Origin of the sequence: Longimicrobium sp. (genome assembly GCF_035474595.1) — a bacterium.
Lineage (GTDB): Bacteria > Gemmatimonadota > Gemmatimonadetes > Longimicrobiales > Longimicrobiaceae > Longimicrobium.
The window spans coordinates 54,101-108,528 of sequence record NZ_DATIND010000097.1; the positions used below are offsets into that span (position 1 = coordinate 54,101).

52 protein-coding genes (1 of these 52 cut by a window edge) are annotated in these 54,428 nt (G+C 70.8%); 24 read left to right on the forward strand and 28 right to left on the reverse strand.

The annotated features are described in order from the left end of the window. On the reverse strand, window positions 1–311 hold the beginning of the coding sequence (locus VLK66_RS17820; protein ID WP_325310808.1) for an MFS transporter. The gene continues 838 nt to the left of window position 1, outside the view; only the first 311 of its 1,149 coding nucleotides appear in the window; its start codon is at window positions 309–311; its stop codon lies off the left edge, out of view. A gap of 52 nt (window positions 312–363) precedes the next feature. After that, window positions 364–639 (reverse strand): hypothetical protein, encoded by a 276-nt coding sequence (locus tag VLK66_RS17825; protein WP_325310809.1) that lies wholly within the window; start codon window positions 637–639, stop codon window positions 364–366. 161 nt (window positions 640–800) lie between these two features. On the opposite strand from VLK66_RS17825, the gene VLK66_RS17830 reads away from it, so the two are divergent. Then, window positions 801–1,118, forward strand: a complete 318-nt coding sequence (locus VLK66_RS17830; protein ID WP_325310810.1) for a tetratricopeptide repeat protein — start codon at window positions 801–803, stop codon at window positions 1,116–1,118. 224 nt (window positions 1,119–1,342) lie between these two features. On the opposite strand, the gene VLK66_RS17835 is transcribed toward VLK66_RS17830, so the two are convergent. The 10 genes from VLK66_RS17835 to VLK66_RS17880 form a co-directional block, all read right to left on the reverse strand. After that, window positions 1,343–1,942, reverse strand: a complete 600-nt coding sequence (locus VLK66_RS17835; protein WP_325310811.1) for a shikimate kinase — start codon at window positions 1,940–1,942, stop codon at window positions 1,343–1,345. A gap of 195 nt (window positions 1,943–2,137) precedes the next feature. Further along, a complete protein-coding gene (locus tag VLK66_RS17840; RefSeq protein WP_325310812.1) occupies window positions 2,138–3,004 on the reverse strand; it encodes an arginase family protein in 867 nt (288 codons plus the stop codon). A 311-nt stretch (window positions 3,005–3,315) separates the two neighbouring features. Further along, window positions 3,316–5,994, reverse strand: a complete 2,679-nt coding sequence (gyrA, locus tag VLK66_RS17845; protein ID WP_414676498.1) for a DNA gyrase subunit A — start codon at window positions 5,992–5,994, stop codon at window positions 3,316–3,318. A gap of 335 nt (window positions 5,995–6,329) precedes the next feature. Beyond that, the gene (locus VLK66_RS17850) at window positions 6,330–7,124 is read right to left on the reverse strand and encodes a carboxypeptidase regulatory-like domain-containing protein (RefSeq protein ID WP_325310814.1); all 795 of its coding nucleotides are present in this window, start codon (window positions 7,122–7,124) and stop codon (window positions 6,330–6,332) included. A 46-nt stretch (window positions 7,125–7,170) separates the two neighbouring features. Beyond that, complete coding sequence (locus tag VLK66_RS17855) at window positions 7,171–7,974, reverse strand: hypothetical protein (protein WP_325310815.1); 804 nt, start codon at window positions 7,972–7,974, stop codon at window positions 7,171–7,173. A 233-nt stretch (window positions 7,975–8,207) separates the two neighbouring features. Beyond that, window positions 8,208–10,070: an ABC transporter ATP-binding protein gene (locus tag VLK66_RS17860; RefSeq protein ID WP_325310816.1), complete on the reverse strand. Its 1,863-nt coding sequence runs from the start codon at window positions 10,068–10,070 to the stop codon at window positions 8,208–8,210. Between the two features lie 204 nt (window positions 10,071–10,274). Further along, entirely contained in the window at window positions 10,275–10,457 is a 183-nt protein-coding gene (locus VLK66_RS17865; protein WP_325310817.1) for a hypothetical protein, read from the reverse strand. Window positions 10,458–10,520: 63 nt separating this feature from the next. After that, window positions 10,521–11,624 carry an alkene reductase gene (locus tag VLK66_RS17870; RefSeq protein WP_325310818.1) on the reverse strand — a complete coding sequence of 368 codons (1,104 nt, stop codon included), beginning with the start codon at window positions 11,622–11,624 and terminating at the stop codon, window positions 10,521–10,523. A gap of 132 nt (window positions 11,625–11,756) precedes the next feature. Further along, window positions 11,757–12,164 carry a carboxypeptidase-like regulatory domain-containing protein gene (locus tag VLK66_RS17875; RefSeq protein WP_325310819.1) on the reverse strand — a complete coding sequence of 136 codons (408 nt, stop codon included), beginning with the start codon at window positions 12,162–12,164 and terminating at the stop codon, window positions 11,757–11,759. A 100-nt stretch (window positions 12,165–12,264) separates the two neighbouring features. Further along, the gene (locus VLK66_RS17880) at window positions 12,265–12,753 is read right to left on the reverse strand and encodes an Rrf2 family transcriptional regulator (protein ID WP_325310820.1); all 489 of its coding nucleotides are present in this window, start codon (window positions 12,751–12,753) and stop codon (window positions 12,265–12,267) included. Between the two features lie 320 nt (window positions 12,754–13,073). Between VLK66_RS17880 and VLK66_RS17885 the strand changes: the two genes are divergently transcribed. Together VLK66_RS17885 and VLK66_RS17890 are read left to right on the forward strand one after the other, a co-directional pair. Continuing rightward, entirely contained in the window at window positions 13,074–13,256 is a 183-nt protein-coding gene (locus VLK66_RS17885) for a hypothetical protein (protein WP_325310821.1), read from the forward strand. Between the two features lie 380 nt (window positions 13,257–13,636). Next, the gene (locus VLK66_RS17890; protein WP_325310822.1) at window positions 13,637–14,725 is read left to right on the forward strand and encodes an aromatic ring-hydroxylating oxygenase subunit alpha; all 1,089 of its coding nucleotides are present in this window, start codon (window positions 13,637–13,639) and stop codon (window positions 14,723–14,725) included. Between the two features lie 77 nt (window positions 14,726–14,802). On the opposite strand, the gene VLK66_RS17895 is transcribed toward VLK66_RS17890, so the two are convergent. The 4 genes from VLK66_RS17895 to VLK66_RS17910 form a co-directional block, all read right to left on the reverse strand. Beyond that, window positions 14,803–15,303 (reverse strand): Hsp20/alpha crystallin family protein, encoded by a 501-nt coding sequence (locus VLK66_RS17895; RefSeq protein ID WP_325310823.1) that lies wholly within the window; start codon window positions 15,301–15,303, stop codon window positions 14,803–14,805. Window positions 15,304–15,652: 349 nt separating this feature from the next. Continuing rightward, window positions 15,653–16,090 carry a hypothetical protein gene (locus VLK66_RS17900; RefSeq protein ID WP_325310824.1) on the reverse strand — a complete coding sequence of 146 codons (438 nt, stop codon included), beginning with the start codon at window positions 16,088–16,090 and terminating at the stop codon, window positions 15,653–15,655. Window positions 16,091–16,137: 47 nt separating this feature from the next. Beyond that, window positions 16,138–16,515 (reverse strand): BlaI/MecI/CopY family transcriptional regulator, encoded by a 378-nt coding sequence (locus tag VLK66_RS17905; protein ID WP_325310825.1) that lies wholly within the window; start codon window positions 16,513–16,515, stop codon window positions 16,138–16,140. 18 nt (window positions 16,516–16,533) lie between these two features. Continuing rightward, on the reverse strand, window positions 16,534–18,198 hold the full coding sequence (locus VLK66_RS17910) for a M56 family metallopeptidase (protein ID WP_325310826.1): 1,665 nt from the start codon (window positions 18,196–18,198) through the stop codon (window positions 16,534–16,536). A gap of 532 nt (window positions 18,199–18,730) precedes the next feature. On the opposite strand from VLK66_RS17910, the gene VLK66_RS17915 reads away from it, so the two are divergent. Continuing rightward, window positions 18,731–19,906 (forward strand): saccharopine dehydrogenase family protein, encoded by a 1,176-nt coding sequence (locus tag VLK66_RS17915; protein ID WP_325310827.1) that lies wholly within the window; start codon window positions 18,731–18,733, stop codon window positions 19,904–19,906. Window positions 19,907–19,985: 79 nt separating this feature from the next. Here the strand turns inward: VLK66_RS17915 and VLK66_RS17920 are convergent, their stop codons facing one another. The 3 genes from VLK66_RS17920 to VLK66_RS17930 all read right to left on the reverse strand — a co-directional run bounded on the left by VLK66_RS17920 (window position 19,986) and on the right by VLK66_RS17930 (window position 22,476). After that, the gene (locus VLK66_RS17920; protein WP_325310828.1) at window positions 19,986–20,516 is read right to left on the reverse strand and encodes a GNAT family N-acetyltransferase; all 531 of its coding nucleotides are present in this window, start codon (window positions 20,514–20,516) and stop codon (window positions 19,986–19,988) included. Between the two features lie 79 nt (window positions 20,517–20,595). Next, on the reverse strand, window positions 20,596–20,769 hold the full coding sequence (locus VLK66_RS17925; protein WP_325310829.1) for a hypothetical protein: 174 nt from the start codon (window positions 20,767–20,769) through the stop codon (window positions 20,596–20,598). A 198-nt stretch (window positions 20,770–20,967) separates the two neighbouring features. Next, window positions 20,968–22,476, reverse strand: a complete 1,509-nt coding sequence (locus tag VLK66_RS17930; RefSeq protein ID WP_325310830.1) for a glycoside hydrolase family 10 protein — start codon at window positions 22,474–22,476, stop codon at window positions 20,968–20,970. A gap of 355 nt (window positions 22,477–22,831) precedes the next feature. On the opposite strand from VLK66_RS17930, the gene VLK66_RS17935 reads away from it, so the two are divergent. From VLK66_RS17935 to VLK66_RS17955, 5 genes are all read left to right on the forward strand, one after another. Then, window positions 22,832–23,203: a hypothetical protein gene (locus VLK66_RS17935; protein ID WP_325310831.1), complete on the forward strand. Its 372-nt coding sequence runs from the start codon at window positions 22,832–22,834 to the stop codon at window positions 23,201–23,203. A gap of 175 nt (window positions 23,204–23,378) precedes the next feature. Further along, the gene (locus VLK66_RS17940) at window positions 23,379–23,846 is read left to right on the forward strand and encodes a hypothetical protein (RefSeq protein ID WP_325310832.1); all 468 of its coding nucleotides are present in this window, start codon (window positions 23,379–23,381) and stop codon (window positions 23,844–23,846) included. 114 nt (window positions 23,847–23,960) lie between these two features. Further along, a complete protein-coding gene (locus VLK66_RS17945; RefSeq protein WP_325310833.1) occupies window positions 23,961–24,467 on the forward strand; it encodes a hypothetical protein in 507 nt (168 codons plus the stop codon). Next, a complete protein-coding gene (locus VLK66_RS17950) occupies window positions 24,464–24,910 on the forward strand; it encodes a hypothetical protein (protein ID WP_325310834.1) in 447 nt (148 codons plus the stop codon). Before VLK66_RS17945 ends, VLK66_RS17950 begins: the two co-directional genes overlap by 4 nt. Continuing rightward, the gene (locus VLK66_RS17955; protein WP_325310835.1) at window positions 24,894–25,238 is read left to right on the forward strand and encodes a TfoX/Sxy family protein; all 345 of its coding nucleotides are present in this window, start codon (window positions 24,894–24,896) and stop codon (window positions 25,236–25,238) included. The genes VLK66_RS17950 and VLK66_RS17955 overlap by 17 nt, the downstream gene beginning before the upstream one ends. 101 nt (window positions 25,239–25,339) lie before the next feature. Here VLK66_RS17955 and VLK66_RS17960 read toward each other — a convergent pair whose 3' ends face one another. After that, window positions 25,340–25,513 (reverse strand): hypothetical protein, encoded by a 174-nt coding sequence (locus VLK66_RS17960; protein WP_325310836.1) that lies wholly within the window; start codon window positions 25,511–25,513, stop codon window positions 25,340–25,342. 442 nt (window positions 25,514–25,955) lie between these two features. On the opposite strand from VLK66_RS17960, the gene msrB reads away from it, so the two are divergent. The 4 genes from msrB (at window position 25,956) to VLK66_RS17980 (ending at window position 30,794) form a co-directional block, all read left to right on the forward strand. Beyond that, a complete protein-coding gene (gene msrB, locus VLK66_RS17965) occupies window positions 25,956–26,366 on the forward strand; it encodes a peptide-methionine (R)-S-oxide reductase MsrB (protein ID WP_325310837.1) in 411 nt (136 codons plus the stop codon). A gap of 153 nt (window positions 26,367–26,519) precedes the next feature. Further along, a complete protein-coding gene (locus VLK66_RS17970) occupies window positions 26,520–26,903 on the forward strand; it encodes a hypothetical protein (RefSeq protein WP_325310838.1) in 384 nt (127 codons plus the stop codon). 278 nt (window positions 26,904–27,181) lie between these two features. Further along, window positions 27,182–30,319 carry a WD40/YVTN/BNR-like repeat-containing protein gene (locus VLK66_RS17975; protein WP_325310839.1) on the forward strand — a complete coding sequence of 1,046 codons (3,138 nt, stop codon included), beginning with the start codon at window positions 27,182–27,184 and terminating at the stop codon, window positions 30,317–30,319. Continuing rightward, a complete protein-coding gene (locus VLK66_RS17980) occupies window positions 30,294–30,794 on the forward strand; it encodes a GNAT family N-acetyltransferase (protein ID WP_325310840.1) in 501 nt (166 codons plus the stop codon). Before VLK66_RS17975 ends, VLK66_RS17980 begins: the two co-directional genes overlap by 26 nt. A gap of 208 nt (window positions 30,795–31,002) precedes the next feature. Here the strand turns inward: VLK66_RS17980 and aspA are convergent, their stop codons facing one another. Next, window positions 31,003–32,889 carry an aspartate ammonia-lyase gene (gene aspA, locus VLK66_RS17985; protein WP_325310841.1) on the reverse strand — a complete coding sequence of 629 codons (1,887 nt, stop codon included), beginning with the start codon at window positions 32,887–32,889 and terminating at the stop codon, window positions 31,003–31,005. Window positions 32,890–33,131: 242 nt separating this feature from the next. Between aspA and VLK66_RS17990 the strand changes: the two genes are divergently transcribed. The 3 genes from VLK66_RS17990 to VLK66_RS18000 all read left to right on the forward strand — a co-directional run bounded on the left by VLK66_RS17990 (window position 33,132) and on the right by VLK66_RS18000 (window position 34,703). After that, the gene (locus VLK66_RS17990) at window positions 33,132–33,797 is read left to right on the forward strand and encodes a hypothetical protein (RefSeq protein ID WP_325310842.1); all 666 of its coding nucleotides are present in this window, start codon (window positions 33,132–33,134) and stop codon (window positions 33,795–33,797) included. 187 nt (window positions 33,798–33,984) lie between these two features. Continuing rightward, the gene (locus tag VLK66_RS17995; RefSeq protein WP_325310843.1) at window positions 33,985–34,383 is read left to right on the forward strand and encodes a type II toxin-antitoxin system RelE/ParE family toxin; all 399 of its coding nucleotides are present in this window, start codon (window positions 33,985–33,987) and stop codon (window positions 34,381–34,383) included. Continuing rightward, a complete protein-coding gene (locus tag VLK66_RS18000) occupies window positions 34,380–34,703 on the forward strand; it encodes a helix-turn-helix transcriptional regulator (protein WP_325310844.1) in 324 nt (107 codons plus the stop codon). The genes VLK66_RS17995 and VLK66_RS18000 overlap by 4 nt, the downstream gene beginning before the upstream one ends. 202 nt (window positions 34,704–34,905) lie before the next feature. Here VLK66_RS18000 and VLK66_RS18005 read toward each other — a convergent pair whose 3' ends face one another. Continuing rightward, window positions 34,906–36,498 (reverse strand): peptide chain release factor 3, encoded by a 1,593-nt coding sequence (locus tag VLK66_RS18005; protein ID WP_325310845.1) that lies wholly within the window; start codon window positions 36,496–36,498, stop codon window positions 34,906–34,908. Between the two features lie 182 nt (window positions 36,499–36,680). On the opposite strand from VLK66_RS18005, the gene VLK66_RS18010 reads away from it, so the two are divergent. Beyond that, the gene (locus VLK66_RS18010; RefSeq protein ID WP_325310846.1) at window positions 36,681–37,073 is read left to right on the forward strand and encodes a cupredoxin domain-containing protein; all 393 of its coding nucleotides are present in this window, start codon (window positions 36,681–36,683) and stop codon (window positions 37,071–37,073) included. Window positions 37,074–37,336: 263 nt separating this feature from the next. Here the strand turns inward: VLK66_RS18010 and VLK66_RS18015 are convergent, their stop codons facing one another. Both VLK66_RS18015 and abc-f read right to left on the reverse strand, forming a co-directional pair. Next, window positions 37,337–38,563: a serine hydrolase domain-containing protein gene (locus tag VLK66_RS18015; protein ID WP_325310847.1), complete on the reverse strand. Its 1,227-nt coding sequence runs from the start codon at window positions 38,561–38,563 to the stop codon at window positions 37,337–37,339. Between the two features lie 559 nt (window positions 38,564–39,122). After that, a complete protein-coding gene (gene abc-f / locus VLK66_RS18020) occupies window positions 39,123–41,069 on the reverse strand; it encodes a ribosomal protection-like ABC-F family protein (RefSeq protein WP_325310848.1) in 1,947 nt (648 codons plus the stop codon). 550 nt (window positions 41,070–41,619) lie between these two features. Between abc-f and VLK66_RS18025 the strand changes: the two genes are divergently transcribed. The 4 genes from VLK66_RS18025 to VLK66_RS18040 all read left to right on the forward strand — a co-directional run bounded on the left by VLK66_RS18025 (window position 41,620) and on the right by VLK66_RS18040 (window position 44,423). Next, entirely contained in the window at window positions 41,620–41,913 is a 294-nt protein-coding gene (locus VLK66_RS18025; RefSeq protein ID WP_325310849.1) for a hypothetical protein, read from the forward strand. 154 nt (window positions 41,914–42,067) lie between these two features. Then, entirely contained in the window at window positions 42,068–43,198 is a 1,131-nt protein-coding gene (locus VLK66_RS18030) for a TPM domain-containing protein (protein WP_325310850.1), read from the forward strand. Window positions 43,199–43,221: 23 nt separating this feature from the next. Next, the gene (locus tag VLK66_RS18035) at window positions 43,222–43,605 is read left to right on the forward strand and encodes a hypothetical protein (protein WP_325310851.1); all 384 of its coding nucleotides are present in this window, start codon (window positions 43,222–43,224) and stop codon (window positions 43,603–43,605) included. Beyond that, window positions 43,602–44,423: a DUF4105 domain-containing protein gene (locus tag VLK66_RS18040; RefSeq protein ID WP_325310852.1), complete on the forward strand. Its 822-nt coding sequence runs from the start codon at window positions 43,602–43,604 to the stop codon at window positions 44,421–44,423. The genes VLK66_RS18035 and VLK66_RS18040 overlap by 4 nt, the downstream gene beginning before the upstream one ends. 412 nt (window positions 44,424–44,835) lie before the next feature. Here the strand turns inward: VLK66_RS18040 and VLK66_RS18045 are convergent, their stop codons facing one another. Continuing rightward, window positions 44,836–46,014, reverse strand: a complete 1,179-nt coding sequence (locus tag VLK66_RS18045) for an SDR family oxidoreductase (protein WP_325310853.1) — start codon at window positions 46,012–46,014, stop codon at window positions 44,836–44,838. A 274-nt stretch (window positions 46,015–46,288) separates the two neighbouring features. Between VLK66_RS18045 and VLK66_RS18050 the strand changes: the two genes are divergently transcribed. Continuing rightward, window positions 46,289–47,440, forward strand: a complete 1,152-nt coding sequence (locus VLK66_RS18050; RefSeq protein WP_325310854.1) for a YcbK family protein — start codon at window positions 46,289–46,291, stop codon at window positions 47,438–47,440. 38 nt (window positions 47,441–47,478) lie between these two features. Further along, window positions 47,479–48,000, forward strand: coding sequence for a hypothetical protein (locus VLK66_RS18055; protein ID WP_325310855.1), 522 nt, complete (start codon window positions 47,479–47,481; stop codon window positions 47,998–48,000). 110 nt (window positions 48,001–48,110) lie between these two features. Here VLK66_RS18055 and VLK66_RS18060 read toward each other — a convergent pair whose 3' ends face one another. The 3 genes from VLK66_RS18060 to VLK66_RS18070 all read right to left on the reverse strand — a co-directional run bounded on the left by VLK66_RS18060 (window position 48,111) and on the right by VLK66_RS18070 (window position 52,538). Beyond that, entirely contained in the window at window positions 48,111–48,728 is a 618-nt protein-coding gene (locus VLK66_RS18060; protein WP_325310856.1) for a hypothetical protein, read from the reverse strand. A 203-nt stretch (window positions 48,729–48,931) separates the two neighbouring features. Then, window positions 48,932–50,245, reverse strand: a complete 1,314-nt coding sequence (locus VLK66_RS18065; RefSeq protein WP_325310857.1) for a DUF1501 domain-containing protein — start codon at window positions 50,243–50,245, stop codon at window positions 48,932–48,934. Between the two features lie 292 nt (window positions 50,246–50,537). After that, on the reverse strand, window positions 50,538–52,538 hold the full coding sequence (locus tag VLK66_RS18070) for a DUF1800 domain-containing protein (protein WP_325310858.1): 2,001 nt from the start codon (window positions 52,536–52,538) through the stop codon (window positions 50,538–50,540). Between the two features lie 460 nt (window positions 52,539–52,998). Here VLK66_RS18070 and VLK66_RS18075 point away from each other — a divergent pair. Beyond that, window positions 52,999–54,428, forward strand: a 1,430-nt coding sequence (locus tag VLK66_RS18075) for a VIT and VWA domain-containing protein (protein WP_325310859.1), incomplete at its 3' end; no start/stop codon positions are given.

Here is a 54,428-nt window from a genome sequence, read left to right on the forward strand (position 1 = left end):
GCCACGCCCACGTTGGCGCCCGCCAGCCCGTTGGCCGCGCGGGCGACGAAGAGCACCGGGAGCGAGCCGGCGAGGCCGAAGGCCAGGTACGACGCGGCCGAGCCGAAGAGCCCCAGGAGCAGCACCGGGCGCCGGCCCACGCGGTCGGAAACGCGCCCCCACCACGGCGCGAAGAAGAACTGCATGAGCGAGTACACGGCCAGCAGCCAGGCCACGGCCACCGGCCCGGCGCCGAAGCGCGCGGCGTACAGCGGGAGGAGGGGGATGACGATGCCGAACCCCACCAGGTCCAGGAACACGGTGAGGAACACGACGGCCAGCGGCGAGCGCCCGGCGGCCGGCGGGCGCGCGGCGGCGGCCCCGTCAGCGCCCGAAGGGGAGCCGGGCGAGGCTGCGGAGGTCGTTGATCTGGTCGAGGACGGACTTCTCACCCTTCGCTTGCCCTTCAGCCGGGGCGGTGCGCGGCCCGGCGAGGGCGTCGCGCACGTCCAGGATCGCTTCCAGGTACAGCTGGTCGCGGCGGAAATCGAGATCCAGCCGCGCCTGCTCGCGCTCGTCGCCCGCGGCCCGGGCGCGCGCGTAGTGCTCGCGGTACACCGCCTCCAGGTTGGCGATCAGGTGCTCGCGCGGTCGTGGCACGGCGATTTCCCCCTCTCGCGGCAGGGCGGCGGCGTCTGCGTGATGGGCGGAAGATACCACCCGCGCGCGGGGCGTGACAACGCGCGGCCGGGTCGGCAGATTCAGCGCCGAGCGGGGATAGGGGACAGGGGACAGGGGACAGAGGACAGGGAGACGACGACGTGCAGGAAGACGCGCGCATCACTGCGCTGATGAAGATGGCGGAGTCGCGGCCGGACGACCCGCGGCCGCGCTTCGGCCTGGCGCTGGAGTTCGAGAAGGCGGGTCGATGGGAAGATGCCGCCCGCGAGCTGCGCGAATACCTCGCCCTCACCGACGACGAGGGAAACGCGTACGGCCGGCTCGGCAAAGCGCTCCGCGAGCTGGGCCGCGACGACGAGGCGAAGGCCGCCTACCAGCAGGGCATCGACGCCGCCTACCGCCACGGCCACCCTACGATGGCCGGCGAGTTCGAGGACGTGCTGGAGAATTGGGACTGAACCGAAGTACGAAAGTACGAGGAGTACGGAAGTACGAAACAGCATCGGGTCAGATCAGAACGCCGGCGTGCCCAGGTGTCCTCGCAGCCGGAGCCGGCTTCCGAGCCGAACAGCCTCGCGCAGTTTGCGAGGCTTCCCGTAGTTGTTGCTGCGGCTTCAGCCGCCGGTGAGAGGGCAGCCGCGCTGCGCCGGAATCGTCCCACCACCAACTTCCGCACTTCCCTTCACGCCTGCGCCGGCGGCGCGAACGCCGCCAGCGCGCGCATCCGCACGATCGTCTCGATCTCGTACGCGATCGACTCCACGGACCGGCCGTCGGTGGGGATGGAGATGTCGGCGAGGCGATACAGGTCTTCGCGCGCCTCGATCATCTCCGCGATGCGCGGCACGGGATCGTCCAACTCGCGGAAGGGTCGCTCGATGGTGTCCATCTTCAGCCGCCGCGCCGTCTCCTCCGGCGACACCTTCAGCCACACCGCCAGCGTGTCGCCGCCCAGCCTCCGCAGCAGCTCCGGGCGCGTGATCCACCCGCCGCCGGGCGCGAGAACCAGGTAGGGCGTCTCGGCGACCTCCTCCGTGAGCGCCGCCTCCATCTCGCGCAGCGCCGACTGCCCGTCGCCCTGCACCAGGTCGCCGATGGTGCGTCCCTCCCGACGCTCGATCTCCACGTCGAAGTCCAGGAACCGCCACTCCAGCCGCCGCGCGAGCGCCTGCCCTACGGTGCTCTTCCCCGCCGTCATGTAGCCCAGCAGGACGACGCGCACCACCGCCCGGGGGATCGGCGGCGCGGACGAATGATTCGGCGGCGGTGGGGCGTCGCTCATGGCTGCGATGGAGGATGGCGGATCAGGATTGTCGCGGGTTGCGTGCGGCGGAGAGCAGGATGCGCGCCGGGAGAACGCGAGACGAGCATCGGCGCCGCGAGGCGACATCCTGCCCGCCCGGCTGGCCCCCTCCCCCGGCCCGTCCACCCGCTCCGCGGGGGGAGGGGAGAGCTCATCGCACGACAGTTTACTCCGCTACGACCCTGCTTCGGCCGGCGCTGCGAGTTCCGCGATCAGCTCCATCAGCTCCAGGCCGACATCCAGCATCCGCCCGTCCGCGTCCACGGCGGGGTCGTACGCGGTGATCGCGGCGGCGGCGATGGGGACGCGGGCGGCAAGGTCGCGGATGAAGCGCCGCACCTCGTCCGCGGTGAGGCCGGCGGCGGGCTGGAAGCCGTTCGCGCGGCCGGCCTCGGGCGCGTGCACGTCCAGGTCTACGTGCAGGTAGATGCGCTGCACGCGCGCGGCGAAGGCGTCCAGCTGCGACGCCGCATCGTCGCGGTCGCGCGCCGCGGCGGGCCCGAGCGCCAGGATGCGCGAGTGGTCGAGGAAGCGCTGCTCGCCCTCGTCCAGGTCGCGCGCGCCGGCGAGCAGAACGTGCTCCTCCGGCATCGCCGCGAAGCCGTCGATCCGCCGCGCGAGTCCCGTCCAGCAGCGGCCCAGCACCGTCGCGAGCGCCATCCCGTCCAGCATCCCGCTCACGGTCGTCTCCGGAGTGTTCAGGTCGCCGTGCGCGTCCAGCCAGACCACGCCGGTGCCGGCGGAGGGGAGCGCCGCCAGCGTTCCGACCGCGGAGAAGCAGTTCCCCGCCAGCACCAGCGGCAGCGATCCGCGCCCCAGCGCCGTCCGTACCGCGAAGGCGGTCGCGCGCGCCAGGTCGAACGCCGTGGCGATCTCCGTCGCCAGCTCCGGCTCCACGCCCACGGCGGTCTCGCGCACGCTCCCGGCGACCGCGCGCAGCCGCTCCGCCGCGCCCGCCTCGGCGAAGCGCAGCGGCCCCGCGCCCATCCGCTTGCCGCGATGCCCCGAGTCGTACGGCACCGTGATCAGGTCGATCGACATCCCGCCACCTCCCGGTCTCGCGTGATGCGCGCAATCTAAACGTCAGGACCACGCCGGGCAGCAGAGGAGCGGAGGCGTTCAGCATCCCCCTCTGCTCCTCCAGAGAGGGGCGAATGAATTCGCGGCAACAACGGCCCGAAGTCCGCCTTCGCGGACTCCCTCGCCGCCATCTTCGCTGATCCGGAATGCCGCTCAGGACTGTCTCTGCGTGAGATCGCCGTCGAGAGCGCAGGAAAAAGGGCGGAGCACCTCGCGGCGCTCCGCCCTCCGTCACTCCTCTCCGCGTCTCCGCGTCTCCGCGTGAGACCCGGTCAGCTCTCGTCCTCGCCGCGGAACTGGTCTTCGACATCGAACGGCTCGGGCCCGTCGTCGTCGGTCAGCTCGTCGACGATGTCCTCCACCGGCGGCGGCACCTCGTCCAGCTCGTCGCCGTCGTCTTCGGATTCGACGTCCAGCATCTCCTCCAGCGCGGTCGAGCCCACGATCTCCTGCGCGCCCTCGGCGTCGGCATCGGCCAGGATGGGGCGCGGCTCCTCGTCCTCGTTCACCACGCGGGCCACGTCCATCACGGTGTCGCCCTTCTCCAGGTTCACCAGCTTCACGCCCATGGTGTTGCGGCCGATCAGCCGGATTCCGTCCACCGCCTGCCGGTTCACGATCCCCTGGCGGGTGATCAGCACCAGCTCGTCGTGCGGGTGCACCACCTTCATCGCGACGACGTGCCCCGTCTTCCCGGCCATCTTGATGTTGATCACGCCCTTGCCGCCGCGCCGCTGCAGCCGGTACGCGTCCAGCTCGGTGCGCTTGCCCAGGCCCAGCTCGGTGACCACCAGCAGGTGGTTGCCGCGCTTGGCGACGACCATCCCCACCAGGAAGTCGCCCTCCTCCAGCGAGATCCCGCGCACGCCGGTGGTGGCGCGCCCCATCTCGCGCACGTGCGTCTCGGGGAAGCGGATGGCCATCCCCGCGTGCGTGGCCAGCACCACCTCGCACCCGCCGTCACTGAGCTGCACGTCGATCAGCTCGTCGTCCTCCAGCACGTTGATGGCGTTCAGCCCCACGCGCCGCGGGTTGCCGTAGGCGGAAAGCACCGTCTTCTTCACCGTGCCCTTGCGCGTGGCGAAGATCAGGAAGCGGTCGTGGCTGAACTCGCGCACCGGCACCAGCGCCGCCACCCGGTCGTCGGCGTCGATGTTGATCAGGTTCACCACCGGCTTGCCGCGGCTGGTGCGCTGCCCCTGCGGGATCTCGTGCACCTTCAGCCAGTAGCACTGCCCCTGCCGGGTGAAGAACATCAGGTAGTCGTGGGTGCTGGCCAGGAACACCTGCTCCACCCAGTCCTCCTCCTTCGTCCCCATCCCGGCGATCCCCCGCCCGCCGCGCGCCTGCGAGCGGTAGGTGTCGCTGGGGATGCGCTTGATGTACCCCGAGTGGCTGACGGTGATGACCATCTCCTCGTCGGGGATCAGGTCCTCGATGGAGAGCCCCGCCGTGTCGCCCAGGATGTCGGTGCGCCGCTCGTCGCCGTACTTGTCGGCCACTTCGAGCAGCTCTTCCTTGATGATGCTGAAGCGGCGCTCGCGGTCGCCCAGGATGTCCTCCAGGTCGGCGATGGTCGCCCGCAGCTCGCCCAGCTCCGCCTCCAGCTGCTCGATCTCCAGCCCGGTGAGGCGTGCCAGGCGCATGTTCAGGATGGCGTCGCTCTGCCGGTTCGACAGCTCGAAGCGGTCGCGCAGCCGCGTCCCCGCCTCGTCCGTCGTCGCCGACGAGCGGATGATGCCGATCACCTCGTCGATGTGGTCGACGGCGATCTTGAGGCCTTCCAAGATGTGCTCGCGCTCGCGCGCCTTGCGCAGCTCGAACTCGGTGCGCCGCACCACCACGTCGTGGCGGTGGGCCACGAAGTGACGCAGCATGTCCTTCAGCGGCATCACCTTGGGCTCGCCGTTGTGCAGGGCGAGCATGATCACGCCGAAGGTGCTCTGCAGCTGCGTGTGCTTGAACAGCTGGTTCAGCACGATGTGGGGGATGGCGTCGCGCTTCAGGTCGATGACCACGCGGATGCGCTTGTCGCTCTCGTCGCGCAGGTCGCTGATCCCCTCCAGCTTCTTGTCGCGCACCAGCTCGGCGATGTGCTCGATCAGGCGCGACTTGTTGACCATGAAGGGGATCTCGGTGACGATGATGCGCTCGCCGCCGCGCCCGCCGTCCTTCTCCTCGATCTCGGCCCGCGCGCGCACGATCACCCGCCCGCGCCCGGTCTCGTACGCCTCGCGGATCCCGTCGCGCCCGTAGATCACGCCGCCGGTCGGGAAGTCCGGCCCGCGCACGAACTGCATCAGCGCGGCGTTGTCGGCGTCGGGGTGGTCGATCAGGTGCACGCAGGCGGCGACGACTTCCCGCAGGTTGTGCGGCGGGATGTTCGTCGCCATCCCCACCGCGATCCCGCTCGACCCGTTGACCAGGAGGTTGGGGATGCGCGCGGGAAGGACGCGCGGCTCCACCAGCCGGTCGTCGTAGTTGGGGGCGAAGTCGACGGTTTCCTTGTCGATGTCCGCCAGCATCTCCGTCGCCAGCGGCGCGAGGCGCGATTCGGTGTACCGGTACGCCGCCGCGCTGTCGCCGTCGATGGAGCCGAAGTTCCCCTGGCCGTCGACCAGCGGGTAGCGCAGCGAGAAGTCCTGCACCATGCGCACGAGCGAGTCGTACACCGACGCGTCGCCGTGCGGGTGGTACTTGCCCAGCACGTCGCCGACCACGGTCGCGCTCTTCTTGTAGGGGCGGTTGGGGGCCAGCCCGGCCTCGTGCATGGCGAACAGGATGCGCCGGTGCACCGGCTTCAGCCCGTCGCGCACGTCGGGAAGGGCGCGCTGCACGATCACGCTCATCGAATAGTCGATGAACGACTCGCGCATCTCGTCTTCGATCAGGCGCGGCAGGACCCGGGCGGTGGGCCCGGGAACGTTCGCCTCGTCGCCGTTCTCGGGCATGTCGGGGGGCGTGATGTCGTCGGCCATTCAGCGTGTCGTGGGAGCGTCGGAGAACCTTGTCCCGGCGTGGTTCGCGGGACCCGGACTGATACCCCGGAAGGCGGGCTGCGTGCCCGTGCGCGGGCGCGCGCGAGGGACCCGGGAAGCTACGCGCCGCCACGCCTTTCCGCCAGTTGCGACGACGCGGTGGACAGGGGAAGTGCGGAAGTGCGGAAGTGCGGAAGTGCGGAAGTGCGGAAGTGCGGAAGTGCGGAAGTGCGTCAAAATAATTGCGGGGCCGCGGATCGTGTCCGCGGCCCGTCGTTGTTGCTGCGGCTTCAGCCGCCCCTCGCACCTCACTGCTGGCTCTGGATCCTCCCCTGCAGCTGCACGGCGCGCATGGTGATGAAAGGCGGAAGCGGGTGCTTGATGCGGTGGTGCGCCTCCTCCCGCGCGTATTCGCGGGTGATGACCTCCACCAGCGCGCCGCCCATGTACACGTTGATGTGGAAGATCTCCTGCGCGGGAATCGTCCGCAGCTCCTCCAGCCCGAACATCGATGGCTGGCCGTCGATCCACACTCCCACCGATTCGGGGAGCCCGCGGATGGTGGCGCAGTTGGAGCCCGGCGCCGTCGCGGTGCACGGCATGGCGTGGATCCCCGCGTAGTCGCCCAGGAACGCCAGCGTGTTCCCGCCGGAGTACGTGTCGAACATCCGCGCGTCGAACGAGCGCGCGCTCACCGTCGACCGCTCGGTGCGCGTCAGCAGGCTGTTGCCGAACACCTTCAGCTCCTCCAGCGCCAGCGGCTCCGGCGCCAGCCGCACCACCACCGAGTCGTCCTTCTCCAGCGTCAGGTTGGCGCGGATGGCGTGGTACCCCAGCCGCTCCATCTCCACGTCGTACGTCCCCGCCGGCATGGGGGGCAGCACGAAGCCGCCGCTCGAGTCGGTGTAGACCGCCACGTTCCGCGTGGGGATCGCCACCCTGGCCGCGGTGAGCGGATGTCCGTCCGCGCGGTCGAGCAGCTGTCCGCGCACGATGACACGCTCCGCGCGCTGCCCCGCGGCCGGCGCGGCGAGCACGATCGACGGCAGCAGCATGGCGGCGGCAATCAAACCCTTGCGGAACATAGTCTTGTGGAGATTCATGGCCATGACGGGGAAGGATGAACGTCGGCCGGCATCGCCCGCGGCTTTACGCCGGCGGCCCGTCGAACGCGGCATCTTCCGCGCCCGGGCGCTTGCGCGCAACCCGCACCAGCATGGGTACCGGGACCTTCGCGGGAACGCCGTCCGATTCGCACCTCACCCGCTCCACGTCGTCCCGGAAGGCGTGCCGCCCGCTCGCGAGCACGCGGGGAAAGCGGTCGTTCGGCGCGAGCGTCGCGGCGAGCGCGGGGCTGATCCACTCTAGCACCTCGCGGGCCGCCGCATGCTGCTCCTCCAGGTCGCGCCAGTGCCAGATCGGCTCGTGGTGGAAGGCGCGGTTGCGCAGCAGCCGGACGCGGTTCAGCCGCGACGAGATCGTCTTGCGCTTGCGCATCTGCGGCGGCACCGCGGGAAAGACGGCCGGGAGCAGGTGCGGCCAGAGCACCTGCCGGTGCTCGTAGCGCACGTCCAGCAGCGCCGTCCAGAATCCGAACGTCAGCTCCGCGATCAGATGCGGCGCGTCCAGCGGCTTCCCACGCGAACGGAGCGCCGACTTCGCCGCCTCCACCCGGCTCCGCTCCTCCGGCGCAAGGATCGGCGGATCGGCATCCAGCCAGCACGGAACATGGAGATGGGATGCCCCCGCAAACCGCTGCTGCGCGGCGTCGAACAGGCTGTTCCGCAGCGCAACCTCCAGCCCGTGCAGCGCCGGATACAGCGCCTCGGAGAGCGCCATGTTCCACAGGTACGTGGAGACCACGCCGACGTCGTCGTCACCGCGAAAGCGGTACGAGCCCAGCCGCTCGCGCGAGAGCGCGCGCCACATCGAATCCAGGTAGGGGGCTTGCAAAATGGCCGGCTCCGGTGTATTGTTGTCGGCACAGCCCCCGGGTTAATCCTCTGCGCAAGCATGATCCCGGGGTCTTTCTTTTGCCCCTCCCCAAAGTTGATGGAGTTTACGGGGCGAAGGCGAACATAATCGCCACTTCTTTGACTCGCAAGAGATTTAAAGGAGCGGTGAGATAAACGAAGAGGCGCCCCGGTCAGGGGCGCCTCTTCGTGCATCTGGATTGCGGCCCGCTGTCAGGTCGCGGCGACCCTCACCTTGGGCGCGGCCACCTCGGGCTCGGGGGTGAAGTCCTCGCCGGGGTTGATGAAGCGGTCGCTCTCCAGCGCGTACTGGCGGTCGTGCAGCTCGCGGTAGCGGCCGCGCAGCGCCATCAACTCGGCGTGCGTGCCGCGCTCCACGATCTCGCCCTTCTCCAGCACCAGGATCTGGTCCGCGCTGCGGATCGTCGAAAGACGGTGGGCGATGACGAAGCTGGTGCGCCCCTCGCGCAGGCGCCGGAGGCCCTGCTGGATCTTGTACTCGCTCTCGCTGTCCAGGCTCGACGTAGCCTCGTCGAGGATCAGGATGCGCGGGTCCGCCAGCAGCGCGCGGGCGATGGCGATGCGCTGCCGCTGCCCGCCCGAGAGCTTGATCCCCCGCTCGCCCACGATGGTGTCGTACCCCTCGCTGAAGGCGCGGATGAACTCGTCGGCGTTGGCCAGCTCCGCCACTTCTTCGATCTCGGCGCGGGTGGCGTCGGGGCGCGCGAAGCGGATGTTGTCGGCCACGGTGCCGTCGAACAGGAAGTTCTCCTGCAGCACCACCCCCAGCTGCGCGCGGTAGTCGGCCAGCTTCACCTCGTCCAGGTCGCGCCCGTCCACCAGCACGCGCCCCCGGGTCGGCCGGTTGAAGGCCATCACCAGGCTCACCAGCGTGCTCTTCCCCGAGCCGCTGCTGCCGACGAGCGCGGTCGTGGTCCCCGCGGGCGCGTCCACCGTCACGTCGCGCAGCACGGGCTGCCCCTCGTTGTACTCGTACCACACGCGCTCCAGCCGCACGTCGCCGCGGATCAGGTCCAGGTGGTCGCGCGTGGCGTCCTCCTGGTCCTCCGTCCGCATCCCCAGGATCTCGCGGATGCGGTCCAGCCCGGCGAACGCCTCGGTGATCTGCGTGCCGATGCTGGCGATCTGCATCACCGGCGCGGCCAGCACGGCGGTGAAGGCCAGATAGCTGAACAGGTCGCCCACGGTCATCTGCTTCGCGATGATCGCCCGGCCGCCGACCAGGATCACCACGACCGCCACGAGGCCGATCACCACCGTGGCCGCCGAGGTGACGGCGGAGATGCCGGTGATGGAGCGCGCCACGTTGCGGAACAGGCGGTGCGCGCCGCGGGTGAACACGCGCTCCTCGCGCTTCTCCGTCCCGTACGCCTTCACCACGCGGATGCCGCCCAGCGTCTCGTTCAGCCGCCCCGTGACCTCGGCCGTGATCTGCCCGCGCTCGCGGAAGAGGGGGCGCAGCTTCGTGAAGGTGATCCCCATCACCGCGCCAAAGGCGATGAGGATGCCGACGATCCAGAGGGTGAGCTGCCAGTTGAGGTACAGGAGCGCGGCGACCGCGAACACCGCGGTGATGGCGCCGCCCACCAGCTGCACCAGCCCCGTGCCCACCAGGTTCCGGATCCCCTCCGCGTCGGTCATGATGCGGGAGATGAGGATGCCGGTCTGCGTGCCGTCGTAGTAGCGCACCGGCAGCCGGGTGACGTGCTGCATCACCCGCCGCCGCATGTCGGTGATGGCGCGCTGCGCGGTGATGCTGATGATCTGCGACAGCGCGAACGAGCCCACCGCCTGGATCAGCGTGGCGCCGGCCACCACCAGCGCCAGCGGCATCAGCAGCCCGGTGTCGCCGCCGTTGATCACGCGGTCGATGACGAACTTGGGCGCGGCGGGAAGCACCAGCCCCGCCAGCCGGCTCAGGATGGTCAGCACCATCCCCAGCGCCAGGTAGCGCCGGTGGTGCCAGATCAGCGCACGGGCCTCGCGCCACGCCTCGGGCGAGCCCATCGCCTTCTTCTTCTTTTTGCCGCCGCCGTTCGGGTCGGGGGTCGCCAAGCGAATCAATCCTCTCCAGGCCGGTCCGCGGTGGAACCGGCGTCGATTTTCGTTCCGGGTGCGTGGGTGGGTACGCGCCGGTGGGGAGCGGGCCGATCCCTCATCGAAGCGGGTCGGCGAAGCCGGTGGATACACCGCCGGGCGAAGTACGCTCCGGCGCGATGCCAATCTATCGCCCGGCGCGGCCCCGCGCCCGCCCCTGCGTCACGCCAGGGCGAGCGCGCGCGTCCCGGCCAGCGCGTCGCGCAGGGGGACGCGCTCGGGCGCGGGGCCGGGGCGGATGATGATCCCCGCCGGCTCGCCGTCCTCGTCCTCCGCCAGCGCGGCGAGGGCGGGAAGCTCGGGGTCGATGGGCACTCCGCGGGGAAGCGTCAGCAGCGCGAACATTTGTCCATCTTCCGTGTGGGAACGCCGCCCCGGCGCGGTGCCGGGGCGGCCCGTCCGCCGCGCTCAGCTCGCGGCGACCTCGTCCAGCGTGGGATAGTCGGTGTAGCCGCGCGCGTCGCCGCCGTAGAAGGTGGCGCGGTCCGGCTCGTTCAGCGGCGCCCCCTCGCGCAGGCGGCGCGGCAGGTCCGGGTTGGCCAGGAACGCCGCCCCGAACGACACCAGGTCCGCCTCGCCGCGCGCGATGGCCTCGCCGGCCGCCTCGCCCGTGTAGCCGCCGTTGGCGATCAGCGGGCCGCGGAAGATGGCCCGGAGCGCCGGCGTCACCCGCGGCCCCGGCGCCGCCATGGGCCCGGAGAGCGCCTCGATCACGTGCAGGTACGCCAGCCCGAACGGGTTCAGCGCGTACGCCGCGTAAGAGAACGTGGCCTCGGGGTCCGAGTCGGACATCCCGTTGGCCGCCACGCGGGGCGACAGGCGCACGCCCACGCGGTCGCCGCCCCACACGTCCACCACCGCCTGCGTGACCTCGGTCAGAAAGCGCACGCGGTTGTTCAGGCTGCCGCCGTAGCGGTCGGTGCGCTGGTTGCTGCCGTCGCGCAGGAACTGGTCGATCAGGTAGCCGTTGGCGCCGTGCAGCTCCACCCCGTCGAACCCCGCCTCGTACGCCCTCCGCGCGCCGTGGGCGAACTGCTCCACCACGCCGGCGATCTCCTCCGTCTCCAGCGCGCGGGGGGTGACGTAGGTCTGCATCCCCTCGTACGTGAACACCTGCCCCTCGAAGCCGATGGCCGAGGGGGCCACGGGGAGCTCGCCGCCGTGGAAGGACGGATGCGACACCCGCCCCGTGTGCCAGAGCTGCGCGAAGATGCGGCCGCCCCCGGCGTGCACCGCGTTGGTCACCCCGCGCCACGCGGCCACCTGCTCGTCGCCGTAGATGCCGGGCGTGTTTGTGTACCCCACCCCCTGCGGCGACACCTGCGTTCCCTCGCTCACGATCAGCCCCGCGGACGCGCGCTGGCGGTAGTACTCCACCGCCAGCTCCGTCACCACGTTCCCGTCGGCGGCGCGGCTGCGCGTCATGGGCGCCATCACCAGCCGGTTGCGCAGCTCGTACGGGCCGAGCTGGAAGGGCGTGAACAGATTCCGATCCGTGTTTCTGCCGTTCATCTGCGTTCCTGGTTCCTTTCCCCGTCGTCGCCACGTTCGTGACACAAACGCAACCGTAATCGTTACAGTTGCAGATACGGACACACCGGTCCCCACGTCTCCCCTGCCCGATTCCTCACCCGCGCGTCGCCGTCAGGGCCGCGGCGCCGGGTTCCCGCCGGTGCGCTCCGTGGCCAGGCGCGGCACCCCGCGCGAGGTCCGCAGCCGCGCGATCACCGTCTCGCGCGCGTCGCGGTCCAGCTCCACCCGCACCTCGCGGGGGTGGAACCCCGGCGCCGCCGCGCGCAGCGTGTACCGCCCGGGCGGCACCGCCGCGAAGTCGAATCCCCCCGTCTCCCCCGTCGTCGCCTTGCGGGGCGCGGCGCCGCTGTCCGCGGACACCAGCGCCACCTCCGCGCGGGCCACGGGGTTCCCCACCGCGTCCGTCACCCGCCCCAGCACCCGCCCGGCCTGCGCCGCCGCCGGCACGGCCAGGGAAAGGAGGGCGCCCGCCACCACCGCCACCCGGACCCAGTCGATCCCCACGCCGATCTTCCGCATCGTGCCCTCCTCTCCCTGGTCCCGCGCTCCCGCCGCACCGTCAACCGCAACTGCTTTGGTTACAGATAGATGGACAGCAAACCGCGTCCGCGGTGGCCGCTCAGGCCTGCTGGCGGACGGCCTCCGCGTGCGCCCCGGCGAAGCTCTCGCCGCAGCAGCCGTCCATGCCCGCGCGCCGCATCACCTCGCGCCCCACGTCGGCGATGGTGACCTCGCCCAGCACCCCTTCCATCGCCTGGTGCGCGCGGCAGAAGATGGGGCGCAGCACGTCGCGGATGTTGCCGCCCACGTTGCAGGCGCGCGACGGCTCCGACGGGTGCAGCGAGAACAGCTCGTCGCCGTCCTCCACCGCCCGGTACACGTCCAGCAGGGAAATGTCGCCCGGCTCGCGGGCCAGCGACGCGCCGCCGCCCACGCCGGGCTGCACGCTCACCATCCCGGCGTTGCGCAGCGCGCCGATGATGCGGCGCACCACCACGGGGTTGGTGTTCACGCTCGCCGCGATGCGCTCCGAGGTCACCGCCTCGGACCGCTTCCAGGCCATGTAGGCCAGCACGTGCACCGCGACCGCCACCCTGCTGCTGATCATCTCCCTGCTTCCACTCCGTGGGACCGAATCTGTAACCAGATTAGTTTCGATTAGGCCGGATGTCAAGCCATGCCTCCCATCCGCCGCTCGCCCGGACGCATCCATCTTCGACGCTCAATGGCACATTCGACCACGCCGCCCGGATCGTCGGAAGAGAATCAACCGCTTCCAGAACGAGAATGAAAGCGGAGATACGGAAGGCGGGGGATGATGACGACACATCCGGTTAGACAATCTGCATTGTTAAATGTGACGTATTCAGATAATGTGATGTCACCGATGGCCCGCGTCGCTCGCGATCAAACCCGAAAGGAAATCCCATGAACAGGAAGCTGAAGCTGAACGCAGAGGATCTCACGATCGAGTCGTTCGTCGCGGCCGAGCCGGCCGAGGTGCTGGGAACGGTGAAGGCGCAGGACATGTACGCCTCGAGCCTGCTGACCTGCATCGACACCAACTGCGGCAAGACGTACTGCACCACGAAGTCGCCCTGCGCCTGTTGAGCCGCCGCTGAACCCGGCGCCCGCACGCACGCCCCCGCCGGCGCGGGCCTCCGGTGCGGACGGGCGCCGTCTTCCCTCCCCGGCTTCGCACATCTCCTCATACCGGATCTGGCAATCACCTCTGCATTACAAACGCACAGAGAGACGTCATCCTGAGGCCGGCCACACTGTCGTTGCCCTCGCACGGACGGTTGCAGGCCGAAGGATCTACAGGTGAGGTCGCACGTGCGCTTCCGAATTGCACGATCGATCTCGAATCCGGTTTCACATCACATTACGATCATCGTCGGCGCGGCGCGGCTTGGTGGCGCCGCGGCGGGCGCGTACATTGGCGGCGGATCCCCGGACGAATCGCCATCTCCCGCACGCGCCGCATCTCCATGCCCCTGCGCCCCTTCACCATCGACCCCGACATCGCCCGCGCGGAGACGCTGCCGGCGGAGGTGTACCACGACCCCGCGTGGTACGCGCTGCAGCGGGAGCGGGTGTTCGCGCGCAGCTGGCAGATGGTGCGCGGCGCCGAGCGGGTGAAGGCGCCCGGACACCTTCTGCCGTTCACCCTGCTGGAGGGGTGCCTGGACGAGCCGCTGGTGCTGGCCTGCGGCGACGACGGCGAGGCGCGCTGCCTGAGCAACGTCTGCACGCACCGGGGGACAGTCGTCTGCGAGGGCGAGACGCACGCGCACGGGCTGCGCTGCCGCTACCACGGCCGCCGCTTCGCGCTGGACGGGAAGATGACGTTCATGCCCGAGTTCGAGGGCGTGCAAAACTTCCCCTCGCCCGCCGACGACCTGCCGCGGCTGCCGCTGGAGCGCTGGGGCCCGCTGCACTTTACCGCGCTGGACCCCGCGTGCGGGTTCGACGAGTGGATCGGGCCGGTGCGCGAGCGCGTGGGCTTTCTCCCGCTGGACGAGTTCGTCTATGACGCCGCCACCAGCCGCGACTACCTGATCTCGGCCAACTGGGCGCTGTACGTGGACAACTACCTGGAGGAGTTCCACATCCCGTACGTGCACGCCTCTCTCAGCGACGCGCTGGACTACTCCACGTACCGAACGGAGACGTTCGACTGGTGCAGCCTGCAGCTGGGCACCACGAAGCACGCCGCCGAGGCGTTCGCGCTCCCGCCCGGGCACCCGGACGAGGGGACGCGGGTGGCGGCGTACTACTGGTGGCTCTTTCCCAACCTGATGCTGAACTTCTATCCGTGGGGGCTGTCGGTGAACCTGGTGCAGCCGCTGGGCCCCGAGCGCACCCGCGTGTCGTTCCTCAGCTACGTCTGGGACGCCACCAAGCGCGAGCAGGGCGCCGGCGCCGGCCTCCACCGCGTGGAGATGGAGGATGAGGAGGTGGTGGAGGCGGTGCAGAAAGGCGTCAAATCGCGCCTCTACCACCGCGGCCGCTACTCACCGCGGCGGGAGGTGGGAACGCACCACTTCCATACGCTGCTGGAGCACACGGCGCACTGACGAAACAGACAGGGACGCGGGCCGGCGGCACATGCCGCCGGCCCGACATCGTTCCTGCTGCCGTGGTCCGCTCGCGATCAGCCGTTCTGCTGCTCGCCGTTGCCGTTCTGGCCCTGCTGGCCGCCGCTCACCTGCTGGGCGGTAGCGTTGCCGCCCACGTCGATCTTGCGGCGGCGGGCCTTCTCGCTCTTGGGGATGCGCACGGTCAGCACGCCGTCCTCGAAGGCGGCCTGGATGCCGTCGGCGTCCACGTCGCGCGGGAGAACGAACGAGCGCGCGAAGGTGCCGTAGCGGCGCTCGGCCAGGTGGTAGCGCCCGTCCTGCCCCTCGGTGCGCTCCTCGCGCTTCTCGCCGCGGATGGTCAGGACGTTGTTCTCCACGTCCACCTCGATGTTGTCGCGCTTCAGGCCGGGCATCTCCACGTGCACGCGGATCTCGCGCTCGGTCTCGACCACGTCGGTCTCGGGGGCACGCATCAGGTTGCCGCCGGCGCGCGCGCCGGTGTTGCCGAACACCTGGTCCAGCAGCCCGAACGGATCGGCCGGGGCCCAGCGGTTGGTGGTGGGGGTGATGGCCATGGTTCTCATCTCCTGTGTTGACGGTTCATCGGCCCGCAATGGCCGTTGACACGGGAACTCTCCCGATGGGGCGGGCGTCGTCTGCCCGCCGGCTGGCCCCGTGAAAAGGCAAGCGGCAGACCAGTTTCCGTCAGTCAAAACGACAAACCGGCCGCGCATTCCGGCAGTCGATTCTGCATCGGCGGCAGAGCACGGCGGTGGACGTCGGGAATTTCTGGCGACGTCGATCATCGGCCGCAGCCCGCATCTCCAAAACGACGAAAAGCCTCGCAAACGGCGCCAGGCTCTCGGCGCGGCCGGGGCCCGTCGGGATCCCGGCGCTGCTTCGTGGATTCGGGGCCCGCCCGGTCTAGGGAGCCTCGGGCTCGGAGGGTTCGTAGGAGAGATCGGCCCAGGCGATGTTCACGGTCGTGGGCCCCAGCTCGCCGGGCTTCGTCTTGATGATGTTCACGTTCGCGATGCCGGTGCCGAACGGCTGGAGCTGCTGCTCGATCTGCACCCCCGTGGTGCCCTGCATGGTGTGCAGCAGGGCGTGCTTCATCACCCGCCCGCCGGGCGAGACCACCAGCAGGACCACGTCGGTGGCCGGCATCCCGCCGGCCAGGATCTGCGGATAGTACCGCTCCAGCGCGGCGCGCGGGGTAAGCGGCGAAGCGGGCGCGGCCCCGGCCGCCGCGGCCGCCGGAGCCGGGGCGCCGGGCGGGCTGGCGGCGGGCACGCGAGCCGCGCATCCGGCCAGCGCCAGCACGGCGAACGGGAGGAAACGGTAGCGATGGCGCGCGGTCATGGAACGGGCCCTCCATCCGGAGATCGGGGGTTTCGGCCGGGGCGGGATCATTCCTCGCCTCCGCCGCGCAGACGGTCCTCCAGCAGCTTCTGCATCCGCCGCAGCTCGTCGTCGCTCAGCCCGCGGTCGGATACCAGCTGGGTGAGGAGCAGCTCCGGCGAGTCCTTGAACAGCTTGCGGGTGATGCGGCGCAGCACGCTGGTCCCCGCGTCCTGCCGGCGGACCAGCGGGTGGTAGCGGTACGCCTTCCCGGCCTCGACGTGGCCCACGTACCCCTTCTCCTCCAGCGTGCGGAGAACGGTGAGCACGGTGGTGTACGCCAGGTCGTCGGGCAGCCGGTCGCGCACCTCGGCCACGGACCCGCCGCCCAGGTCCCAGAGCACGCCCATCACGTCCAGCTCGCGGTCGGTGAATGCGATCTCCACGTCCGGCTCCCGGTTCGTTCAGCGGCTGGCGGCGTCGCGCGTCTCGGGCGAGAAGCGCAGGTACATGCGCACGGGTGTGGCGCCGTGCGTGGGCTGCATGACCAGCGAGGCCACGACCTGCCGCGCCACGGGCTCCAGCTCGGCCGGGCTCGCGGCGACCTGGACGTCGCGCGCCTTGCCGTCGGCACCCACGGTGTAGGTGACGGTGGCGCTCCCGGTGAGCCCCGCGGCGGCCATCGCCGGCGTGTAGAAGCGCCGCATCGCCGCTCCGACGTCGTCCATGTCCGGAGCACCGCCGGCCTCGGTCCTTGTCGGCACCCCGGCCGCGGCCGTCCCCCCGTCAACCTCCGAGACGCGCATCTTGAACCGGGCCGTCGCGGTCTCGCGGGCGATGCCGTCGGCCCCGGTCTCGCTGCGGCGCATCGGCATCGCCTCACCCTCGCCCTTCAACTGCACCCACACGATCCCGACGCGGGTCGGCCCCAGCTCGCCGGCGGGGCGCTTCATGACGTCCACCGAGCGGATGGTGCCGTTCGGGATGTCGCCCGCCAGCGTCCCCAGCCCGGTGCCGTCGGCGCCGGCCGCGATGCGCTCGTGCCGCACCACCTGCCCGTCGGGCGCCAGGACGAAGAGGAGGCGCTCGTTCTCGCCCATCCCGCTCTCCAGCACCTGCGGGAAATACCGTGCGACGGCGTTGCGCGGCGTCAGGGGGATCTTGGGGAAGCTCGGCTCCTCGCCCGGCGCGCGGTAGAGGGCGCGCGCGGTGGCGGTGGACGGCTGCGTGGGCGCGGGCGTCTCGCAGGCGGCGGCGGCGAGCGCGGCGGCCACGGCGCCGAAGGAGATGGCGCGGAGGAGCGGGCGGCGGACACGGGGTGCGGTCATGATGCGGATTCTCCGTTCGAGGGACGACACCGGTTCGGCGAAGGCCGCCGCGGCCAGGCGGGAGTGGACCGTGCGGCGGCCGACTTCCAGCAGCACCGCGCCGTAGGCGCCCACGTCGGCGCGGCGGCCAAGGACGCGCGCGTCGCAGTCCACCTCCACGGCCAGGCGCAGCCGGCGCAGCTGCCACCACACGGCGGGGTTCCACGGCGTCAGCGCGGCCACCAGCAGGGCCAGGGCGAGGAGGCGCGGATCGCCCGCGCGGACGTGCTCCTGCTCGTGCTCCAGCACCAGCCGCCGCGCCCCGGGGTCGGCGTCTACCGCCCAGCGGGGGAGGACGATGCGCGAGCGGAGGAGCCCCACCACCGCCGGCCCCGTCTCGCCGGAGACGAGGACGGGGATGCCGTCGATCTCCACGCGCGCCCAGCGGCGGCGGCGGCGCCCGAGCACGCCCGCCATCCCCGCGAGCGCCAGCACCACCGCGGCCGACGACGCGCCCCAGACGGCGGCGAGCGGCGCGTCCAGCCGAGCGGGGTCGAACGCGGGGCGCACCTTGCGCGGCAACGTCGCCACCGTCGCCGCGACCTCCACGCCGCGCAGGGTGATGGCCGCAGGGGCGCGAGCGGGACGGAGCGTCGGGAGGAGGCGGACGGCCGCGGGGACGGCGAGCGTCAGCACCAGCGCGGCCGCCCATCCCCAGCGCGTGGCCCAGCCGAGCGGGCGCACGGCCCGCTCCAGCGCCAGCGCGCCGAGGCTCAGCAGCACACCCACCGCCGCGCAGTACAGCATCCAGTAAGCGATCATCGCCGGTCCTCACGAGGTGTCCGCCCGCCGCATCTACTAATCTTGTAGTAGATGCTAATCGGGTGCGGCGGAGATGTCAACTATAGTTCTAGTAGATGGACAGAGTTGTATCTGCAGAAGGAGATCGGAAGCAGGGAAAGACTATGGGGGAGATGAGTTTGGCTCGTCCTCCGGCCTCGCGCCCTCTCCGGCCGGCTTAGGCCGTCCACCTCTCCCGTACCGGGAGAGGTAGCTGGATTGGGATCTGCGCCGAGGGGCTGCATCGTGCCCGCCCGGCCTCAATCCGCAGATCTGCGCGAACGGGAGAACTCATCGCAGGAGAGCTTCGGGGTGCGCCACGACAGCCTGGGCCCGCCGTGGCTCCCCGGCCGAGCAACACGGTTCATCCGCTGCCGCGATTTTGCATCCGCCGCCCGCGCCCGCTATCTTCCGCCCCTCTCGCGCGCGGCTTGAACCGCGCCCGCGTGCCCCACGTCCCGGCGCCGCCCCGCGTCCGGGACATGTATCTTTTTGCGAATCAAGGAGCTGCGACATGCGGATGCTGGTGCTCGGTGCGGGTCAGCAGGGGAGCGCGTGCGCGTACGACCTGCTGAGGCACACCGGCCACGACGTGGTGATCGCCGACCTCAAGGTGGACGCGCTTCCCGGGTTCCTGCAGCCGTACCTGGGCGGCCGGCTGACCGCCGTGCAGGTGGACGCCACCGACCGCGGCGCCGTGCGCGAGGTGATGGAGGGCGCCGCCGCGGTGATGAACGCCTTCCCCTACCACTTCAACCTGGGGATGCTGGTGGCCGCCATCGACTGCGGCGCCCACTACGCCGACCTGGGCGGGAACACCGAGATCGTGCTGCAGCAGAAGGGGCAGCACGACCGCGCGCGGGAGAAGGGCGTGAGCGCCGTCCCCGACAGCGGGCTGGCGCCGGGGATGGTGAACATCCTGGCGCAGCACGGGATCGGGCAGATGGACACCGTGCGCTCCGTGTCCATCAAGGTGGGCGGCCTGCCGCAGCACCCCGAGCCGCCGCTGAATTACCAGATCGTGTACAGCATGGAAGGCGTGGTGGACTACTACACCACCCTGTCGTGGGTGCTGCGCGACGGGCAGCCCACGCAGGTGAAGGCGCTGTCGGAGATCGAGGAGATCGACTTTCCCGGCGCGGGCACGCTCGAGGCGTTCCACACCGCGGGCGGGCTGTCGACCATGGCGCAGCGCTACGCCGGCGACGTGCCCACGATGGAGTACAAGACGCTGCGCTACCCCGGCCACGCCCGGATCATGGAGGCCATCCGCGACCTGGGGCTGCTGGACCTGGACGCGGTGGACGTGAAGGGTCAGCGCGTGGTGCCGCGCGACGTGTTCATCAAGGTGGCCGGCGGCAAGCTGACCAAGGACCCGCGCCAGAGCCCGGACCTGGTGGCGCTGCGCGTGGAGGTGGAGGGCGACAAGGACGGCCAGCCGCTGCTGCTGCGCTGGGACCTGCTGGACCGGTTCGACCCGGAGACCGGGATCACCGCGATGATGCGCACCACCGGCTACTCGCTGGCCATCACCGGCGCGCTCCAGGCCGCCGGCGACGTGGAGCCGGGCGTGTGGACGCCGGACGAGGGCGTCCCCGCCGAGCCGTACATCGAGGCGCTCCGCCAGCGCGGCGTCGACATCCGCGCCAGCCGCTTCCCCGGCGGCTTGGCGGCCGGGGCGAACAGCTGAACAGCAGTACGGAAGTACGAGAGTACGGAAGTACGAAACTGCATCGCCCCCGGCGCGGACACGCATCGGGGGTGATGTTTTATTCGATGTCGCGAAGATCGAAGCGCATGCTCACGGCAATGCGCTCAGGGTCGCGCCCATGCTGCAGCGCGTCGGCGATGCGCCGCTTCTGGGCCAGCTTGTTGGGGACGAACCCCTGGCGCTCGTACCACAGCACGAGATCCGGCTGCGCGTCGAGTGTCACGTAACGGCAGGCGACCTTCTCCCCAACGATCTGGCCCAATCCGAGAGCCCACCGTACGGCGTACCGTCCGAGACCGCTCCCCTGGAATGCGCGATCGACCCCGAGTTGGAGGAGTTTGAGCGCACTCACGTCACGAAAACGGATCACCGGATCACGCTCCCGGGGATCGAGCGCAACAACACTCATGCTGACGGTGACAAATCCCGCGAGAATGCCGCTCCGCCAGATGAGGTAGGTCGTCGAGAGGCTCGCCTGCTGGTCCGACCACGAATATCCGTGGAAAAATGCGTTCTGGTCGGACCGCCCGCAGTCGAAACGCGCCGGCGGCGGACCTTCCATCTTCTCGATGATGGAATTCTGCAGCATGTTCGGCTGAAGGTCGATGCAAAGGAAATGGCAGGCCTGAAAGACCTGCCACGTTACTCGCGAGCGGCGAACCGACCGATCAGCCTTTGTCGGCCGGTTTCTTCCGCTGCATGGCTTTCTCCATCATCGGCCGCATCTCGCGAACGGCGTCGAGAGTCGCCCGCCGCTCGGGTGTATCGGCCGCCGGGCGTTTCATCTCTTCGATGAGCTCTCGCGTGCCTTCGCGGGAAAGCCGGGTGATCCTCGTCGGCATCGCACCCCTCCTGTCTTCGGTTGCCTTGAAGCTAAAACACCAGTCCGTTCCCGTCAACTCTGTCCACAGGCGGCATCTTCGGAGCGGGTGGTGATTCGCCGCTTCCTGCACTCGCAACAGTTTACGCGCGCCACACCAACGTCTCACACGATCGCGCAAGGCGCATTCGGCGCGCATGAGGGGTTCCGCAACCCATCGTCACGGCGACACCCGCAGCACCGCCACGGGGCCCTCCACCCCCACGCGGTCCACGGCGGAGACGGCGGCCTGGTCGGTGCCGGGGGGGAGCGTCCACGTGGTCTGCGCGGCGGGGAGGACGTCCGTGGTCCAGCGGTCCTGGGCGCGGGCGCGAACGGCCCACCACATCGGCGCGGCGCCGCCGCCCGCGCGGATGGACACCGCCTGCACGCCGGACGCGTCGCGCGCGAGCGCCAGCGCGGGGCGCGCCGGGCGGCCGCGCGCCAGCCACGGCGACGCGGGCGGGAGCGCGCGGTCGCGGTAGGCTTCGCGCACCAGGCGCTCGCTCAGGCTGTCGCGGTTCAGCGCGAACGCCTTCATGCTGAAGTGTACGTTCCCCGTTCCCCCGCCCAGCCGCCCGCGCGTCACGTAGATCTGCCCGATCACCTCGCTGGCGGGCCAGGGCTGCGGATCTCCCTCGAACGTCCGGCTGGTGAAGTTGCCCGGCCACAGCTGCCGCCCGCGCACGTTCTCGCGCTCCCACCAGTCCAGCAGCACGGGGTAGCTCTGCCCCGTCGCCGCGATGCGCCAGTAGAGCTGCGGCGAGAAGTAGTCCGCCCATCCCTCGCGCAGCCACCTGCGCGCGTCGGCATAGATGACGGCGTACTGGTCGAAGCTGGTGACGATCTGTGGCGGATTTCCCGGGCGCCAGATGCCGAACGGGCTGATCCCCACCTGCACCCACGGCTTGGCGCGGTGCACCTCGCGGTACATCCGCTCCACGAAGCGGTCCACGTTGCTCCGCCGCCAGTCGTCGCGCGACAGGCGGCCGCCGGAGGCGCGGTAGCGCTGCCAGCTGGGCTCGTCGGGGAAGTCGATCGTCGCGCCGGCGGAATCCTTCTCCGGGTACGGGTAGAAGTAGTCGTCGATGTGCACGCCGTCCACGTCGTACCGCCGGACGACGTCCAGGATCACGGCGATGGAATGGTCCTGCACCAGCGGCTCGCCGGGATCCATCCACAGGTAGTGGCCGTACTGCTTCACCACCTCGGGGTGCGTGCGGCTGATGTGGCTGGCCGCGGGCGGCGTCTTCTCCGTGGGATGGCTGGCGCGGTACGGGTTGAACCACGCGTGCAGCTGCATCCCGCGCCGGTGCGCCTCGGCCACGGCGAAGGCGAGCGGATCCCATCCCCCCTCCGGCGCCCTGCCCTGCTCGCCCGTGAGGTACTCCGACCACGGCTCCAGTTGCGACGGGTAGAGCGCATCGCCCGCGGGGCGGATCTGGAAGACGATGGCGTTCAGGTGCAGCGCCGCCGCGCGGTCCAGGACGGCGGTGAGCTCCGCGCGCTGGCTGTCCACGGGGAGCCCGGGGCGCGAGGGATAGTCGATGTTCGCCACGGTGGCCACCCACACGGCGCGGAACTCGCGCCGCACCCCCGGCACCCCATCGGCGGCGGGGGATGGGGATGACACGGGCGGCGTGCACGCGGACAGCGCGGCCAGGCAGGCGACGGCGATCGGGATGCGCATCAGTGGTCGGGTCCGAGGAGAGACGAATCACCCAGTCCGGATGGCGAGCCTGCACGCACCGTGCGCGACCGACGGAAGTGCGGAAGTGGAAGAGTGCGAGAGTGCGAGAGTGCGAGAGTGCGCCGGATGACCAGCGTCTCAGCTCTCACGGGGAAAGATGGGCCGCGCGAGCCGCGGAAGGGTTCTCTGCTTCCTCGATTTTTCCATGCGAGCCCGGCCGTTGTCCATTGCGGGAAGATCGAGATTGGACAAAGATGGATCGGGAATCGCAACCTTTCGCGCGTTGCACGTGTCTTACGGATAGGGTAACGCGGGAGGCCGGGTGTTCAACCAGGCAGGAAGAGCAGTGAGCAGGATGAAGAAGCGGAGCCTCGCGATCGCCGCCGCGGCGGGGGTGCTGGGCCTGGCGGCGGCGGCGCCCGGCGGCGAGCCGCGGCAGCTGACCGGCCACTACACGGTGCGGTGGGAGGAGCAGTCCTTCACCGCCTGCGGCGGCCGCGAGCGGTGGTGGGTGTCCGACGCCGGCCCGCTGATGGCGCGCTACCGCGAGCTGGTGAAGGACGGCGAGTACGGCACCGTGTTCGTCACCGTCCGCGCCGAGGTCACCGACCGCGGGATGTTCGGGCACATGGGGATGTATCCTCGCGCCGTGGCCATCCGCGAGGTGGTTCAGGCGCGCGAGCCCGGGCAGGACGACTGCCGCGGGCGCGGCGTGGAGGTGGAGTAGGGTTCCGTCGTCGGGCCGGGCGCTGGAGGGTCGTCCTCCGGCGGCGGGCCCTCCTCCCCCGGCCCGCCGCGCGGGCTTCATCCACCGCTCATCCCGATCGGCCGCCGAAACCGTCACGGGCGGCCGCGCTCGTGCGTTCACTCAGCGGTCCCGCCCACTCCGGAAGACGACGGCCATGCGAACGCCTCGCATCACCCTGGCACTTGCCGCCCTGCTCGCCCTGGCGGCGTGCGGGAACGACGCCACCGCGCCCACCGACGCGGAGCTGCTGGGCACCTGGAGCATCCAGCCCACCGACGGCTCGCTTCCCGGCGGCCTGCGCCAGATGACGGTGCAGTTCGGCCCCGGCGGCGCGTTCAGCATGGAGTCGGCGACGTTCACGAAGTCGGCCATCGCGCCGGGGCTGCTGGCGTACGGCAAGTCGGTGGGAAGCGTGGAGGCGGGCGGCGGGGAGCTGCGCTTTCACCCCAGCGGGAGCATGACCGTGGACCGCCGCGCCGCCGGCGCCCGCTCGCCGTTCGACGCGCAGGAGTGGGCGCTGCAGCACCCGGTGGGCTATCAGGTGGTGGGGAACCGGCTGATCCTGCGCCTCCCGCCGCTCTCGCCCGAACCGGTGATGGTGTTCACCCGCCACGCGCCGTAACCGCATCGGGTGAGGGATGACGAAGCGCCCCCCGGCGGCCTCGCGGCTCGCCGGGGGGCGCTCTATCTTTGCGCGTCCCAACGTCGTTCGTCCCTCGTCCCGATCCCAACGACCATGCCGGAAATATCGGAGCAGGACCGGCTGCGCCGCCGCAGGAACGTGGTGCTGCTGCTGGTGTTCGCCGCCATCGCCGTCCTCGTCGGCCTGTACCCCACCGTCTGCACGTACGTGGACCAGCCGCAGGGGTTCTGGCCGTCGTACGCGCAGGCGCCGAAGTCCGGCGCCGACGCGCTGCCGCCGCTGGTGCCGCCCGGCGCCACCGAGATCCACACCCGCCGCGACGACCGCCAGGGGCTGCACTGGGTGCGCTTCACCTACGAGCCGGCCGACCACGACCGGATGACGTCGGGGCTGAAGCGCCTGTCGCTGAACGAGGCGCGCGCGGTGCAGGTGGTGGGCCCCGGCTTCACGCCGTGGTGGACGCTGAACCCGCGGACCATGCTGGGGAAGGCGGGAAACCGGCTGGAAGCGTACGAGGTGGCCGGGCCGCCGCACGGCTGGCTGTTCCTGGACCCGCTCAGCCGCACCGGCTTCTACTGGAGCCAGAAGGCGGGGGGATGAAGAGCGCCGCGCTCGCCGCCGCGCTGCTCGCGTCCGCCGCGCCGGTCGCCGCACAGCAGGTGGACACGTCCGCCGTCGCAGTCCGCGGGCCGACGGTGGTCGCCTGCTACCGGGTGGCGCAGGGGCAGGTCGATGCGGACGACGACCTGGCGACGGTGCTCGACGACTTCTCGTGGCACTGGTCGCACGCCTCCGAGTCGCTGCGCGGGCACGGCGTCGCCGCCGAAGACCGGTTCGGCGAGTGGGTGAAGCTGCGCACTGACAGCCGGCTGCGGCTGGTGCGCTGTCCCCGTCCCGTCGGGTACGTCTTCGCCGCGCCGGGGCGCCTGCCGAAGGTGGTGACGGGGGTGGAGACGGACAGCGACCTGCTGGAGCGGGCGGCCGCGTACTTCCGCCGGCCGGAGCTGGCTTCGGGGAAGGGGAGCGATGGCCGTCACCGCTGAGTACCGCGACTTCGTGCTGGAGCAGCTGGCGCGCGTGGCGCCGGCGGTCACGCACCGCCGGATGTTCGGCGGCGTCGGGATCTACTCCGACGGGCTGTTCTTCGCGGTGCTGGACGACGACACCATCTTCCTGAAGGTGGACGACAGCAACCGCGGCGATTTCGAGGCCGCCGGGATGGGGCCGTTCGCGCCGTTCGAGGACGGCAGGATGATCATCCGGTACTACGAGCTTCCCGCCGACCTGCTGGAGGATGCGGACGCGCTCCGCCCGTGGGTGCTCAAGGCGATCGACGTGGCCCGCGCGGCCCGGCGCAGGAAGAAGCGCTGACGAACCGCGGATCACACGGAGGAAGCGGAGGAAACGGAGGGAGCCCGGTGCACGCCGAGCTCCCTCCGTTTCCTGCGTGTGATGCTTCTTTCAGCCGTGCCTCAGCACTCCATCCCCGTGGGACAGGCGTAGGTGCAGAAGTAGGTGCACTTCACCTGCTGCGTCTGGGGGGCGTCGTGGCCCTGCACCGTCCCCTTCTCCCGCGGCGCCACGTCGGACACGCTGTCGAACGACTCCAGGGCGAGGTTCTCGAGATCGAGCTTGAGCTTGGCCATGCTTCTTCTCCAGACTGGGGGATCGGGCCGGGCGCGGGATCGCACACGGCTGCCGTCCGAATATGCATCGGCGGGGCGGCGGATGTCACGGCGGCGGGCGATGCGGGCCAATGCGGAGACGGAGCGGAGCGCGGCGGCGGGTGTACGAAGCGTGGGTGGAAGATACGTAACCCCTCGCCATCCAATCGGATGCACCCCGGACGCGTGAGGGATGCGCGCCCGGAGGGCCGGGAACCCGGCGGGGCGGCGGCGATGATGCCGCGGGATGGAGATGAAGCTGCGGAAGCGACGAATCCGCCGGGGGCCCGGCGCGGTTGGGCACAGTAGTATCGTGCCCTACCGCGCGCGCAGCCCGGTTTGGCGCCCAGGCGCCAAACACGCCCGAAACCTGCAGTTCACCAGCTCGCGCGAGCGAGATCTCTCGATAGTCCAGGAGGAGCGGATGGCCGACAGGGTCCAGGAGAAGGTGCGGAAGAGCGAGGCCGAGTGGAAGGCGCAGCTCACCCCCGAGCAGTACGACGTGACGCGGAAGAAGGGGACGGAGCGCGCGTTCACCGGCGAGTACTGGGACGAGCACGGGCAGGGCACCTATCGCTGCGTGTGCTGCGGGAACGAGCTGTTCCGCTCGGACGACAAGTTCGAGAGCGGCACGGGATGGCCCAGCTTCACCCGCCCCGCCGCGGACGGCGCGGTGGACGAGCACGACGACCGCTCGTGGTTCGTGCGACGCACCGAGGTGGTGTGCAGCCGCTGCGACGCGCACCTGGGGCACGTGTTCCGCGACGGCCCGGCGCCGACGGGCCTGCGCTACTGCATGAACTCGGCGGCGCTGAAGCTGGACCCGGAGTCCTGAAGCGCCGCGCGTCGCGGAGGCGAAATCCACGCCTTCCGCGGCGGATGGCGACGCGTGACAGTTTTCTTCGTTAACTACTTGCGGCGGGGCGGCGGGGGGGCTTAAGGTAGGCGGGAGTGTAATCTTTTACCGATCTGACGCCGGCGACGAACGATGCCGCAACGCGACGGTGCGCCCACGGATACGCTGCGGCAGGCGGCCCGCCTGTACGTGGACGCCACCTCGCTGCGCCACGCCGCGCGCGACATCGGGATGAGCCCCACGGGGCTGCGCGGGTTCATCGACGGCGCCGACCCGTACATCAAGACCACGCGGAAGCTGACCGAGTGGTACATCCGCGAGATCCAGAACCGCAACGCCGAGCTGAGCCACGACTCCGCCACCGCCGCGCTCTCGCTGCTGGTGAAGCACTTCGCCCCGGGCGAGCGCGAGAAGACGGCCGGCGAGGTGCTGGCCGTGATCGACCGCCGCTGCCGCGAGAGCAACACCCCGCGCCCGGTGTGGCTGGCGGACCTCCGCGAGCCGCCGCGGCGGTGAGGCCGATCAGGCCGCCCTCGCGAGATCCAGCCCCGCATCCCGCCGCTTCACCCGTCCTCCAGCCAAACCCGAGGGTGCATCGATCCCCGAGCATTCGCCAGGATGCCCGGGAGTGAGTCCGCGAAGGCGGACTTTGTGCTTTTGTTGCCGCGAATTCATTCGCCGGGGAGCCCCGCCGGGCCGGATCACCCCCTCCGCACTGGCGCCGTCCCCGCCCGGATTGTATACGATCAGCCATCCACACCATCCAACGACACGAACGAACCGAAGGAGACGGGATGCGCCTCCGGCCCACCGCCGCCGTGCTGCTCGGCATCGCCCTGGTCCCCAATCCCACCCTGCGCGCGCAGGAGAATGCCGCGCCGGCGGGCGGGTTCGCGCCGGCGCTGTTCGGCGACCTGCGCTACCGCCAGATCGGGCCCAGCCGCGGCGGGCGCGTGACCACCGTCACCGGCGTGCCCAGCCAGCCGTACACCTTCTACATGGGCTCCACCGGCGGCGGGGTGTGGAAGACGACCGACGCCGGGCAGACGTGGGTGAACGTCTCCGACCCCTTCTTCGGCGAGGCGTCGATGGGCTCGGTGGACGTCGCCCTCTCCGACCCGAACGTCGTCTGGGCGGGGACCGGATCGGATGGGATCCGCAGCAACGTCTCCACCGGGCGCGGCGTCTACCGCTCCACCGACGCGGGGCGCACGTGGACGCACGCGGGGCTGGCAGCGACGGGGCAGATCGGCGCGGTGCGCATCCATCCCTCCGATCCGCAGACCGTGTTCGTGGCGGCGCTGGGGAACGCGTTCGCGCCGAACCGCGACCGCGGCGTGTACCGGACGAGGGACGGCGGGCGGACGTGGGAGAAGGTGCTCTTCGTCTCCGACAGCACCGGCGCGGTCGATCTCGAGCTCCAGCCGAGGAACCCGGACGTCGTGTACGCCTCGATGTGGCGCGGGGAGCGGAAGCCGTGGACGATCATCTCCGGCGCGCGCGAGGGCGGCATCTACCGCAGCACCGACGGGGGGACCACGTGGCGGAAGCTGGGCGGCGGCCTTCCCACCGGGCTGTTCGGCAAGAGCAACGTGGCCGTCTCCGCCGCCGACCCGCGCCGCGTGTACGCGCTGGTCGAGGCCAGCCCCGGCGGCGGCCTCTACCGCTCCGACGACGCGGGCGAGACGTGGCGCCAGGTGAGCGACAAGCGCGAGCTCGTCTCCCGCCCCTTCTACTACACCAACATCACCGCCGACCCGACGAACGCGGACGTGGTCTACGTCGGCAGCGAGGGCTTCTACAAGTCCGTGGACGGCGGGCGGACGTGGACCACGCAGCGCACGCCGCACGGCGACAACCACGACCTGTGGATCAACCCCCGCACGCCCGAGATCCTGATCCAGAGCAACGACGGCGGCGCCAACGTGTCGCTGAACGGCGGCCGCACCTGGTCCACGCAGCTGAACCAGCCGACCGCCGAGATCTACCAGGTCTACGTGGACGACCAGTTCCCCTACCGCGTGTACGGCGCGCAGCAGGACAACGCCACCGTCATCGTGAACTCGCTCCCCGCGCAGCAGAACGGGGTGGACGACCCGGCGCAGACGTGGCGGCAGGGGCCGGGGTGCGAGACGGGGCCCATCATCCCCCACCCCACCCGGCCGGACACCGTCTACGGCTCGTGCAAGGGACAGTTCTCGCGGATGTCGCTGCGCAGCGGGCAGGAGCAGCAGTACTGGGTCGGCGCGCAGTCGCTCTACGGGATGCCGCCGCGCGAGCTCATCTACCGCTTCCAGCGCGTGTCGCCGATGGAGGTGAGCCCGCACGACCCGCGCGTGGTCTACTACGGCTCGCAGTACCTGCATCGCACGACGGACGGCGGGGTGACCTGGGAGCGCATCTCCCCCGACCTGACCGCGAACGACCCGCGCTACCAGTCGAAGGTGTCGGGCGAGCCCATCACCATCGACGTGACGGGGGAGGAGACGTACAGCACGCTGTACGCGATCCGCGAGAGCTCGCTGGAGCCGGGGGTGATCTGGACGGGCGCCAACGACGGCCCCGTGCACGTAACGCGCGACGGCGGGCGCACGTGGGCCGACGTGACGCCGCGCGGGCTGCCGCCGGGGGGGCGCGTGCAGACGGTGGAGGCCAGCCCGCACCGGCGCGGCGGCGCGTACGTGGCCGTGCTGCGCTACCAGCTGGGCGATTTCGCGCCCTACGTCTACCGCACCAGCGACTACGGGCGCACGTGGACGCGGATCACCGACGGCGCCAACGGCATTCCCGCGGGCGAGCCGGTGCGGGTGGTGCGCGAGGACCCGTCGCGTGCCGGGCTGCTGTACGCCGGGACCGAGTTCGGGATGTACGTGAGCTTCGACGACGGCGCGCACTGGCAGCCGTTCCAGCTGAACCTGCCGCACACGCCGGTCACCGACATCAAGGTGCACCGGCAGGACCTGGTGCTCAGCACGCAGGGGCGCGGCTTCTGGATCGTGGACGACCTGACGCCGCTGCACCAGCTGGCCGATTCCGTCGCCCGCTCGCGCGCCTGGCTCTTCCGGCCGCGCGAGGCGGTGCGGGCGCGCTGGTCGGGCGGCTTCGGCGGCCCGGAGTCCGGCGTCGCGCGCCCCGACGCGCCGCAGTATCCGCCGTCCGGGGCGATGATCGACTACTGGCTGGCCGAGCGTCCGTCGGGCGACGTGCGGCTGGACGTGCTCGACGCCTCCGGGCGCGTGCTGCGCAGCTTCAGCAGCGACACGTCGCGCGCGAGCCTGCCGCCCGAGCGCGCGGGAACGATGGTGCTGGCGAAGACGCCGGGGATGCACCGCTTCGTGTGGGACCTGGCCCTCCCCGGCCCGTGGGACACGGGGCGCGGGAACGGCCGCAACGGCCCCGTCGTCGTGCCGGGGAGCTACGCCGTGCGGATGACGGTGGGGGATTGGACCGCGACGCAGCCGCTGGTCCTGCCCATCGACCCGCGGATCGCGCGCGACGGCGTGACGCAGGGGGATCTGGAAGCGCAGCTCGCGCACAACCTGCGCGTCCGCGACATGGTGACGGAGGTGAACCGCCTGGTCGCCCGCGTCGCCGAGGCCAGGCGCACGGCGACGGGGAATTCGCTCACGCGGCTGAACGCGCTCGAGGCCGTGCTGGTCACGCCGCCGGTCCGCTACAGCCGCCCCGGCCTGCAGGCGCAGATCCAGTATCTCTACGGCCTCACCACGAACGCCGACCAGCGCATCGGCCGCGACGCGACGGAGCGGTACGAGACGCTGCGCCGCGAGCTGAACCTCGCGCAGATCCAGGCGCGCGAGATCCTGGGCCCCGAGCCCGCCGGCTGGAATCCGTCCCCGCAGACGCAGCAGCAGGGCCAGCCCGCGCCGGCGGATGACGATGATGAAGATGAGGATTCCGACGAGTCCATCTGACGTCGCCGTGACCATCCGCCGCGCGTCCACGAAAGATGCGGACGCGCTGGCGGCGCTGCGCTGGGAGTTCCGCGCCGCCATCACCGCGCCGAACGAGGACCGCGACGCGTTCGTCCCCCGCTGCGCGGAGTGGATGCGCGCAAGATTGGGAGATGGAGATTCGTGGCGCGCGTGGGTCGCGGAGGTCGACGGCGAGATCGTCGGGACGGTGTGGCTGCAGATGCTGGAGAAGATGCCGAACCCGGTCGATGAGCCGGAGGTGCACGGCTACATCACCAACCTGTACGTCCGCGAATCCGCCCGAGGCGGCGTCGGCGTGCGTCTCCTGGCGGCGGCGCTGGACGAGTGCGCCGCCGCGGGCGTGCACCAGGCCTTCCTCTGGCCGACGCAGCGCAGCCGCACCCTGTACCACCGCGCGGGATTCGAGGGCGATGGAGATGTGATGGTATGGGCGCGGGGTACGCCCGGCGAATGAATTCGCGGCAACAAAAGCACAAAGTCCGCCTTCGCGGACTCGCCCCTCACCATCCTGCCGCTCCGGCGGCTCCTTCGCTCGTCCGAGGCCGCGAGAACCCGCGGCTCCCGCCGGTGTGGTGAGGGAGCAGTCCGCGAAGGCGGACTTCGGGCCGTTGTTGCCGCGAATTCATTCGCCGGGTGGGCGGCCTCGGCGTAAAACCCTTCTTTCAGGCCTCCACCGGATGCGGCATTGCCCTGGGCCGCGTCATCGCCTCGGGCGTCAGGATCTCCGCCAGCCGCTCTTCCGAGAGCCAGCCCTTTTCGCGGACCAGCTCGAAGACACCGCGATTGGTGGCGAGTGCCTCCTTGGCCAGCGCGGCGCTGCGCTCGTAGCCGATGTAGGGCACCAGCGCGGTGACCAGGCCGATGGAATCGCACACCATGCGGTACAGCCGCTCGCGGTTGGCGGTGATGCCCACCACGCACCGCTCGCGCAGGACGACGGAGCCACGCACCAGCATGTCCACCGACTGGAAGAGGTTGAAGCCGATCACCGGCTCGAACACGTTCAGCTGCAGCTGCCCCGCCTCGGCGGCCATGGTGATGGTCAGGTCGTTCCCCACCACCTGGAAGCACACCATATTCACCACCTCGGGGATCACGGGGTTCACCTTCCCCGGCATGATCGACGAGCCCGGCTGCATGGGCGGCAGGTTGATCTCCCCCAGCCCCGTGCGCGGCCCGGACGACAGCAGGCGCAGGTCGTTGCAGATCTTGCTCAGCTTCACCGCCACGCGCTTCAGCACGCCGGAAAGCTGCACGAACGCGCCGGTGTCGCTGGTGGCCTCGATCAGGTCGGGCGCGGTGGAAAGCTGCAGCCCCGTCACCTCGCACAGCTTCTCGCAGACGGTGGCGGCGTAGCGCGGTTCGGTGTTGATCCCCGTGCCGATGGCCGTGGCGCCCATGTTGATCTCGCGGATCAGCGCCGCCGCCTCGCGCAGCCGGTCGATGTCCTCGCCGATCGTGACCGCGAAGGCGTTGAACTCCTGCCCCAGCGTCATCGGCACCGCGTCCTGCAGCTGCGTGCGCCCCATCTTCAGCACGTCGGCGAACTCGGCGCCCTTGGCCCGGAACGCGTCGCGCAGCTCGCCCAGCGCGGCGGTCAGGTCCTCGATCGCCCAGTTCGCCGCGATCTTCATGGCCGTGGGATAGACGTCGTTGGTCGACTGGCTGAGGTTCACGTGGTCGTTGGGGTGCACCCAGCGGTAGTCGCCCTTCTCGTGCCCCAGCAGCTCCAGCGCGCGGTTCGCGATCACCTCGTTCGCGTTCATGTTGGTCGACGTCCCCGCCCCGCCCTGGATCACGTCCACCACGAAGTGCTCGTGCAGCTTCCCCTCGCGCAGCTCGCGGCAGGCGCGGACGATCGCGTCGGCCACCTCGTCCGGCAGCAGCCCCAGCTCGCGGTTGGCCAGCGCCGCCGCCTCCTTCACCGCCGCCAGCGCGTTCACCAGGTGCGGGTACTGGGAGATGGGGATGCCGGTGATGGGGAAGTTCTCGATCGCGCGCAAAGTCTGCACGCCGTAATAGAGATCGACCGATAGCGCGCGTTCCCCGAGGAGATCGTGCTCGGTGCGCAGCTCGCCGGAGAGGTAGCCCAGCCCGCGCCCGGTGAGCCGCGCGTTGGCGTAGCGCAGCCGCGACGAGATGAGCTGCGCCGCCGCCATCGCCAGCTTGCCGAAGAGCCGCGGGTTCTCCTCGGCGATCCCGCGCAGCCGGTCGCGCGGCAGCTCCAGCACCTCGGCGTCGTCCTGCACCACCCCGCTGGTGGAGTGGGGATAGTCGTCCAGCAGGCTTCCCTCGCCGTAGCTTTCCCCCTCCGCCAGCACGTGCAGCACCTGCGGCAGCCCCTGCAGCCCCTTCACGATGTCGATGCGCCCCTTCAGCACCACGCCGAACGAGCGCCGCGGCTGGCTCTCGCGAAAGACGTGGCTCCCGCGCGCATACGTCCGCCGCTCGGCGATCGACGCCAGGAAGCGCAGTTCGTCGTCGTCCAGCGCCGCCAGGATCGGCAGCGCGCGCAGCATGTCGAACACCGTGGTCGCTTCGGCCGTCATCGCCCGTCCCCATCCTCAGGAAAGTCACACGGACCGCGGAGCCAACGGACGGTTCCGAAGTCCTCCGCTGACTCCGCCGGCTCCGTGTGGCCCATCACGATCCCCCATCCGCCGCCGGGGGATCGAAAGCGCGCAACGTAGCGGGCGGGGGGAGATGCGACAAGCGCGTGTCTGGAACGGAGATTGCCGCCCCGGACCGCCCCTGCTGGCTGAAAAGCTGGACCCGAACGAAGGAGGAGCGGATGGGACTCTTCGACCGGCACGACTACGGACGTGACTACGGCCGCGAGCACGGCAACGGGCGTGGATTGGGCGACCGGATGCGCGGCGCCTGGCAGCGCTTCGAGAGCCGCATGGGCGGCGGGATGCACGGCCGCGGCTACGACCGCGGGATGATGCAGGGCGGCGGCTGGAACCACGGCGGCGAGGGCCGCGGCTACGACGCGTCCGACTTCGCCTATCGCGGGCTGGACGGTGCGTGGAGCACCGCCCGCAACCGCGGCGCACACGACGCGCAGTGGGACTGGCGCGCGGCCGGCGGCGCGCGCTACGACCAGGACATCGCCCGCCACGGTGGCTACGACCGCGGCTTCCGCGCCCAGCCGGGAATGCAGCGCGGCGGCTACGACCGCGACGTGCACGGCGGCCGCGACCGCATGCGCACCGACGCCGGCGACCCCTTCGGTGACCGCCAGAGCCGCACACCCTTCAGGGTGATGCGCGGCGGCTTCGAGGCCGGGCAGACGGACCGCGGCGGATGGCACGACGGCCACCAGGCCAGCCAGCCGAACCGCGGCGACCCGTACGGCGTCCGCGACCGCGGCTGGAACCGCGGCATCGGCGACGAGCCCACCTACCGCCCCGAGGACTTCCGCGGCTGGGACCACGGCCGCGGCCGCCGCGGCTAGGCGCGCAGCCGCCGGCTAGAGATCGGAGCAGGGCGTCCATCGCGGGCGCCCTGCTTTCTCTTGTCCAGAAATTCCAGAAATTCCAATAATTCCAGCTTTAGCACACTCTGGACAATCTCGAAATGGTTCGCTAAGTTCGTCCCTCCGCTGATCCATCCTTGCTCATTATCTCAGAACTCGTATAGTTATGGAGACAGAGAGGCCTCTCATCTGGATTGCGAGCTCGAGGAAGAGCTACAGAACATTCCCGCGAGAGGCACTCCAGGAGTTCGGACACGCACTCCACCAGGTCCAGCTTGGCGTGCGGAGTCTTCCGGGCGCCAAGCCGCTTTCTTCGGGTGTGCTGAAGGGCCTGCGAATTTTCGAGCTGACAGGTGACTTCGACGGCGACACGTACCGGGTCGTCTACACGACGAAGCTGGAAGGAGCGATCTACGTGCTCCACGCGTTCAAGAAGAAGTCGGTCAGGGGGATCGCGACCCCGCAGCACGAGATCGAGTTGATCCGGATGCGGTTCGAGACCGCCGTGAGAGTGCACCAGCGGGAGTTCGGCCAAGGCACCGGGAATCAGGGGAGGACACGATGAGCGACGAGCCGGAGTTCGAGTACAGCAGCGGGAACGTATTCGCCGATGGAGGACTTCCGGACGCGGAGGAGGCGCTCGCCCGCTCACGGCTGCTGTATACGATCACGAAAACCATTCGCGAGCGTGGGCTCACCCAGGCGAAAGCTGCAAAGCTCCTGGGCACCACCCAGCCGACGGTCTCGGACATGATGCGCGGCAAGCTCCACCTGTTCTCGCTCGAGCGGCTGATCGCGTTCCTCAAGGCGCTCGGGCACGACGTGGAGATCGTAGTGAAGCCGGCGAGACGCGATCCCGACGAGCCGGTCCGCGCGACGGGCTGACCGGCGCGCAGCAGAGATAGTCGTTGTGACGAAAAAGGGCGGAGTGTTCCGATGCGGAACACCCCGCCCTCACTTTGCTTTCTCCGCCGATCGGCCTAAGCCGTTGCGGGGCAGCGACTAGCGTTCGACATCCGCTCCCGGAGCGGCGATTGCCCTTCCATGGGGTGTGATCAATCCCCTGCGTTACGCCGCCCCGCCCGCCTCAGGGCGCCACGTCGAAGAACTGGAGATGCTCCTTCTCGCGCTCGGCGGTGGTCTTCATCGTCCACTCGCTGTCGAAGAGGATGAGCGGCTTTTCCTTGCTGTCGAACACCAGCGCGCGCCCGTAGCCGCCGCCGGCCACGCGCTCCACCTCCTTCATCGGCCCCTCCACCCAGCGCGCCACGCGGTACGACATGGGCTCCAGCCGCGCCTTCACGCCGTACTCGTGCTCCAGCCGGTGCAGCAGCACGTCGAACTGCAGCCGCCCCACCGCGCCCACGATGGGGGCGGGGCCGGTGATGGACTCGGCGTAGAAGACCTGCGCCGCGCCCTCTTCCGAGAGCTGCTGCAGCCCCACGTCCAGCTGCTTGCGGCGCATGGGGTCGGCCACGTGCACGCGGGCGAAGTGCTCGGGGCTGAAGCGCGGGATCCCGCTGAACTCCAGGTCGCCGTCGGCGGAGAGCGTGTCGCCCACGCGCAGCGTGCCGCGGTCGTGGATGCCGATCACGTCGCCCGGCCACGCCTCTTCGATCAGCGTGCGCTCGCGCGCCATGAACTGCGTGGGCTGCGCCAGCCGCACGGGCTTGCCGAGGCGCACGTGCCTCACCTGCATCCCCGCCTCGAAGCGCCCCGAGCACACCCGCACGAAGGCGATGCGGTCGCGGTGCTTGGGGTCCATGTTCGCCTGGATCTTGAACACGAAGCCGGTGAAGTTCGGCTCCAGCGGCGTAACCGTGCGCGTGCTGGCCTCGCGCGCGGTGGGCGCCGGCGCCAGCTCCAGGAACTGCACCAGGAACGGCTCCACGCCGAAGTTGGTCAGCGCGCTGCCGAAGTACACCGGGCTCACGTCGCCGCGCAGGAACGCCTCCTCGCTGAACTCCGCCCCCGCCAGCTCCAGCAGCGACAGGTCGTCCAGCAGCTTCTCCAGCGCGTTCTCGGGAACGATGTCGTGGATGCGGTCGTCGTCCAGCCGCACCGTGTGCTCCTCGGCGCGGCGCTGGCCGTGGTCCTCGCCGCGCTCGAACAGGTGGATGCGCTCGTCGGCGCGGTCGTACACGCCCAGGAAGCGGTCGCCCGCGTGCACCGGCCAGGTCATGGCGTAGCACTTCATCCCCAGCTCGCGCTCCACGTCGTCCAGCAGCTGGATGGGGTCGGCGCCGGGGCGGTCGCACTTGTTCACGAAGGTCACCACGGGCGTCTTCCGCAGCCGGCACACCTCGAAGAGCTTGCGGGTCTGCTCCTCCACGCCCTTGCGGTTGTCCAGCAGCATCACCGCGCTGTCGGCCGCCATCAGCGTGCGGTAGGTGTCCTCGCTGAAGTCCTGGTGGCCCGGCGTGTCCAGCAGGTTCACCGCGTAGCCGCCGTACTCGAACTGCAGCACCGAGCTGGTCACGGAGATGCCGCGCTCCTGCTCCATCTGCATCCAGTCGGACGTGGCATGCCGCGCCGCGCGGCGCGCCTTCACGCTCCCCGCCAGGTGGATGGCCCCGCCGTAAAGGAGGAGCTTCTCCGTGAGCGTGGTCTTCCCCGCGTCGGGGTGGCTGATAATGGCGAAGGTCCGCCGCCGGCGGACCTCGTCTGCGATCTGGCTCATCGGTCCCATTCAAACGGATCGGCCGCCGCGGCCGCGCGCGCTGCGCGGGTGCGGAGGCCGGGTCGTGCCCTGAATCTAACACTTTCCACGCCGCCACTCAACGTCTCCGGCCGCCCACGCCGGCCCCGTCCGCGCCGGGCACAACGCCCGGCGCGCCACCCGTCACACCCCGAGAGGCTTCCATGATCCGCAGCATCCGTATTTCCCTGGCCGCGCTCGCCGTCGCCGGAACCCTGGTCTCCGGCGGCTGCAGCAGCGGCGGCGGCTCGGGCGGTGGCGGCGGCGGCGTCACCAACCCGCCCGGCGTCATCGAGATCCACGCCACCGCCGGCAACCGCTTCACCCCCAGCACGCTGACCGTGACCAGGGGGACGACGGTGCGGTGGGTGGCCGACGCCAGCTCCGGCCACACCGTCACCCCCGACAACGCGGCGCAGCCCGGCGTGTTCAGCAGCGCCAGCATCGGCTCGGCGGGCGACACCTTCGAGTTCACCTTCAACACCGCGGGCGATTTCAGCTACCACTGCATCCCCCACCAGTCGCTGGGGATGACGGGCGTGGTGCACGTGCAGTGAGCCGTCGGGGGAGATGACGGGGGCTGGTGATCGGGGGTGATCGGTGATCCCGGAAACGCACCGGCTCGACTCTGGCTCGGCGCCCGGCGAATGAATTCGCGGCAACAACTGCCCGAAGTCCGCCTTCGCGGACTGCTGTCCGGCATCTGCCCGTCAGGGATGCCGGGTGGCGTCCCGAGGGCCGGCAAAACGAGATCCCCCCGCGCCTCGCCCGGCGCGGGGGAATCTTCATCTTATCGTACTCTCGTACTTTCGTACTTGGCTCAGTTCCCCCCGCCCGAGGCCACCATCCCCCCGAACTGCGCGGCGGCGACCACGTGGTCGGCAACCGCGCGGCGGAGCGCCTGCATGCGGTTGTTTCCCTCGGTGTCGTAGGTGCGGTTGGCCAGCAGCACCACCCACGTCCCCAGGTCGGGATCGATCCAGATGGAGGTGCCCGTGTAGCCGGTGTGGCCGAACGAGCGGTCGGAGACGCGGTTGCCGAACATGTTCGTCCCCAGGCGCCCCGGCGTGTCCCACCCCAGCGCGCGGGTGCCGGTGCCCGGCTGGCGCTGCGTGAACATGCGGATGGTGGCGCGCTGCAGCACGCGCACGCCGTCCAGCTCGCCGCCGTTGGCCATCATGGCCGCGAAGCGCGCCAGGTCGTGCGCGGTGGAGAACAGCCCCGCGTTCCCCGCGATCCCGCCCAGGCGGCGGGCGATGGGGTCGTGCACGTGCCCGCGGAAGCCGATGCCCATCTCGCGCGAGGTGGGGGCGCAGCGGCCGCACCCCTCGCCCGGCCAGTACGTGGTGGAGCGCATGCGCAGGGGGCCGAACACGCGCCGGTCCAGGAAGTGGTACAGCGGCTCGCCCGCGGCCCGCTCGGCGGCGGCGAAGAGGATCACGAAGCCCAGGTCCGAGTACTCCACCCGCATCCCCGGGCTGGAGCGCAGCGGGGTGCCGAGGACGTAGCGCAGCCCCTGCTCCGGCGTCATCCCGCCGGGCACGTCGATCCCGTCGGGGAGCCCGGAGGTGTGCGTGAGCAGGTGGCGGATGGTCACCCGCTCGCGGCCGCCGCCGGTGAACTCGGGAAGATAGGCGGCCACGGGCTCGTCCAGCCGCATCTTCCCGTCCTCCACCAGCAGCATCACCGCCGTCGTGGTGCCCACGACCTTGGTGAGCGAGGCCAGGTCGTAGACGCTGCGGTCGGGGTCCACCTCGTCGCCCAGCCCGCCGCGGCCCAGCGTGCCGAAGCCGTCTTCCAGCACCACCTTGCTGTTGCGGCCGATGGCCAGCGCCGCGCCCGGGAAGGCGCCGCGCTGCATGTCGTTCCACACCTCTTCCTCGGCGTGGCTCAGCGCCGTGGCGCTCATCCCCACCTCGTTGGCGGGCGTCAGCGCGTGCGACGCGCTGCGGCTGGCCAGGTCCCCCGGGACGGGCGAGCGCGCGGAGTCGGTTCCCGGAAGGGCGTGCAGGGACGCCGCCACCAGGATCATGGAGGAGATGGACATGGGCACACTGCGTGTACTGGATTGGATTACGGCGTGGGGGAATTCCAGTGTAGCATCATGGAGCGATCCCTGTCAACAACCTCGACTTACGAGAACCATGACCGTCCCATGAAGAGGACGAGGTTGCAGGCGTGGCGCGGATGTTAACGCCCCGCCCTTCTGCATTATGCACGCCGGATCAATGTCGTTGTATTGCATCGAGATAAGTGCTTTCCGACGGATCTGCCGGAGGGATTTTCCCGCACTTTGCGAATGTAGCAGAAGCAGTTTGGGGGATGGTGGTGTTCCGGAGATCCGTGCCGCCCGCCGACTCGCGGGCCCTCTCCCTGGCTCGCCCGGCGCGACTCCCGTCGCACCGCCGGGCCGCCCGTCCCTCCCCCAGGCAGTTTTGGGGGAGGGACGGGGCATCCGCGCGGCCTGCACGGTTCGGCTCACCCGGCGGACGCCAGTGTGCCGGTTCTCGCGAGGATGCCGGGGTGGGAGTCCGCGAAGGCGGCGCGAAGGCGGACTTCGGGCTGTTGTTGCCGCGAATTCATTCGCCTTCCCGGCCGAGGCTCGCCTACCGGGCCCCCGACGCCGCGCTCGCGATCTCCTCCAGCTCCGCCCAGCGCGCGTAGAGGGCGTCCACGCGCTCGCTGGCCTCACGGAAGGCGGCGGTGGCGCGGGCGACCTCGTCGGCGGGGCGGGTGTAGAGCGCGGGGTCGGCGAGCTGCGCCTCCAGCTCCTCCCTGCGCTGCTCGGCATCGAGGATCGCCGTCTCCATCCCCTCCAGCTCCTTCTGCTCCTTCCAGCTCAGCTTGCGCGGCTTCGCATCGCCCGACGGTTTGGCCGCTGACGTGGCCGTGGCGGATTTCTTCGGCGCCTGGGCGGCGGCCGCGGCGGCGGCTTCGGCCTCGCGCTGGTCCTTCAGGCGGCGGTAGAGGTCATATCCCCCCGCGTGGCGCCGCAGCTGGCCGTTCCCCTCGAAGACGATGAGCCCCGTCGCCACCTTGTCCAGGAAGTAGCGGTCGTGCGTCACCAGCAGCACGCACCCGCTCCACGTGGCCAGCACCGACTCCAGCACCTGCAGGGTGACCAGGTCCAGGTCGTTGGTCGGCTCGTCCAGGATCAGCAGGTTGGCGTCGGTGAGGAAGAGCTTGGCCAGCAGCAGCCGGTTGCGCTCGCCGCCGCTGAGCGACGACACCTTCTGCCGCTGCTGCCCGGGGGGGAAGAGGAAGGTCTCCAGATAGCTGCGCAGGTGCGTCCGCTCGCCGCCCACCATCACCCAGTCCTGCTCCGCCGCCGCCTCGTAGATGCTCTTCTCCAGGTCCAAATCGGAGCGGCGCTGGTCGAAGTAGGCGATGCGGGTGTTCTTCCCCATCTCCACCTCGCCGCCGTCGGGCGCCTCCTCGCCGGTGATGATGCGCAGCAGCGTGGTCTTTCCCACCCCATTCGGGCCGATGATGCCGATGCGCTCGCCGGCCTGCAGGATGGTGCTGAAGTCGCGGATCAGCGTGCGCCCGCCGTACCCCTTGTTGACGTGGTGGAGGTTGATGACGGTGCGCCCCAGCCGCGGCGCGTCGTTCGCATTGATCTCCACCGCGGTGCGCGTGGGGAGGCGCTTCTCGCGCTGCTCGGCCTGCAGCGCGCCCACGCGGTCCAGCCGCGCCTTGCTCTTGCCGGTGCGCGCGGGCGGCGAGCGGCGCGCCCACTCCAGCTCCTGCTGGATCAGCTTCTTCCGCTTCTCCTCCTCCACCGAGAGGCGCTCCATCCGCTCGGCCTTGGCCTCCAGGTACTCGGTGTAGCCGCCGGGGTAGGGCGTCAGCTCGCCGACCGAGACCTCGATCATCCGCTCGACCACGCGGTCCAGAAAGTAGCGGTCGTGCGTGATGAGCATCACCGCGCCGGGGTACTCCTGCAGGTGCTCCTCCAGCCAGAGCACGGTGTCGGCATCGAGATGGTTGGTCGGCTCGTCCAGCAGCAGGAGCTCGGGCTGCTGCAGGAGGACGCGCGCCAGGGCCACGCGCTTCTGCTCGCCGCCGCTGAGGCCGGCCACCGGGCGCTCCCAGCGCTCCACGCCAAGCTTCGTGAGGATGGCCTCCATGCGGTGCTCGTAGTCCCACCCGCCCAGCGCGTCGATGCGGCCGGCGGCCTTCTCCTGGCGCGCGAGGAGACGGTCCGCGTCGCCCTCGCCGCGCGCGAGCTGCTCGGAGACTGCGTGGTACTCGCCGATGGCCTCCATCAGCTCGGGGCGCCCGGCGGCCGCGGCGGCCAGGATGGTGTCGCCCGGCGCGAACTCGGGCTCCTGCGCCAGGTACCCCACGCGGATGCCGCGCTGGAAGGCGAACGTCCCCGTGTCGGCGCTCTCCGTCCCCGCGACCATGCGGAAGAGGGTCGACTTCCCGGAGCCGTTCACGCCGATGAAACCCACCTTCTCCCCCTCGTCCACGGCGAAGGAAACGCCGTCGAAGATGGTTCGCGGGCCGTAGGACTTGTACAGCTCCTGTACGTTCAGGACGTTCGCCATCGTGTCTCGCCGGGGGTGGATGAAGAGCCGGCGAAGATACACCCGACCGGCGGTGGGGTGCGAGGGGCGGGGGCGGATCGGGATCTCCATCACGATCCCGGACGACCAGATCGTAACTGCGGATATTGTGCGGACCTGCGACGGCGGGGGCGCTGCGCGCCGGGAGCCCTCATCCCCCGGCCCCCTTCTCCCGACGACAGCAGGAGAAGGGGGAGACCTGATCGAGAGGAGAACTCTCCGAGCGCGGAACTGCCGTCGCCGTTCACCTCTCCTGCTGTCGGGAGAGGTCGAAAAATCGCGAAGGGCGAGACGGCAGTTTTGTCTCGCGCTTCGCGATTTTTCGGGTGAGGGCTCCCCGCGCAGCGGGAGATGATGCCGGCGGACTCGCGTCAGAACCGCCGCCGCGCCCGCGTTCCGGCTGCGGTGGCGGGACGATGCCGGAGGGGTTGTGGGGGTGATTACCTTCGGATCGAGGGCCGGTGCGTGGTTCTTGCACGGCCGGTCGCGAACGCCGGAATCCACTCCGGCGGACCCTGCGGGGAAGAACCCGATGCTGCTCTGGATCTTCTTTTTCTTCGTGGCGTTCGGCGCCAAGGTGCTGCTGGCGTTCGCCATGATCTTCCTGATCTTCCCGTCGGACCGCGTGTGCAGCGAGTGCGACGGCGAAACGCTGCCCATCCGCATGGGCGCGGCGGGGCGGATGCTCTCGCACCTGTCGCTGGGGTACGTGCAGCGCCGCTGGTGCCCCCGCTGCGGGTGGGAGGGATTGACCCGCACCGGACGCCTGAACCGCCCCGGCACCTGGACCAGCGAGGTCGAGCAGGAGCCCACCCCGCGCGGCTGATCCGGCGCCCCGCGCACCGGTAGACGCAAACGCCGCAACCGGTTACATTTTCGTCCGCTCCGACCGGCGCGAAACACACGCGCCCACTTCCCCGTAGTCTCCGCCCGCCTGCGGCTTCGCAGACGCGGACACCCTTCTCAGGTCGAAACCCGCCATGACCTCTCGTGCCCTGGGGATGCTTGCGTCCCTCGTGCTCCTGGCCGCGCCGGCCGCCGCGCAGAACGGCTGGCCGGAGTGGAACGGAAACGCCGTGCAGGACCTGGCCGGCGTCATCGGGCCGAAGATGGAGGACAGCATCCGCACGCTGCTGGCGCCCGCGCGCAGCCAGGGGATCGACGTGCGCGTGGTCACCGTCTCGCGCATGAGCCGCTACGACGTGGGCGAGACGGAGATCGAGGGCTTCGCGCGCGGGCTGTTCAACGCCTGGCGCGTGGGCGACCGCCCGCAGAACGACGGCATCCTGCTCGTGGTGGCCACGGGCGACCGCAAGGTGCGCATCCAGCTGGGCGACGGCGCGCTGCGGTACGAGAGCGCGGCGCAACAGGTGATCAGCGACTCCATGATCCCCCACTTCCGCGAGGACAAAATGGTGCGCGGGATCGTGCGCGGCACCGCGGGGATCGCGCAGTGGTTCACGCCCCGGGGGCAGGCCGCCTTCGCGCCGCCGCCCGCACCGGAGCCGGCCTACGCGCCGCAGCCCGCGTACTCGCCCTCCGCCCCATCGTCGGGCGGCGGCGCCGGGGTGCTGTTCGCCGTCCTGGGCGTGGGCGGGCTGTCCGCGGCGGTGGTGGCGATGGGCTCGGCGGCGCGCAACCGCCCGCGCAAGTGCACGCAGTGCGGCACGCAGATGGTGAAGCTGGACGAGGTGGCCGACGACGTGTACCTGGAGTCGGGGCAGAAGACCGAGGAGTTCCTGGGGTCGGTGGACTACGACGTGTGGAAGTGCGGGAAGTGCGGCTCGCACACGCTGGCGCGCTACTCCGCCTGGTTCAGCGGCAAGTCCACCTGCCCGTCGTGCCGCTACGAGACGGTGGAGACGGCGAAGCACGTCCTGCAGTACGCCACGTACGACGACGAGGGGCGCGAGGAGGTGCTGCGCGACTGCCGCCACTGCGGCTTCCACGACCGCAACGTGGTCTGGCTCCCGCGCAAGACGCGCCCGCACCACACCACGTCGAGCTCGTCGTCGTGGTCGTCTTCATCTTCATCCTCATCCTCGTCGTCTTCTTCGTCGGGCGGGGGCGGGGGATACTCGTCGGGCGGCGGGGCGAGCGGGAGCTGGTGAACCTGCAGATCGGGGAGGGAAGCATGCGCGACCATCTGAAGATCCTGGGCTGGCTCTACGTGGTGAGCGGCGGCTTCATGCTGCTGGTCGGCGTCGGCTGCGCCACCGTGTTCGGGATGGCGGGAGCGTTTTCCGGGCGCGGCGAGGACGCGCTGGTGGCGGGCGGAATCGGTGCGCTGGTGCTGGGGATCATGGCCGTGCTCTCCCTCCCGGCCATCGTGCTGGGGTGGGGGCTGCTGGCCTGGAAGCCGTGGTCGCGGGTGCTGGGGATCGTGCTCAGCATCCTCCACCTGTTCAGCTTTCCCCTGGGAACGCTGATCGGCGGCTACGGGCTGTGGGTGCTGCTGAACGAGGAGAGCCGGCAGCTGCTGGAGCGCGGCGACCCGCGGCTGCGGAGCGCGTGGTGAGGAAGCGCGCCGTCGTCGCCACGCTGCTGCTGCCGTGCGCCGTCTGGTGGGCCACGCGGCGCCCGTCCAACGCGCGCGACTGGACGCCGGACAACGCGCGCGTCGCCCGCGCCGAGTTCCGCGGCGACAGCGTGCGCATCCACAACGTGCGCAACGCCGACTACGTGACCGCCAGCCGCTACACGGTGCGCTGGGAGGACCGCGCGTACGACCTGCGCGGGGTGAAGCGCGCCTGGTTCCTGGTGGAGCCGTTCAGCCGCGACTGGCGCGGGCCGGCGCACACGCTGGCCAGCTTCGAGTTCGACGACGGACGCTTCCTGGCCGTGAGCGCCGAGATCCGCAAGGAGAAGGGGGAGACGTTCAGCCCGTGGAAGGGGCTGATGCGGCAGTTCGAGATGACGTACGTGGTGGCCGACGAGCGCGACGTGGTGCGGCTGCGCACCAACTTCCGCCGCGATCCCGTCTACCTCTACCCCATCCGCGCCGACCGGGCGAAGGTGCGGGCGCTGCTGGTGGACATGCTGACGCGGGCCAACGAGCTGGCGGAGCACCCGGAGTGGTACAACACGCTGACCAACACCTGCACCACCAGCATCGTGGAGCACGTGAACCGGGTGGCGCCGCACCGGGTGCCGTTCAGCTTCAAGGTGCTGTTCCCCGGCTACAGCGACCGGCTGGCGTACGACTTGGGGATGATCGACACCGACCTCTCCTTCGAGCAGACCCGCGAGCGCTTCCACGTGAACGCCGCCGCGCTCCGCTGGGGCGACAGCCCCGACTTCTCCCGCCGCATCCGCGCGGGGCTGACGGCGAACTGAAGGGTCTCACGCGAAGACGCGGAGACGCAGGGAACTCAGCGCATGGGCTGCCTTCCCCGCGTCACCGGCGGCGGACGTGCGGTCCGGCTATGGATCCTTCGGCCTGCCGTCTTCTTCGCGGCGGATGCTACAGTGTGGCCGGCCTCAGGATGACGTCTGCGGGGCGCGGTGCTGTCCAGCCGCCGCACTCCCGCACTCCGCACTCCCGCACTCCGCACTCCCGCACTGAAAAACGGAAGGGGTGCGAGAACCTTCCTCGCACCCCTTCGTCCGTCCACGCGTGCTCACCGCCCCACCCAGACGGCTCCGCACGCAGCAATATGGGGATGCATCGCGCGTGCCACAACGGTCATGATCGAGGCGGGCCCGGGGCTCCGGAATGGAGCAGCGGGCCCGCTCTCCATCCAGTCTGCTACGGCACCCAGCGGTCGCCGGGGGCCGCGTCCATCACGTACACCTCCTCGGTGACGACCTCCATCGTCACGTCGGGGGTGTCGTAGCGCGGCGCGGTGCGCACCTGCACGTCGACGTCGGGGTCGTCCGCGCCGTCGCGGCCGCGGAAGCTGTCCAGCGCCTCGCGGCCGCGGCGCACCAGCACCTCGCCGCCGCCGGTGGCCAGCGCGTACCCGGCCGCCGCGGCGACCAGCGCCAGCGCCGTGCGTACCGGGTGGAGCGACGCCGCGGTGTAGGTGCTGTGGTGGAGGACGGGCCCCGGCTGGTCGCCGCGGGTGCGGCCGGTGCGGGCGGGCGGCTCCCACAGCGTGTTCTCCTGCGGGAGGGTGCCGGGCTTCTTCCGCTTCTGCTGGCCGAACATCGACTGGCTCATCGCGTCGGCCACCTTCGGCGCCTTCAGCCCCATCATCGCCATCATCCGCCCGCCGCCGCCCACGGTCACCGAGCGCCGCGGGTGCTGCGCGCAGTGCACGATGGCGCGCGCCACCACGTCCGGCGTGTACACCGGCTGCGGGTGCTGCGCCTCGGCGTCCATGTAGTTGGCCGCGTGGTCGGGGAAGGGGGTGTCGATGGCCCCCGGCTTCACCAGCGTGACGGAGATGGGCGCGCCGTCGTGCTCCAGCTCCACCCGCAGCGCGTCGGTGAAGCCCTTCACCGCGTGCTTGCTGGCGCTGTAGTGCCCCTGCAGCGGCACGAAGGTGTCGCTGACGATGCTGCCCACGTTGATCAGCGCGCCGCCGGTGCCCCGCAGGTAGGGGAGCGCCGCCAGCGAGCCGTTCACCACGCCCCAGTAGTTGGTGTCGAACATCCGCCGGGCGTCGTCGACCGGGGTGTCCTCGATGCGGCCGTAGATGGAGAGGCCGGCGTTGTTCACCCAGGTGTCGATGCGCCCGAAGGCGCGGACGGCCACCTCCGCCAGCTCCAGCATGGCATTCGGGTCCGCCACGTCGCCCGCGTGCCACTCCACCCGCGCGCCGCCCCGCGTGAGCTCCGCGGCGATGCGCGCCAGCTCCGCCTCGTTGCGCGAGCACAGGACCAGCGAGGCGCCGCGCGCCGCGGCCAGCTTCGCGGTGGCCAGCCCGATCCCGCTGTCGGCCCCGGTGATCACCATCACCTGCTCTGCGATCGGTTTCAGCATCGCACCCATCTTCTTTCCTCCCATGCAGTTGGCGTCCATCGGCCCGGAGCCGGGGGACGGCTGCAAGGGGTGGGCCGGAGGAGACGGTGCGAAAGTGCGGGAGTGCGGGAGTGCGGGAGTGCGGGAGTGCGGGAGTGCGGGAGTGCGGGAGTGCGGCGGAAGTGGGAGAGTTGGCAAATCAACCGGTGGATCGGGCCACTTTCGCACTCTCGCACTTTCGCACTTTCACACCGTTCCTCGGCGGCGGCACGGTGATTGAAGCAGGCGCGCCCCCATGGAATACACGGAAGACCAATTCCTCTTCCCGCTGGTGACCGAGCACCGGTCCCGCTGGGAGAAGGCCGGGATGAGCCCGCGCCAGGAGCGCAGCTTCAACCGCGTGTCCACGCTGCTGGTGGCGATGTTCGTCACCGGCTGGCTGTACAGCATCTTCCTGGCGCCGGAGAAGGACCTGCAGCCGGGCGCGCTGCCGGTGGCCACCCTGGCCGGGGCCATCACCCGCACGCCGCTGGCCTCCGACGCGCCGCCCGAAGCCGCCTTCGCCACCGAGCAGATGGTGAGCGCCTTCTCGGCCGACTTCGCGCGCGAGACGGGCGGGGCCAGCGGCGCGGTGAAGGTGCGCGTGCTGAAGCCGGGGGAAACGCTGGACGCGCCGGCGGGCGCCCAGGTGCAGCTGCAGCCCGCCAGCGGCACGCCCGGCGGCGCGGTGCCGGGCGACCAGCCGGGGCAGGCGCCGGGGATCTGGAACGTGGTGCTGAAGATGGCCGACGCCATCCGCCCGGCCAGCGGGGCGGCGGTCATCACCCTGGTGCCGCTGTCGGCCAAGCAGAACGGGCGGATCGGCACCTACAAGGTGGGAAGCTGGCCCTTCGAGCAGGGCGGCGCCCCCAGACCCATCTACGCGCCGCCGCCGGGGCTGGTGAAGGTGACCCCCGAGAACATGAACCTGTGGGTGAGCGAGCACGTGCAGCTGAAGGACTTCGTGACCAAGGGGCAGAACGACGTGTGGCCCAAGTACGTGGCCATGCAGCCGCGCGAGCTGGACAAGGTGGAATTGACACTGCAGGAGCTGGAGCGCGACGGGCACCCGGTGAAGAACATCTTCGTGGTCAGCGGCTTCCGCACCCCCAGCTACAACGAGAGCGGGGGCGACCCCAGCGGCCGCGCCGCGCTCAGCCGCCACATGTACGGCGACGCCATGGACATCGCGGTGGACAACGACAACGACGGCTTCATGGACGACCTGAACGGCGACGGGCGGGTGAACGTGGAGGACGCGCGGGTGATCGGGCGGGCGGCGGAGCGGGTGGAGAAGGCGCACCCGGAGCTGGTGGGAGGGATCGGGATCTACACGCCCACCGGCGCGCACCACGGGTTCGTGCACATCGACACGCGGGGATACCGCGCCCGCTGGGGCGCGTGGTGAGGGCTGCGGGTTCCTTTCAGGGACGGGGGGAGGCGACGATGGCGGAGGCGAGGAGCGCGCGGACCGAGGCGGAGCGGCGGCTGGAGGAGCGGGCCGAGGAGCACCTGCCGCCGGAGATGGACGTCCGCGACGAGGACCTGGAGCCGCACGAGGGGCTGCGCTACATCGCGCGGCTGTTCAAGATCCTGGCGATCCTGCTGATCCTGCTGCTGATCGGCGAGGCCATCCTGGGGCTGGTGAACCGCGGCAACGAGGCCATCCCCACGCTGCTGGTGGAGGCCACGCGCATCATCGTGTTCGCCGGGCTGCTGTGGGCCGCGGGCGACATGGCGCTGATGCTGATCGAGAGCAACCACGACCTGCGCGCCACGCGCATCCTGGTGGGCCGGCTGAACGGAAAGGTCAGCCGCCTGGAGGCGAAGTATCTGCCGAAGGAAGGCGGCGCTTCCGGTGATGCGCGCTCCGGCGCGCGGGCGGGCGGTTCGCTCGGGCCCGGCGGACGCGCGGGCGGTCTGGGCGAGCCCGCCGAGCGGCCGCCGTCGCACCGCGAAGACCTGTAGAACTGCGATCTCACGTAAAGAACAGAGCAATAGAGACGGAGAGGACGTGAACGATTCTCTCCGTCTGCGTTGCTCTGTTTCTCTGCGTGAAATTCGTTTTCTGTCTTCCGTCAGAACGCGTTGCCGCGCTGCGCGTCCAGGTCGCCGCGGCACTGCGCGAAGTTCGTGAACTCGTAGGTGAGAAGCACGGACCCCAGGCCCGGCTCCGAGGCGGCGCTGGCGTCGATCTCCACGTACTGCAGGTTCGGCGGCAGCGCGTCGCCGTCCGCGGTGCTCCAGGTCGTCCGGTAGGTGCGGTCGCGCTGCCGCAGCGACATCATCCAGTCGCGGTCGCCCGACCACGGGCTCCCTTCCTTCAGGTCGTCGATCTGGTTGCCGTCCCCGTACTTGCCGGCCAGCAGGCTCTCCAGCCGGTCGAAGCTCGCGCGGAGCGCCTCGCCGGATTCCGGGGTTTCGATGATGCGTCCCATGCCGACCACCTTGCAGAGCCCCTGGTGCGGCGAAACCACGATCATGTACTCGCGGAACTCCGGTTGCGCCGCCGGGGCACCGTCGATGAGGTACACGCCCGGCGTGCGCCGGGCCTCGGGGTGGAAGCGGGCCAGGTCGGCCAGCGTCATCCCCATCCGCAGGCCGAAGGGCGTGGCGGGCGGCTGCTGCGACTGGGCGAGCGCGGGCGCGGCGTACAGGCACGCGGCGGCCAACGCCGCGAGGAGCTTGCGATTCATCGGCTGTGTTTGTCGGGGAGTCGGAGCGGAAAAGACGGGGATGGGAACGGATGATTCCAAATAGAGCCGCCGCGGCGCGTGGCTGCAAGACCGAAAGCGCGGACCCGGGTGAAATGGAACGGAGGTACGGAGAGCTCGCCGCGGGGTGAGTTCTCCGTGCCTCCATTCCTTTGTGTCTCCGTGTGAAATCCTTCCCGCCCAGTCTACGCCAGCACGCCGCGGAAGCGCGCCGGGCTCGCGTCGAAGCCGGGGAACACGCGGTCCAGGTGCGTGGCGCCCAGGTGCTTCCCGGCGACCTCGGCGAAGACGTCGCGGAAGTCGGTGGTCACCTTCAGGTCGCGGCCTTCGTGCAGCTGCTCGGGCGCCAGCCCCGGCCAGTCGCCCAGCACGCGGCCTCCGCGGACGTCGCCGCCGAGGACGAACATGCAGTTGGCGTGGCCGTGGTCGGTGCCGCCGGTGCCGTTCTCGGCCACGGTGCGCCCGAACTCGCTCATGGTCAGGATCACCACGTCGCGCATGCGCTCGCCCAGGTCGTCGTGCAGCGCGCGGATCCCCTGCGCCAGCTCGCCCAGCCGCCGCGCGAGCTGCCCGTCCGGCCCGCCCTGCGCCACGTGCGTGTCCCATCCCCCCAGGTCCGCGAAGGCCACCTCCACGCCCGCCCCCGCCTTCACCAGCTGCGCGATCTGCCGCAGCGAGCGCCCGAAGTCCGTCGCCGGGTAGCGGATGCCGGCCGCGGGCTCGTAGCGCGCGGGGTCGATGCGCTTCAGCAGCTCGGCCGCCTCCAGCCCCTCGCCCGCGGCGCCGCTGACCACGTCGCCGTGCTCGTTGCCGTACATCCGCGCGAAGGTGCCGGAGAGCGACGCATCACGCCCGCCCGCCACGCCGAAGCGGTCCAGGTCGGCGATGGCCAGCGCGGGCGCGGCGCCGCGGAGCGAAAGGGGGAGCTCGGCACCCATCGCCACGCCGCGGAGCGCGGCCTGACCGGCCACGTGGTCGGCGGCGTGGGCACGCGGATCGGCCAGGGTGCGGCCCGCGCACTCGCCGCACTCCGTCTCGCGCAGCACGCGGTTCAGCCACCCGTCGGCCGCGCGCCGGTCGGGCGAGGCGGTCTCCATGATGTCCTGCGCCTCGAAGTGCGAGCGCGAGGGGTTGGGCGAGCCCGCGGCGTGGACGATGGCCAGCTCGCGGCGGCGGTAGAGGTCGAGCAGCGGCTCCAGCGAGGGGTGCAGCCCGAAGTGCCCGTCCAGGTCCAGCGCCCCGCGCGCGCCGCGCTTCGCGGGGTCGGGGATGGCGATGGAGCGCCGGGCCGCGTAGTACGCCGGGTCGCCGAAGGGCACCACCATGCTCAGCCCGTCGGCCGCGCCGCGCTGGAAGATGCAGATCAGCGTCTTCTTGCGCGCCGACGCGCGCGACTCGGCCAGGAGCGAGCGCGCCAGGAACTCGGGGGGCGTGGCCATCGCCAGCAGCGCCATGGCGCCGCCCTTCAGGAACACGCGCCGGTTGATCGGGTCGGTCATCTTCTTACAACTCCTTCTGATCGCACGTTCGGGCCGCGGTGCGTTTCCTCTGCGCCCGCGCCGCCCTCTCCCCGCGCCTTGGAGCGCTCGCCCTCTCCCGTTCCGGGCGAGGGGGGCTGTCCAGCATCGGCGCGGCCTGCAAACTCTGACGACGCCAATAGCTCCACGTGCCGGTGATGCCGGAAAGCTACCTCTCCCGGTACGGGAGAGGTGGACGGCCTAAGCCGGCCGGAGAGGGCGCGATGCGTGATGCGCGCGCCCCGGCCCGACCACGCTTCATCCTCCCGTCCCCCTACCGCCGCTGGAAGTCCGGCGAGCCGAGCAGCAGCCCCAGCGCCCGTGCCGCGCGCTGGCGCTCGTCCAGCTGCGCCTGCTGCCGCACGTCCTCGGCGATGGTGCGGACGAGGCGCGGGTCGGCGGCTCCCGGCATCACCATCCGCGCGAGGGCGGCGATCCGGGCGTCCGCATCGCGCGTTGCGAGGGCGAGCGCGAACCGCTGTTCGTCCAGTCGCACGCCGTCGACGCGGCCGGCGGCGAGCGCGAGGGCGAAGTTCATGCGGCCCAGCATCGCCCCGCTGTTCGTCCACTCGGCCGAGGTGTTGGGGTAGCCGGTGGGCGGCGTGGCGGCGTACGGCATCTGCCCCATCTGCCGCAGCGCCTGCAGCAGCCCGCGCGACGGCGAGACGTCCGCACCCGTCGCCCGCAGCGCGCCCGCGACGAACTCCAGCGGCGACTTCACCTTGGCGTCGCGCCAGCGCGGGTCGTTGAACTCGGGGGAAAGGAAGAGCGCGCGCGTCACCTCGCGCAGATCGCCGTCGGTGCGGGTGAAGACGGCGGCCAGGTGGTCGACCAGCGACGGCGGCGGGTCGTCGGCCACGAAGCGCTGCGCCAGCTGCAGGGCGATGTGCCGCGCGGTCGCCGGATGGCGGGCGAGGAGGTCGAGCACCGCCTCGCCGTCCTCGATGCCGCGCCCGGCGGGGAGGCGGTGCCCGAGCACCGTCTTCTCCCCCGGATCGTGCATCGCGGGGCGGAAGACGAAGGCGGGCTCCGCGCCGGCCGCGCGCCGGCCGCCGCGCTGGATGGTCCACCCGGTAAGCGCGCGGGCGACCTCGATCACGTCGTGCTGCGTGTAGCCGCCGTCCACGCCCAGCGTGTGCAGCTCCATCAGCTCGCGCGCGTAGTTCTCGTTGATCCCCCGCGCCCGCCGCCGCCCGGCCCCCGAGTCGCCGCCGGCCAGCATCCGCTCGCCCACGGCCGGATCCACGCCGCGGCGGCGGTACACCTCGGCGCGCTGCGCGGGCGTCATCGCCAGCAGGCGGCGGCGCGCGGCGTCGATCTGGCCGGCGTTCGGGTTCACCGAGTCCGGCACCATGCTCTGCGCGTTGTCGAGGTAGACGAGCATGGCCGGATGCTTCGCCGAGGCCTCCAGCAGGTCGCGGAACTTCCCGAACACGTGGGGACGGATCGCCTCGCGCTCGTACGCGGTCACGAGGTAGCGGTCCTGGTTCTTCCCGAAGAAGACATTGAAGTGGTTGAACCAGAAGTCGGTCATCACCTCTTCCAGCTGCCGTTCGCTGTAGACGGCGCGCTGGAGCCGGGCCCCCGCCGCGTCGACAAGAATGGCCTGCGGCCCGCGCGGTCGTGCCTGCCGCCGCCCCGCGGCGAACCCGGCGCCGTCCGCCCGCATCGCCATCGCCGCGGTGTCCCCGGCGGCGGCGCGGCGGCGGGCGCGGGGCCGGGCGCTGGTGGATTCATCCGCGCCGCCGCGATTCATCACCATTCCCGAATCTCCTCGCATTTCCTCACGGGCGCGGCGGGCGGAGTCGCGCTGGGCGCGCTGGGCGGGATTCGCCTTCGGGCGGGGATACGCGGCCAGCAGCTCGCCGGGCGACATCGCGGCGGCGGGGAAGGCGGCGAGGCGCCGCTGGAGCGCGGAGTCGTCGATGCGCTCGGGATGGAGCTGCCGGTCGAGCCATGCCTCGCGGCCCATCCGCAGCACCTCGGCCACGTCCCGCGGCCGCGCGCCGAAGGTGGCGCGCTGGAGAAGGTGCACCGCCCGCGCGCTGTCCTCGCGCGTGGGCGGTGCGTCCGCCGGGCGGCGCGCCAGCACCGGCCGCAGCATCGCCGCGCGACCCATCATCGGCTCGGCAACAGCGTCGTGCGGCGCGGCGAAGGCGCGGATCGCCTGCGCGGGGACGAGGCCCGCGAGCAGGAGCGCGCCCGCGAGAATGCCGCCGGTCGCGGCGGCGCGCCGTGCGGGCGAGGGAAGATGGTTCGGCTTGAGATCAGTCATGCTTGTGCCGCGGTGATGCGGAAACGCGAGCGGCGCCGGGATCGCATTCGGCGCCACGAGAGGCAGTACAGCGGAGCGGGAGATGGCGTTGGGGGATGCGACGATACTCAGCGCAATGAGACGTTCGGCGCGGTCGGGCGAGTGCTCCACCGCCCGAGCGCCGCTATCGAAGTTACCCCCTCCCGTTATCGGGCCCGTTATCGGGAGGGGGTACGCGGCCCCAGCCGCGGGGGAGGCCTCCCCCAGGCTTCCGCACCCGGACCGCCGCCCGCATATTGTCTCCCCGGCGCGGATCCCCTGATCCCGCTGAAGTTTCGACGTGCTAAATACTTAGCGGTAAGAACGCCGTCCCGTCGCACGTTCCACTCCGGAATCCTCCCGGGCCGTACGTCGCGGGAACCATCCCGCACCCGGCGCGGGTACGAACCCGAGGAAACCCACCCCTCGCGGAGCTCACCGCATGCGAATCCATCGTCTTCTCCCCACCGCTCTCCTCCTCGTTGCCGCCGCTCCGCTGGGCGCGCAGGGGATCATCGTTCCCGAATGCCGCGACTGCCGCACGCCGTGGGTGCCGCCCGAGGGGCGCATCGGGCTGCCGGTAGAGTCGGTGAACATCGACACGCGCATCGAGGGGCAGGTGGCCACCACGCACGTGACGCAGGTCTTCCGCAACGAGACCCAGGCCACGCTCGAGGGCACCTACCTCTTCCCCATTCCGCGCGGCGCCAGCATCACCGACTTCGCCATCTGGGACGGCGACCGGCGGCTGGCCGGCGAGGTGCGTCCGCGCGAGGAGGCGCGCCGCATCTACGACGGCATCGTGCGGCGCCGCCGCGACCCCGGGCTGCTGGAGTACGCCGGCGAGGAGCTGTTCCAGGCCAGCATCTTCCCCATCAACCCGCGGTCGACCAAGAAGCTGGAGCTCACCTACACGCAGGTGCTGGGCGCCGAGGGTGGCACCGTGGGCTACCGCTACCCGCTGGGCGTGGGCCGCAACGCCAGCCCGGTGGAGCGGGTGACGGGGACGGTGGAGATCCGCGCGCAGCAGCCCATGCGCACCGTGTATTCGCCCAGCCACGCGGTGGACGTGCGCCGGAGCGACGAGGACCGCCGCGTGCGCGTGAGCTTCGAGAGCGGGCGGCAGGCCGAGCGGCGCGACTTCCAGCTCTTCTGGACGCCGTCGCCCAGCGAGATCGGGATGTCGCTGTTCACCTACCGCGAGCCGGGGAAGGACGGCTACTACCTTCTCCTCATCTCCCCCCCCACCACCGTCCACGCGCAGGAGTACGCGGCCAAGGACGTGGTGTTCGTGCTGGACATCTCCGGCTCGATGAGCGACGAGGGGAAGATCGACAAGGCCCGGCGCGCGCTGGAGTACGGCATCCGCGGGCTGAACGCGGGCGACCGCTACAACGTGGTGGCCTTCTCCGGCGACACGCGTCTGATGGAGAATGGGCTGGTGGCCGCCACCGAGGCGGGGCGGCGGCGCGGCGTGGACTTCGTGAGCCACCTGCAGCCCGCGGGGGGAACGAACATCAACGACGCGCTGGTCGAGGCGATGAGGCAGTTCCCGCGCGAGACCACCCGCCCGCGCATGGTCGTGTTCCTGACCGACGGGCTGCCGACGGTGGGCGACACGGCGGTGCAGAAGATCCTGGACAACACGCGCCAGGCGCGGAGCAGCGGGGTGCGGCTCTTCACCTTCGGCGTGGGCTACGACGTGAACACGCGGCTGCTGGACCGGGTGGCCGCCGAGAACGGCGGCACGGCGGATTACGTGGACCCGCGCGAGGACCTGGAGCAGAAGGTGTCGCTCTTCTTCGACAAGGTGAACCACCCCGTGCTCTCCAACGTGCGCGTGGACATGGGCACGGTGCGCACCGACCTCAC

Coding starts and splice junctions, on each gene's coding strand:
- VLK66_RS17835 (WP_325310811.1), bottom strand. CDS start 1,942: ATGAGCGACGCCCCACCGCCGCCGAATCATTCGTCCGCGCCGCCGATC.
- VLK66_RS17840 (WP_325310812.1), bottom strand. CDS start 3,004: ATGTCGATCGACCTGATCACGGTGCCGTACGACTCGGGGCATCGCGGC.
- gyrA (WP_414676498.1), bottom strand. CDS start 5,994: ATGCCCGAGAACGGCGACGAGGCGAACGTTCCCGGGCCCACCGCCCGG.
- VLK66_RS17850 (WP_325310814.1), bottom strand. CDS start 7,124: ATGAATCTCCACAAGACTATGTTCCGCAAGGGTTTGATTGCCGCCGCC.
- VLK66_RS17865 (WP_325310817.1), bottom strand. CDS start 10,457: ATGTTCGCGCTGCTGACGCTTCCCCGCGGAGTGCCCATCGACCCCGAG.
- VLK66_RS17870 (WP_325310818.1), bottom strand. CDS start 11,624: ATGAACGGCAGAAACACGGATCGGAATCTGTTCACGCCCTTCCAGCTC.
- VLK66_RS17875 (WP_325310819.1), bottom strand. CDS start 12,164: ATGCGGAAGATCGGCGTGGGGATCGACTGGGTCCGGGTGGCGGTGGTG.
- VLK66_RS17880 (WP_325310820.1), bottom strand. CDS start 12,753: ATGATCAGCAGCAGGGTGGCGGTCGCGGTGCACGTGCTGGCCTACATG.
- VLK66_RS17885 (WP_325310821.1), top strand. CDS start 13,074: ATGAACAGGAAGCTGAAGCTGAACGCAGAGGATCTCACGATCGAGTCG.
- VLK66_RS17890 (WP_325310822.1), top strand. CDS start 13,637: ATGCCCCTGCGCCCCTTCACCATCGACCCCGACATCGCCCGCGCGGAG.
- VLK66_RS17895 (WP_325310823.1), bottom strand. CDS start 15,303: ATGGCCATCACCCCCACCACCAACCGCTGGGCCCCGGCCGATCCGTTC.
- VLK66_RS17900 (WP_325310824.1), bottom strand. CDS start 16,090: ATGACCGCGCGCCATCGCTACCGTTTCCTCCCGTTCGCCGTGCTGGCG.
- VLK66_RS17910 (WP_325310826.1), bottom strand. CDS start 18,198: ATGATCGCTTACTGGATGCTGTACTGCGCGGCGGTGGGTGTGCTGCTG.
- VLK66_RS17915 (WP_325310827.1), top strand. CDS start 18,731: ATGCGGATGCTGGTGCTCGGTGCGGGTCAGCAGGGGAGCGCGTGCGCG.
- VLK66_RS17920 (WP_325310828.1), bottom strand. CDS start 20,516: ATGCTGCAGAATTCCATCATCGAGAAGATGGAAGGTCCGCCGCCGGCG.
- VLK66_RS17925 (WP_325310829.1), bottom strand. CDS start 20,769: ATGCCGACGAGGATCACCCGGCTTTCCCGCGAAGGCACGCGAGAGCTC.
- VLK66_RS17930 (WP_325310830.1), bottom strand. CDS start 22,476: ATGCGCATCCCGATCGCCGTCGCCTGCCTGGCCGCGCTGTCCGCGTGC.
- VLK66_RS17935 (WP_325310831.1), top strand. CDS start 22,832: ATGAAGAAGCGGAGCCTCGCGATCGCCGCCGCGGCGGGGGTGCTGGGC.
- VLK66_RS17940 (WP_325310832.1), top strand. CDS start 23,379: ATGCGAACGCCTCGCATCACCCTGGCACTTGCCGCCCTGCTCGCCCTG.
- VLK66_RS17945 (WP_325310833.1), top strand. CDS start 23,961: ATGCCGGAAATATCGGAGCAGGACCGGCTGCGCCGCCGCAGGAACGTG.
- VLK66_RS17950 (WP_325310834.1), top strand. CDS start 24,464: ATGAAGAGCGCCGCGCTCGCCGCCGCGCTGCTCGCGTCCGCCGCGCCG.
- VLK66_RS17955 (WP_325310835.1), top strand. CDS start 24,894: ATGGCCGTCACCGCTGAGTACCGCGACTTCGTGCTGGAGCAGCTGGCG.
- VLK66_RS17960 (WP_325310836.1), bottom strand. CDS start 25,513: ATGGCCAAGCTCAAGCTCGATCTCGAGAACCTCGCCCTGGAGTCGTTC.
- msrB (WP_325310837.1), top strand. CDS start 25,956: ATGGCCGACAGGGTCCAGGAGAAGGTGCGGAAGAGCGAGGCCGAGTGG.
- VLK66_RS17970 (WP_325310838.1), top strand. CDS start 26,520: ATGCCGCAACGCGACGGTGCGCCCACGGATACGCTGCGGCAGGCGGCC.
- VLK66_RS17975 (WP_325310839.1), top strand. CDS start 27,182: ATGCGCCTCCGGCCCACCGCCGCCGTGCTGCTCGGCATCGCCCTGGTC.
- VLK66_RS17980 (WP_325310840.1), top strand. CDS start 30,294: ATGAGGATTCCGACGAGTCCATCTGACGTCGCCGTGACCATCCGCCGC.
- aspA (WP_325310841.1), bottom strand. CDS start 32,889: ATGACGGCCGAAGCGACCACGGTGTTCGACATGCTGCGCGCGCTGCCG.
- VLK66_RS17990 (WP_325310842.1), top strand. CDS start 33,132: ATGGGACTCTTCGACCGGCACGACTACGGACGTGACTACGGCCGCGAG.
- VLK66_RS17995 (WP_325310843.1), top strand. CDS start 33,985: ATGGAGACAGAGAGGCCTCTCATCTGGATTGCGAGCTCGAGGAAGAGC.
- VLK66_RS18000 (WP_325310844.1), top strand. CDS start 34,380: ATGAGCGACGAGCCGGAGTTCGAGTACAGCAGCGGGAACGTATTCGCC.
- VLK66_RS18005 (WP_325310845.1), bottom strand. CDS start 36,498: ATGAGCCAGATCGCAGACGAGGTCCGCCGGCGGCGGACCTTCGCCATT.
- VLK66_RS18010 (WP_325310846.1), top strand. CDS start 36,681: ATGATCCGCAGCATCCGTATTTCCCTGGCCGCGCTCGCCGTCGCCGGA.
- VLK66_RS18015 (WP_325310847.1), bottom strand. CDS start 38,563: ATGTCCATCTCCTCCATGATCCTGGTGGCGGCGTCCCTGCACGCCCTT.
- abc-f (WP_325310848.1), bottom strand. CDS start 41,069: ATGGCGAACGTCCTGAACGTACAGGAGCTGTACAAGTCCTACGGCCCG.
- VLK66_RS18025 (WP_325310849.1), top strand. CDS start 41,620: ATGCTGCTCTGGATCTTCTTTTTCTTCGTGGCGTTCGGCGCCAAGGTG.
- VLK66_RS18030 (WP_325310850.1), top strand. CDS start 42,068: ATGACCTCTCGTGCCCTGGGGATGCTTGCGTCCCTCGTGCTCCTGGCC.
- VLK66_RS18035 (WP_325310851.1), top strand. CDS start 43,222: ATGCGCGACCATCTGAAGATCCTGGGCTGGCTCTACGTGGTGAGCGGC.
- VLK66_RS18045 (WP_325310853.1), bottom strand. CDS start 46,014: ATGCTGAAACCGATCGCAGAGCAGGTGATGGTGATCACCGGGGCCGAC.
- VLK66_RS18050 (WP_325310854.1), top strand. CDS start 46,289: ATGGAATACACGGAAGACCAATTCCTCTTCCCGCTGGTGACCGAGCAC.
- VLK66_RS18055 (WP_325310855.1), top strand. CDS start 47,479: ATGGCGGAGGCGAGGAGCGCGCGGACCGAGGCGGAGCGGCGGCTGGAG.
- VLK66_RS18060 (WP_325310856.1), bottom strand. CDS start 48,728: ATGAATCGCAAGCTCCTCGCGGCGTTGGCCGCCGCGTGCCTGTACGCC.
- VLK66_RS18065 (WP_325310857.1), bottom strand. CDS start 50,245: ATGACCGACCCGATCAACCGGCGCGTGTTCCTGAAGGGCGGCGCCATG.
- VLK66_RS18070 (WP_325310858.1), bottom strand. CDS start 52,538: ATGACTGATCTCAAGCCGAACCATCTTCCCTCGCCCGCACGGCGCGCC.